This is a genomic window from Microbacterium hominis NBRC 15708 (assembly GCF_001592125.1).
GTDB lineage: Bacteria > Actinomycetota > Actinomycetes > Actinomycetales > Microbacteriaceae > Microbacterium > Microbacterium hominis.
On the sequence record NZ_BCWI01000002.1, the window covers coordinates 171,841 to 229,093 of the forward strand.

Below are 57,253 nucleotides of genomic sequence, written 5' to 3' on the forward strand. Positions count from 1 at the left end.
AAGTCGAGCAGCGTGCGGATCGTCGTGGCGCCCTCGCGCCACTTGCAGTAGGCCGCGAAGTCGTGGAGGCCGATGAGGGAGCGGGCCGCGGCATCCATGGCCGCCACGTCGAGAGCGGCCTTGACGGTCGTCGTCCGCACCCTCTCCAGGGGGTCGTATCCGGATTCCCGGTCGGCGATGCGGTACTCGTAGCGTCGCCACACGGCGGAGAAGCGCGCGTCGAAGCCGTCGGCGGCGCGCGCGGTGCGCCGCAGCGCGACGTCGGGGTACGGGCCCAGCACGCCGTTCACGCGGGCGGCGAGCGCCTCGGCCGTCGCCGCCCGGCTCTTCGCGAGGCGCTCCTGCTGGCCCGGTGTGAGGTCCAGATGCGCCACCTGTCCGGAGGCGTGGACGCCGGCATCCGTCCGCCCCGCGACGACCAGTTGGGGGTCGCCGCCGAGGACGCGCGCGATCGCGGCCTCGAGGGTGCCCTGCACGGTGCGCAGGCCCGGCTGACGCGCCCAGCCGCGGAAGGCCGTGCCGTCATAGGCGAGGTCGAGGCGCAGCCGCACGGGGGCCGTGTCGTCGTCGGTCACCGATCGACCCGCTCAGCCGAGAACCGCGTCGACCTCGGCGCGGACGGGCGGATTGGCTCCGGCACGCGAGACCGTGATGCCGGCGGTGACGGCAGCGCGACGCAGCGCCGCCCGGAACACGGCGGCGTCCTCGAACAGGGCGGGGTCGTCGAGGGCGCTCGAGACGAGGCTCGCCATGTAGGCGTCCCCCGCGCCGATCGTGTCGGCGACCGTGACCGGGAGCGCGTCGACCGCGGCGACGCCGCCGGGCCCGAGTCCGATGGCGCCGGATCCCCCGCGGGTCATGACGACGATGCGCGGGCCGTGAGCGGCGATCTGGTGCAGGACGGCCTCGGCGTCCAGACCCGGGTAGAGCCACGCGGCGTCTTCGTCGCTGAGCTTGACGAGGTCCGCGGATGCCGCGGCCTGCGCGAACCGCGCGCGTGCCACCTCGTGACCGCCCACGAGGGCGGGACGGATGTTCGGGTCGAGCGTCACGAGCGACGTCCCGCTGTCGGCGGCGCGGCGCAGCACCTCCAGCACGGCGCTTCCCCCGGGCTCCAGGAACAGCGCGATCGAGCCCGTGTGCACGATGCGGACGTCGTCGGCGGCGAGCGCCGGCACGGCCCAGTCGATGGCGAACTCGTACTCCGCGGAACCGTCGGCGCGCAACCGGGCGCGCGCCGTGGAGGTCGCGGTATCCGTCCACGACGCCTCGTCCACGATCGCTCCCGACGCGGTGATCTGGGCGGCGATCCGCTCGCCGCGCGCATCCCGTCCGAGACGGGTGAGCAGGCGCACGCGGTGCCCCTGACGCGCCACGCCCACCGCGACGTTGGCGGGGCTGCCGCCCACCAGCTCACGGTCGCCGTCCGTCGTCTCCACGATGTCGATCAGGGCCTCGCCGATCACCAGCACATCCGCTTCCATGCCCCCAGTCTGGCAGGACGTCCGCGACCCGCGCGTCACCGGGCGGCCGTGCCTCCGCGACGCGCGCCTGGCGTGTCGCCGCGCGCCGGAACGTACACTGGAGAACCTGCGCGAGCCCGCCCCGTCCGGCCCCGCCGCGCCCGCGCTCTCCCCTCCGGAAACAGCCTCCCCGCCATGACCACACCTTCCGCCCCGCGCTACGCGGGCCTCGACGGCCTGCGTGCCCTCGCCGTGCTGCTCGTGGTCGTCTACCACCTGTTCCCCGCCGGGATGTTGCGCAGCGGGTTCATCGGCGTCGACGTGTTCTTCGTGATCTCCGGCTTCCTGATCACCTCGCTGCTGCTGCGCGAACGGGGATCCACCGGCCGTATCGCGCTGGGCGCTTTCTGGACGCGGCGCGCGCGGCGCCTGCTGCCGGCGCTGGCCGTCGTGGTGGCCACGAGCGCCAGCATCGCGGGCCTCGTCGGCGGCGACGTGCTGCTCGGACTCGGCCGTCAGGTGATCGGCGCGGTCACGTTCTCGTACAACTGGACGTCGATCTCCGCCGGCGCCTCCTACTTCGGCGCCACGCAGCCGGAGCTGCTGCGCAACCTCTGGTCGCTCGCGGTCGAGGAGCAGTTCTACGTGCTGTGGCCGCTGCTGCTGCCGCTGTTCCTGCTGCTGCCGCGCCGGTGGATGCGGACGGCTGTCGCCGCCGTGCTGGCTGCGGCCTCCGTCGCCTGGGCCGTGCAGGTCGTCGGCGCCGGCCCGGGGCTCGCGGGCCTGACCCGCGCCTACTACGGCACCGACACCCACGCCTTCGGGCTGCTCATCGGCGTCGCCCTCGCGTTCGCCCTGGCGGGGCGCACGGCCTGGAGCGCCGCGGCTCGCCCGTCGATCGGCGGGGTCGGCCCCGCGTGGACCGCCGTGGTGGGCGCGGTCAGCGTCGGAGGGATCGTGCTCATCGGCACGATCGCCGACGGCGCGACGGCCTACCCGATCGTGCCGTTGGCGGCGAGCGCCCTGACGGCGGTCGCGATCGCCGCGGCGACGCTCACCGGCTCGTGGTTCGGTCCCGCGCTCGACGTCGCGCCGCTGCGGTGGATCGGCGAGCGCTCCTACGGCATCTATCTGTGGCATTGGCCGGTCGTCGTGCTCCTCACCGTCGCGGTGACGGGCACGTTCGTCGAGGAGACCGTGCCCGTCCCCGTGGGGGTCGCGGCCGCCGTGACGACCCTCGTGCTGTCGGCGGCCTCGTACCGGCTGCTCGAACAGCCGATCCGCCGGCTCGGCTTCCGCGGCGCCGCGTCCGCGTTCGGCCGTCGGCTGCGCTCGACGCCCGCGCGGCGCTTCGGCGCCGTCGCGTCGCTCGGCGTGACCGCGCTGGTGATCGCGGGCACCGCCGCGGCCGTGGCCGCCGCGCCCGCCGTCAGCTCGGGCCAAGCCGTCGTCGAAGCCGGGCAGCGCGCGCTGGATGCGGCATCCACGTCGCCGACCCCTCCGCCGTCGCCGCCGCCGTCCGGCGATCCCGGCGCGACCACGCCCCGCCCCACGCCGACGGTGGGCGCCGACGGCGAGCCCTTGCCCCCGCCCCCGGTGTCGGTGCCCGGCGATCGCGTCACGGCGGTCGGCGACTCGGTCATGCTGGCGTCCGCCGGCGGACTGCTCGAGGAGCTTCCCGGCATCCAGATCGACGCCGAGGTGTCGCGATCGATGTGGGTCGGCAGCGAGATCGTCGACCGGCTCGCCGCGCAGGGGGCGCTGCGCGACTACGTCGTCGTCGGCCTCGGCACCAACGGACCCGTCGACGGCGAGGCGCTCCAGGACATCTACGACAAGGTCGGACGGGACCGCACGCTCGTGCTCGTCAACGCCTTCGCCCCGCGCGACTGGATCGACGGCGTCAACCGCGACCTCGCGGCGTTCGCGGCCGCCCACCCGGGGGTGATCGTCGCCGACTGGTCACAGGCCATCGCGCCGCGCACCGATCTGCTGGCGGGCGACGACATCCACCCGGGCGAGGCGGGCGGGCGCGTCTACGCCGACACCGTCACGACCGCGGTGGATGCCGTGGCCAACCAGCGCGCGCAAGTGCGCTACCAGGTGCAGCTGATCCGCTGGGCCACCACGCGCGCGCTCGCCCCCACCGCGACGCCCTGAGCGAGCCCTGAGCGACGCCCGCCCCGCGGCGGACGGCCCGGACCAGCGGCGAGTCGGGTCAGACGTGGGCGACGAGCGCGACCGCGCGCTCGTCCGCGACGAAACCGAGCCCCTCGTAGAGGGCGTTGGCCCCGGTCGGGCTCGCCGTGTCGACGTCGAGGACGGCCTTCTCCAGGCCGGCGGCGGCGATGGCGCGGAGCGCGTCTGCGACGACGACCGGCGCGAGCCCCTGCCGGCGATGGGCGCGGACGACGCCGATCAGGTCGATGTACGCGTGCGAGGCGCCGAGCATCTCCCAGTCGTCCTCGTTGACCGACGCGAGGCAGAAGGCGGCGATGGCCCCCGAGTCATCGACGACGAGGCGCGAGAGGTCGGGGCGGAAGAACTCCCCGCCGACGAACTTCGCCCACGACTCCGGCGGGCTCGGCAGGCTTCCCCAGTGGTCGCGGAACGCATCGTTGCGGGCGCGACGCGCGTCGTCGTCGCGGTCGTGGGTGTAGGCCACGACGCGCAGTCCGCGGGCCGCGGCATCCGCCGACAGCACCACGTCGGGAAGCGGACGGGCCAGGTCGCGCAGCATCGTGGCGAACCACCGCTCGGCGGCGAAGCCGCGCGCCTCCGCGAGCCGCCGATGGCCCAGGTTGCTCTCCTCCGCGTAGACCTTGAGATCGGCGGTCCACTCCCCCGCCTCCACCGGCGCGAGCGACGGGGCGACCTCGGCGAGCTGCTCGAGCGCGCGGGCGTACTGCCACGCGAACACGGCCGTCCCGATGCCTCGGCGCCACCGTTCGGGCAGCACGGCGCCGGACAGCGACACGGTCAAGGCCCCATCGCGCGCCGGATGCAGGAACGCGCTGCCGTAGGCGATCACCGTGCCCGCGGCATCCACCGCCAGCACCGTGTCGCGGGTGTGGTCGATGTGCGGCAGGTCGAAGGTGTCCGCGACCTCCTGGCGGGGCGTCGTCCACGTCGGGTGGTCGATGCGCTCGGCCGCGACCATGACGGCGTGAAGCGCGTCGATGTCGTCCGCCGTGGCGGTCCGCCAGGCGGCGACCTCGGGATGCCGCGGCGGCAGCGGACCGGCGTCGACACCGGCCTCGCGCTGCAACCGGTGGATGCGCTCGATCAGGGACGTCTCGCTCACCACACCACCGTAGCGGGGCGCAGGACGGTTCGCGGGCCGGCGCCGCGCCGCGCTCCCGCCCCACGCAGCGAGGCCCGCACCCCCGTTCCGGGGTGCGGGCCTCGCGACAGCGTTCGCCTTACTTGGTGGCGTCCTCGGCGGCGGCCTCCGCGGCCGCGCCCTCCTCGGGCGACTCGGCGCCGGCAGCGGCGGCGTCGTCCGTGGCGACCTCGTCAGCGGCGTCCTGAGCCTCGTCGGCCTCGGCGACGGCCTCGGTCGCGGCCTCCTCGGCGGCGTCCTCGTCCTTCGCCGGGGCGGCGACGGGAGCCGCGGCGGCCGACTTCTTGGCCGACTTCGGCTTCGGGTTGACGGGCTCGAGCACGAGCTCGATCACGGCCATGGGGGCGTTGTCGCCCTTGCGGTTGCCGATCTTCGTGATGCGGGTGTAGCCGCCCTCGCGCTCGGCGACGAGCGGAGCGATCTCGGCGAACAGCACGTGCACCGCATCCTTGTTGCCGATGACCGACAGCACGCGACGGCGAGCGTGCAGGTCGCCGCGCTTGGCGAAGGTGACGAGACGCTCGGCGAGCGGACGCAGGCGCTTGGCCTTGGTCTCGGTCGTCGTGATCGACTTGTGCGTGAACAGGGCGGCGGCCAGGTTGGCCAGCAGCAGACGCTCGTGGGCGGGGCCGCCTCCGAGGCGGGGACCCTTGGTTGGCTTGGGCATATCAGTTACTCCAGAGGAAAAGTGTCAGCGAACCGGTCGGGGCCGGAGCGCGCAGAAGGTCTTGCCGGTGCGAGCGCGGAGGCTCAGAGGGCCTCGTCGTCGTAGCCGCCGTAGAAGTGCGCGCCGTCGAACCCGGGGACCGAGTCCTTCAGCGACAGGCCGAGCGAGACGAGCTTGTCGCGCACCTCGTCGACCGACTTCTGACCGAAGTTGCGGATGTTCATCAGCTGCGTCTCGGAGAGGGCGACCAGCTCGGACACCGTGTTGATGCCCTCGCGCTTGAGGCAGTTGTACGAACGCACCGACAGATCGAGGTCCTCGATCGGCATCGACAGCTCGTTGGTGAGCACCTCGGCGACCGGCGCGGGGCCGATCTCGATGCCCTCGGCCTCGACGTTCAGCTCGCGGGCGAGACCGAACAGCTCGGTGAGCGTGCGACCGGCCGACGCGACGGCGTCGCGCGGCGAGATCGACGGCTTGGCCTCGACGTCCAGGACGAGCTTGTCGAAGTCGGTGCGCTCACCGGCACGCGTGGCGTCGACGCGGTACGACACCTTCAGCACGGGCGAGTAGATCGAGTCGATCGGGATCTGACCGGCCTCGGCGTACTCGTTGCGGTTCTGCGTGGCCGACACGTAGCCGCGGCCGCGCTCGATCGTGAGCTCGAGCTCGAACTTCGCCGAGTCGTTGAGCGTCGCGATGACCAGCTCGGGGTTGTGCACCTCGACACCCGCCGGAGCGGAGATGTCGGCGGCGGTGACCTCGCCGGCGCCGGTCTTGCGCAGGTACGCCGTGATCGGCTCGTCGCGCTCGGACGAGACGACGAGCTGCTTGATGTTGAGGATGATCTCGGTGACATCCTCCTTCACACCCGGGATGGTGCTGAACTCGTGCAGCACGCCGTCGATGCGGATGCTGGTGACAGCCGCACCGGGGATCGAGGACAGCAGGCTGCGGCGCAGCGCGTTGCCGATCGTGTAGCCGAAGCCGGGCTCCAGCGGCTCGATGACGAAGCGGCTGCGGAACTCGCCGATCTTCTCCTCGGTCAGAGTGGGACGCTGTGCAATGAGCACTATGTGTTCCTTTCCGTCACGTGCCCGCTATATGACACGTGCGATTGCAAGAGGTGTTGAGTTTTCAAAGACGACGGATGCCGGGTGCCGCCCGCGATGCGGGGGCACCCGGCCCGGAAGTCAGACGCGGCGACGCTTCGGCGGACGGCAGCCGTTGTGCGCCTGCGGGGTGACGTCGGAGATCGACCCCACCTCGAGGCCGGCGGCCTGCAGCGAGCGGATCGCGGTCTCGCGGCCCGAACCCGGGCCCTTCACGAAGACGTCCACCTTCTTGACGCCGTGCTCGGCGGCCTGGCGGGCGGCCGACTCGGCAGCCATGCCGGCGGCGTACGGGGTCGACTTGCGCGAGCCCTTGAAGCCCACCCCACCCGAGGACGCCCAGCTGATGACGGCGCCCGAGGGGTCGGTGATCGAGACGATCGTGTTGTTGAACGTCGACTTGATGTGGGCCTGGCCCAGCGCGATGTTCTTCTTTTCCTTGCGGCGCGGCTTGCGCGCAGCGGTCTTGGCCTGTGCCATGTGTCTGTTCTCCTAAACCTGTACCGGGGGCCGCGCTTACTTGCGGCCGGCCTTCTTCTTGCCGGCGACGGTGCGCTTCGGGCCCTTGCGGGTACGCGCGTTGGTCTTGGTGCGCTGACCGCGCACCGGAAGGCCGCGGCGGTGGCGCAGACCCTCGTACGAGCCGATCTCGACCTTGCGGCGGATGTCGGCGGCGACCTCGCGGCGCAGGTCACCCTCCACCTTGTAGTTGCCTTCGATGTAGTCGCGCAGGGCGACCAGCTGGTCGTCGGTGAGGTCCTTGACGCGGATCGACTCGTCGATCTCGGTGGCCTTGAGGATCTCGACCGAACGCGTACGGCCGATGCCGTAGATGTAGGTGAGGGCGATCACCACGCGCTTGTCGCGCGGGATGTCGACGCCGGCAAGACGTGCCATGCGGGTTCTCCTAGGAGTAGTGGAGGTGTGGAACAGGATCGGTGCCCGGGCCTCCGCCCGAGGTGTCCCCTCCGAAGAGGTTCTGACCCTGCAATGTGCTGACCGTTGCCGGTCGGTGTGCGAGCGTCGCGTCGCCCCCGACCATCCGGTCGTCGAGCGAGCGCAGCGAGTCGAAACGCGCCGTTCGCGGACCATCCGGTCGTTGAGCGAGCGCAGCGAGTCGAAACGCGCCGTTCGCGGTATGGAGTTGTGTCTTCGTACTGAGGTGTCGAATCGGCCCTGCGGGCCTCGCTCACCCTTGAGTCGCGAGCGACTCAGCCCTGGCGCTGCTTGTGACGCGGGTTCGACTTGCAGATGACCATGACGCGACCGTGGCGACGGATGACCTTGCAGTGGTCGCAGATGGGCTTGACGGAGGGGTTGACCTTCATGATGTTTCCTGTTCGCTGTCTTCGAGTCGCGCAGATGCCGCAGCATCCGCCCGCTCGTTACTTCTCGACCGGTCTAGCGGTAGCGATAGACGATGCGACCGCGCGTGAGGTCGTAGGGCGAGAGCTCCACGACGACGCGGTCTTCGGGGATGATGCGGATGTAGTTCTGCCGCATCTTGCCGGAGATCGTGGCGAGAACCTTGTGTCCGTTCGTGAGCTCAACGCGGAACATCGCGTTGGGCAGCGCCTCGGACACGACGCCCTCGATTTCGATGACACCGTCTTTCTTAGCCATAGCCTCGCTGACGCTTGAGCAGACCGGTCGGTCTGCGGTGAGTGGGATGTGGTGCGGCGACACGCCAATGAAGGCGCAAGGCACCAAAGATTCAGTGTACGTGATAGGGGGCCGGACGGCAAACTGCCGTCCGGCCCCCTCCCCGTCGTCGCGGTGCTTACTGGAACAGCGTCGCGAACTGGCCCTTGGCAGGGATGGTCTGGTTGGCGATGACGGTGCCGTTGACGGCCAGCGTCGGTGTGCCGATGCCGCTGGAGCCGGGCTGCACCGGCGTCTTCTCTGTCATGGCCGCCACGAACTTCGTGTACGTGCCGTCGGAGACGCAGGAGTCGATGCCCGTCACCCCGACGCTGGAGGCGACATCGAGGATCTGCTGGTCGGTGAGACCCGTGGAGTTCTCCTCCGGCTGCGCCTTGAAGAGGGCCTGCATGAAGGTCACGGCCTTGTCGGGATCGGCCTCGGCGACGCAGTACATCGCGTTCGCGGCTCGCGTCGAGTACTTCGTCCCCTGCGAGTAGCGGTCGAGGATCGAGATGGGGTGGATGTTGAGCGTGATCGTGCCGTTGTTGGCGAGATCGAGGATCTCGTCGCCGTAGGTCTGCTCGAACTGGTTGCAGATGGGGCACATGAAGTCGATGTAGGTGTCGAGCGTCTGCGAGCCCGAGCCGACCACGACGGCGCCGGTCTCCTGGTTGATGCCCGATCCGGAGGGAGCCGTGCCCGGGTCGGTCGCCGCGCGGTTCATCCACACGACCAGTGCGACCACGAGGGCGACGATGACGACCACCGCCACGCTCACCCAGATCGCGAACCAGTTCTTCCTGCCTGCCGCTGCCTGCGCCATAGCCCGATGCCTCTCCTCGCCGCGGCCCACGCCGCCGTCGTTCTATCTTCCCCCACTCCCCCCTATGCGTTCCCCGTGAACTCCGTTACCTCGCGGCCGCCATCCCCTGTCCGGACCGCCCATCCGCGGACCGCACACCGCGTGCCGGTTCGCGCGCGGCGTGGCGGTTCGCGGAAGGGGGCGGGGTCAGCGGGGCGGATACACCGAGAACGCCGCCAGACGCCGGCCGAGGGCGGCGGCCGAGGTGGCGTGCGCCTTGCCCCACCGCGCGAACCGCCTGTTCGTCGTCCCCCGGATCCAGTCCTCCCGCATCTTCTCGTCGAGAACCGCCTGGGCGATGTCGACGCCGTCGCCGCGCAGCCGCGGATCGAGGTACTTGCCCTCTCCGTCATACTCTCCCCAGGCTGCGGCATCGTCGAGCCCGAAGTCCGCGTAGTACGTGCCGCCCCTCGGAGCGGGGATCGGTACCTGCAGCCGCGGCGCGGCGAATCCGAGCTCCCGCAGATACAGACGACTGACACTCTCCCCGGGCGACGCCGCGCGGCCGTCCGCGAGGTCGAGGATCCGCCGCGCCCGGCGCACGCCGCGGCCGCCCCGCGGCACGCGCGACGCGATGCGCGCCCGAAGGGATGCCGCGGCATCCTCGTCGTAGCGCCCCGTCGCCGGATCGTGGGCTTCGATCCGCAGGGCCGCATCGGCGAGGGCGAGTCCGGACTCCTCGGAGACTCCGCGCAGCGTGTCCGCCACGGTGCGGGGCAGCGATGTACAGCGCAGTGCGTCGCGTTCGACGATGTCGTCGTCGGGCACGGCGACCTCATGCCGCGCCACGAGCGGGTTCGACGCCCGCACGTGCCCGCTCGCCGACCGACCGCTGAGGTGGACGCGCTCGGGCTCGAGCCGGAAGAGCGGCAGTCCCCACAGGACGGCGGCCGCCGTGTGCGAGTACACGAGGGACGAGCCGCCGCGCCGGCGCTCCTCGGCCGCGACGACGCGCATCAGCTGACGGCCTTCCGCGTAGGCGCTCCGCCAGTGCGCGGCATCCGCGTACCACCCCTGGTCGACGCGGATCAGCGTGCCCGCCCGTACCCGGGAGGTGATGTCCCGCGTGGTCAGTCCCGCCGCCTCCAGATCCGCGCGCGATCGGAGCGCGGCTCGAGCGTGTTCCGTGAGCATGCCGCCCACCCTGCCGCGCGCCGCCTCTCCCCGGACGCACGCACCCCCGCCCCGTGCACAATCCCCCTCTCCTCCCACCTGTGGAGGACATCCCACCCCTCTGCCGAGCCGCTACTGGGCGGCCGAGCCGACACGGTTCGTGCGGTCCGGCGCGTGGCGGCTCGACCGCGGCGTAGCGGCTCGCGGGTGCGGGGGGGTGTTAGGGGATGGGGGTGGGGGTCACGTTGAAGGGGGCGAGGGATGCGGCGCCGCCGTCGGCGGCGGTCAGCACCCAGATGCCGCCCTCGTGCACGGCGACGCTGTGCTCCCAGTGACAGCCGTCGCTGCCGTCGACGGTCGTGACGGTCCAGTCGTCGTCCTCGACGTACGTCTGGTCCGAGCCGCCCGTGACCATGGGCTCGATCGCGAGGCACAGGCCCGGCCGCACGGCGGGACCGAGGTCGTCGACCCGGTAGTTGAAGACGGTCGGGCCCTCGTGCATCCGGCGCCCGATGCCGTGACCGACGTAGTCGCGCAGGATGCCGTAGCCCTCGCCGGAGCGCTCGATGTAGCCCTGCACGGCGTCGCCGATCTCGCCGACCCGTGCCGCGGACGCGAGCGCCGCGACGCCCGCCCAGAGCGATCCCTCCGTGACCGCCGACAAGCGCTCGCGCGCGGCCCGCACACCCGGGTCGCCCCCGGGCACCACGACCGTGATCGCCGAGTCGCCGTTCCAGCCCTTGAACTGCGCGCCGGCGTCGATCGAGACGATGTCACCCGGCTCCAGCACGCGCCCGCCGGGGATGCCGTGGACGACCTGGTCGTTGACGGAGATGCAGGTCGTGTGCCGGTACCCGCGCACCAGCTGGAAGTTCGACTCGGCACCGCGGGCGACGATGACATCGGATGCCGCGGCATCCAGCTCTGCCGTCGTCACACCGGGGGCGACCAGCGCACGGACCGCGTCGAGCGCGGCGGCGGTGATGAGTCCCGGCTCGACCATCGAGCGCAGCTGCGCAGGGGTCTTGTACAGGGAGCGGCGCAGCCCCATCAGAGCGCGGCGGCCGTGATGCCGCGCTCCGTCAGCGCGGCGGTAATGCGTGCGTAGACCTCGTCCAACGTGCCGACGCCGTCGATCTGGTCGACGATGCCGCGCTGGCGGTACACGTCGAGGATCGGGGCCGTCTCGGACTCGTAGATCGCTAGGCGCTTGGCGATCGACTCCTCGTTGTCGTCCGCGCGGCCCTGCTCGGTCGCGCGCAGCGACAGACGCTGGATCGACTCCTCGCGCGGCACGACCAGCTCGATGACCGCGGTCAGCGGCTCGTCGCGCGCGTCGAGGAACGCGTCGAGGTCGCCGACCTGACCGAGGTTGCGCGGGTAGCCGTCGAGCAGGAAGCCCGCCGCAGCATCCGGCTGCGCCAGCCGGTCGCGGACGATCTCGCCCGTCAGCTCGTCGGGCACCAGATCGCCGGCGTCGATGATGGCCTTGACCTTCAGACCCAGCTCGGTGCCGTCCTTCACGTTGGCGCGGAAGACGTCGCCCGTCGAGACGGCGGGGATGCCGAGGGCCTCGGCCACCCGCACGCCCTGCGTGCCCTTGCCGGAGCCCTGCGGGCCGATGATGAGCAGTCGCGCAGCGGTCATCGCAGCAGCCCTTCGTAGTGGCGCTGCTGCAGCTGCGCGTCGATCTGCTTGACCGTCTCCAGACCCACACCGACGATGATGAGGATCGACGCGCCGCCGAACGGGAAGTTCTGGTTGGCGCTGACGGTGGCAAGCGCCACGAGCGGCAGCAACGCGATGAGACCGAGGTAGATCGAGCCCGGCAGCGTGATGCGCGTCAGGACGTAGTCGAGATACTCCGCCGTGGGGCGACCGGCCCGGATGCCGGGGATGAAGCCGCCGTACTTCTTCATGTTGTCGGCGACCTCGACGGGGTTGAAGGTGATCGCGACGTAGAAGTAGGTGAAGCCGACGATGAGCAGGAAGTACAGCAGCATGTAGAGCGGGTGATCGCCCTTCGTGAGGTACTGCTGGATCCAGGTCACCCAGCCCGGGATGTTGCCGTTCGCGTCGGGCGTCTGGTTGAACTGGGCGATCAGCGCGGGGATGTACAGCAGCGACGAGGCGAAGATGACCGGGACGACACCCGCCATGTTCACCTTGATCGGGATGTACGTGTTCGTCCCACCGAGCGTGCGCCGGCCGACCATCCGCTTCGCGTACTGCACCGGGATGCGCCGCTGGGACTGCTCGACGAACACCACGAGGGCCACGACGACGATGCCGACCGCGAGCACCAGGAGGAAGACCTCGAAGCCGCGCGAGGTGGCGATGGCCCACATCGCGGCCGGGAACTGCGCCGCGATCGAGGTGAAGATGAGGATCGACATGCCGTTGCCGACGCCGCGCTCGGTGACGAGCTCGGCGAACCACATGATGAGGCCGGTGCCGGCGGTCAGCGTGATGATCATCAGCAGCTGCGCCCACCACACGTCGTTGGTCAGCAGGGCGTTGCACTCCGCGATGCCCGTCGTGCCGAACAGCTGACCGGAGCGGGCCACCGTGACCAGCGTGGTCGACTGCAGCAGCGCGAGCGCGATCGTGAGGTAGCGGGTGTACTGCGTGAGGCGGGCCTGACCGGACTGCCCCTCCTTGTACAGCGCCTCGAAGTGGGGGATGACGACGCGCAGCAGCTGCACGATGATCGTCGCCGTGATGTAGGGCATGACCCCCAGGGCGAAGATCGACAGCTGCAGGAGGGCGCCGCCGGAGAAGAGGTTGACCAGGGAGAGCAGGCCCTCACTGGCCGATCCGGTCTGCTGCAGGCAGGACTGGACGTTCGGGAAGCTCACGAAGGGCGCCGGGATGTGCGCACCGAGGCGGTAGATGGCGATGATCGCGAGAGTGAAGCCGATCTTCCGCCGGAGGTCCGGGGTGCGGAAGACCCGCGCGATGGCGCTGACGGCGCTGAACAAAAGGATTTCCTCCAGTGAGCTGACCGGTGTCTCGAGACGCGTCCGAGGACACCGCTTCCAGAGTACGGCAACAGGGGCCGGAGGCTCGCCTCCGGCCCCTGCCGTGGAATTACTTGACCGAACCGCCCGCGGCGACGATCTTCTGCTCGGCCGAACCCGAGACCTTGTCGACCGCGACGGTGAGCCTGACCGAGATGTCTCCGGTGCCGAGCACCTTGACCTTCTCGTTCTTGCGCACGGCGCCCTTCGCGACCAGGTCGCTCACGGTGACGTCGCCACCGGCCGGGTACAGCTCGGCGAGCTTGTCGAGGTTGACCACCTGGTACTCGACGCGGAACGGGTTCTTGAACCCGCGCAGCTTCGGCGTACGCATGTGCAGCGGCATCTGGCCGCCCTCGAAGCCGATCTTGACCTGGTAGCGGGCCTTGGTGCCCTTGGTGCCACGGCCCGCGGTCTTACCCTTCGAGCCCTCACCACGACCGACACGGGTCTTCGCGGTGTTGGAGCCCGGGACGGGACGCAGGTGGTGCACCTTCAGCACACCGGGACGCGACGCCTCGGCATCCGCCTTCTTGGCGGGAGCCTTCTTCGCGGCCGGCTTGGCCGCAGCCTTGGCGGGAGCCTTCTCGGCGGTCTTCTTGGCAGCCGGCTTGGCGGCGGCCTTCTTCTCGACGACCTCTTCGGTCGCCTTCTCAGCCTTGTCGGCCATCAGTCGATCTCCTCAACCTTGACGAGGTGGGCGACGGTCTTGACGTAACCGCGCGTCTGCGCGTCGTCGGGACGGACGACCGAGTCGCCGATCCGCTTCAGGCCGAGCGAACGCAGCGTGTCACGCTGGTTCTGCTTCTCGCTCACCTTGGACTTGATCTGGGTCACCTTGAGACGCGCGGCCATCAGGCACCTCCCTTTGCAGCGGCCGCGGCGTCAGCCTCGGCACGGATCAGACGGGCGGGAGCCACCTGGTCGAAGTCGAGACCACGACGGGCGGCGACCGCGCGGGGCTCCTCGAGCTGCTTCAGCGCCTCGACGGTCGCGTGCACGATGTTGATCGTGTTCGACGAGCCGAGGGACTTGGAGAGCACGTCGTGGATGCCGGCGCACTCGAGCACGGCGCGAACCGGACCACCGGCGATGACACCGGTACCGGCGGCAGCCGGACGCAGGAGCACGACACCGGCAGCGGCCTCGCCCTGCACCGGGTGCGGGATCGACGAGCCGGTGCGGGGCACGCGGAAGAAGTTGCGCTTGGCCTCTTCGACACCCTTGGAGATGGCGAGGGGGACCTCACGCGCCTTGCCGTAGCCGACGCCGACGAGACCGTTGCCGTCACCCACGACGACGAGCGCCGTGAAGCTGAAGCGACGACCGCCCTTGACGACCTTCGACACGCGGTTGATCGTCACGACGCGCTCGAGGAACTGGCTCTTCTCGGCGTCGCGCGAACCGCGGTCGCGGTTGGGGTTGCGCTCGCGTCCGCCGCGGCGGGGCTCGCGGGCCTCGCGCTCGACGGGAGCGGTGGCCGCAGCCTGCTCGGTCACTTCGTTCTCCACATTCTGAGTAGTTGCATCGCTCACAGGTTCAGACCTCCCTCGCGGGCGCCCTCGGCGATCGCTGCGACACGGCCCGCGTAGCGGTTGCCACCGCGGTCGAACACGACGTCCGAGAAGCCGGCCGCCTTCGCACGCTCGGCGACGAGCTCGCCGACCTTGCGCGCCTTCGCGGTCTTGTCACCGTCGAACGTGCGCAGGTCCGACTCGAGGGTCGACGCCGACGCGACGGTCACGCCCTTGCTGTCGTCCACGAGCTGGACGAAGACGTGGCGGGCCGAACGGGTGACGACCAGGCGCGGACGGGCCTCGGTGCCCACGACCTTCTTGCGAAGGCGCAGGTGACGACGCGAACGCGCGTCGCTCTTCGACTTGACAGCCATGATTACTTACCAGCCTTTCCGGCCTTGCGGCGAACGACCTCGCCCGCGTAGCGCACACCCTTGCCCTTGTACGGCTCGGGCTTGCGGATCTTGCGGATGTTCGCGGCGGCCTCACCCACGGCCTGCTTGGAGATACCGCTGACGGTGAGCTTGTTGTTGCCCTCGACGGTCAGCGTGATGCCGGCCGGCGCCTCGACGAGCACCGGGTGCGAGAAGCCGAGCGCGAACTCGACCGCCGTGCCCTTCTGTGCGACGCGGTAACCGGTGCCGACGACCTCGAGGCCCTTGGTGTAGCCCTCGGTCACGCCGATGATGTTGTTGTTGATCAGGGTGCGGGTCAGCCCGTGCAGCGAACGCGACTCGCGCTCGTCGTCGGGGCGGGAGACCAGGACCTGGTTCTCCTCGACCTTGACCTCGATGGGCTTGGAGACGGAGAGCGCGAGCTCGCCCTTCGGGCCCTTGACGGTGACGTCCTGGCCGTCCACCGAAACGGTGACGCCGGCGGGGATGTCGATGGGAAGACGTCCGATACGCGACATGTCAGATCACCACACGTAGGCGAGGACTTCCCCACCCACGCCCTTCTGCTCTGCCTGACGGTCGGTGAGAAGACCGGAGGAGGTGGACAGGATCGCGACGCCGAGGCCGCCGAGGACCTTGGGGATCTCGGTCGAGCGTGCGTACACGCGCAGACCGGGCTTCGAGACGCGCTTGATGCCGGCGATCGACCGCTCGCGGTTCGGGCCGTACTTGAGCGTCAGGGTGAGGGTCTGACCGACACGGGCGTCGGAGACCTCCCAGCCGGAGATGTAGCCCTCCTGCTGGAGGATCTCGGCGATGTGGGTCTTGAGCTTGGAGCTCGGCAGCGACACGGAGTCGTGGTGCGCCGAGTTCGCGTTGCGCAGACGGGTCAGCATGTCAGCGACCGGGTCTGTCATCGTCATTTCTTGGTGTCCTTTGTTCAGCGGTTTCGGATGCCGTTACACGACAGCCGACCTTCTTGATGGTCCGACCGGAGCGGTCGGGGGTGGGTCAGGCCTGGTTCTCGTCCGTCTTGAACGGGAAGCCCAGCTGGCGCAGCAGCGACCGGCCCTCGGCATCCGTCTTCGCCGTGGTGACGATCGTGATGTCGAAGCCGCGGACGCGGTCGATCTTGTCCTGGTTGATCTCGTGGAAGACCGACTGCTCCTGCAGACCGAACGTGTAGTTGCCGTGTCCGTCGAACTGCTTCGGGGACAGACCGCGGAAGTCGCGGATGCGCGGCAGCGCCAGGTTCACGAGACGGTCCAGGAACTCCCACGCGCGGTCACCGCGGAGGGTGACGTGCGCGCCGATGGCCTGGCCCTCGCGCAGCTTGAACTGGGCGATGGACTTGCGGGCCTTCGTGACGACCGGCTTCTGGCCGGTGATCTTGGTGAGGTCGTCGACGGCGCCATCGATCACCTTGGAGTCACGAGCAGCCTCGCCGACACCGGTGTTCACGACGACCTTGACGATCCCGGGGATCTGCATGACGTTGGCGTAGCCGAACTCGTCCTGCAGGGCCTTCTTGATCTCGCCCTGGTACTTCTGCTTCAGGCGGGGCTGGATCTTGCCAGCCGCCGCGGCAGTGGTGGTGCTCATGTTCAGAGGTCCTTGCCGCTCTTCTTCGCGTAGCGCACACGGACGGTGCGCTTCACGCCGTCCTTCGTCTGCTCCTCGACACGGTGACCGACCTTGGTCGGCTTCTTGGTCGAGGGGTCGACGAGGGCGACGTTGGAGATGTGGATCGGGGCTTCCATCGTCTCGATGCCGCCCGTCTTGGTGCCGCGCTGGGACTGGCCCACACGGTTGTGCTTCGTGACGTAGTTGACGCCCTCGACGATGACACGGTTCTGCTCGACGATGACGTCGAGAACCTTGCCCTGCTTGCCGCGGTCGCCGCCCTTGTCCTGCTTCTTGCCAGTGATGACCTGAACCAGGTCACCCTTCTTGATCTTGGCCATGAGGGTCAGATCACCTCCGGTGCGAGCGAGACGATCTTCATGAACTTCTTGTCGCGAAGCTCACGACCGACCGGTCCGAAGATGCGGGTGCCGCGGGGCTCCCCGTCGTTCTTCAGGATGACGGCGGCGTTCTCGTCGAACTTGATGTACGAACCGTCGGCACGACGGGTCTGCTTGACGGTACGGACGACGACGGCCTTGACCACGTCGCCCTTCTTGACGTTGCCGCCGGGGATCGCGTCCTTGACGGTCGCGACGATGATGTCGCCGAGACCGGCGTAGCGGCGGTTGGAGCCGCCGAGCACGCGGATCGTGAGCAGCTCCTTGGCGCCGGTGTTGTCGGCGACCTTGAGGCGGGACTCAGTCTGGATCATTTCTTACTTCGCCTTCTCGAGGATCTCGACCAGGCGCCACCGCTTGGTGGCGCTCAGCGGCCGGGTCTCGTTGATGAGCACGAGGTCGCCGATGCCGGCGCTGTTCTGCTCGTCGTGGGCCTTGACCTTCGACGTGCGGCGGATGACCTTGCCGTAGAGCGGGTGCTTCACGCGGTCCTCGACCTCGACGACGATCGTCTTGTCCATTTTGTCGCTCACGACGTAGCCACGACGCGACTTGCGGTAGCCACGGGCGTCGGCGTCGCGCACGTCGTGCGCAGCCGACTCGTGACCGGCGACGGGCGCCTCGACGACGGCCTCGGCGGCCGGCGCCTTCTTGGCGGCCTTCTTCTCGGTGGTCTCAGCCATCACTCGGCCTCTTCCTTCGTGGCCTCGGCAGCGTCATCCGCCTTCTTGGCCTTGGTCTTCTTCGCCTTGGTCGCGACCTCGACGGGCGCAGGCGTGGCACGGATGCCCAGCTCGCGCTCGCGGATCACGGTGTAGAGCCGCGCGATGTCGCGCTTGACGGCGCGGATGCGGCCGTGGCTCTCGAGCTGGCCCGTGGCCGACTGGAAGCGCAGGTTGAACAGCTCTTCCTTGGCCTTGCGCAGCTCCTCGACGAGGCGCTGGTCCTCGAACGTGTCCAGCTCGCTGGGAGCGAGCGTCTTGGTTCCGACGGCCATTACGCGTCGCCCTCCTCGCGCTTGATGATGCGTGCCTTCAGGGGCAGCTTGTGGATTGCACGGGTGAGGGCCTCACGAGCGAGCTGCTCGTTGACGCCCGCGACCTCGAAGAGGACGCGACCCGGCTTGACGTTGGCGACCCACCACTCCGGCGAACCCTTACCGGAACCCATGCGGGTTTCGGCCGGCTTCTTGGTGAGCGGACGGTCGGGGTAGATGTTGATCCACACCTTGCCACCGCGCTTGATGTGACGGGTCATCGCGATACGAGCGGACTCGATCTGACGGTTCGTCACGTACGCGGGGGTGAGGGCCTGGATGCCGAACTCGCCGAAGGAGACCTTCGTGCCGCCGGTGGCCTGGCCCGCGCGGCCCGGGTGGTGCTGCTTGCGGTACTTGACCTTACGGGGAATAAGCATTATGCCGATGCTCCTTCTGCGACGGGCGCCTCGTTGCGGGGCGCGCGACGACGGTCGCCACCACGGTCGTCACGACCGCGGGGTGCCTTCGGCGCGTTCGCCTGCTCGCGCGCGAGCTCCTTGTTGGTGAGGTCGCCCTTGTAGATCCAGACCTTCACGCCGATGCGGCCGAAGGTGGTCTTGGCCTCGTAGAAGCCGTAGTCGATGTTCGCGCGCAGCGTGTGCAGCGGCACACGACCCTCGCGGTAGAACTCCGAGCGGCTCATCTCCGCGCCGCCGAGGCGGCCGGAGACCTGGATGCGGATGCCCTTGGCACCGGCGCGCTGCGCGCCCTGCAGGCCCTTGCGCATCGCGCGGCGGAACGCCACGCGGGCGGAGAGCTGCTCGGCGATGCCCTGGGCGACCAGCTGGGCGTCGGCCTCGGGGTTCTTGACCTCGAGGATGTTCAGCTGGATCTGCTTGCCGGTGAGCTTCTCGAGGTCGGCGCGGATGCGCTCGGCCTCGGCGCCGCGGCGACCGATCACGATGCCCGGGCGGGCGGTGTGGATGTCGACGCGGACGCGGTCACGCGTGCGCTCGATCTCGATGCCGCTCACGCCGGCGCGGTCCAGCTGCGTCTGCAGGAGCTTGCGGATCTTGATGTCCTCGGCCACGTAGTCGGCGTAACGCTGTCCCGGCTTCGTGGAGTCGGAGAACCAACGCGACACGTGGTCCGTGGTGATGCCGAGGCGGAAGCCGTAGGGGTTGACCTTCTGTCCCATTACTTGCTCGCCTTCTTGCTGGTCTCGGCAACCTCGGGGGTCGCGAGCTGGATGGTGATGTGGCTCGTGCGCTTCTTGATCTGGAAGGCACGACCCTGGGCGCGGGGGCGGAAGCGCTTGAGCGTCGACCCCTCGTCCACGTACGCGTTGGCCACGTACAGGTCCTGCTCGTCCAGGAACTCGCTGTCCTTGTCGGCCTTCACCCGGGCGTTGGCGATCGCCGACTCCACGAGCTTGTAGATCGGCTCACTGGCAGCCTGCGGGGCGAACTTCAGGATGGCCAGGGCCTCCTGAGCCTGCTTGCCCTTGATCAGCGCGACGACACGACGAGCCTTCTGAGGGGTCACGCGGATGTGCTTGACGCGTGCGATGGATTCCACCATTTCTCTCCTCCTCTAGTCCTCTCTGGAACGCCACCGCGTCAGCGGCGGCGACCCTTCTTGTCGTCCTTCTCGTGGCCGCGGAAGGTGCGGGTGGGCGCGAACTCGCCCAGCTTGTGACCGACCATGGTCTCGGACACGAACACGGGGATGTGCTTGCGTCCGTCGTGCACGGCGATGGTGTGTCCCAGCATGGCGGGGATGATCATCGAACGGCGCGACCAGGTCTTGATGACGTTCTTGGTGCCGGCATCGTTCTGCGAGACGACCTTGCGAAGCAGGTGCTCGTCGACGAAGGGGCCCTTCTTCAGGCTGCGAGGCATCTTCCTCTACTCCTACTTGCGCTTCTTGCCGGCGTTGCGACGGCGGACGATGTACTTGTCGCTTTCCTTGTTGGCGTGGCGGGTGCGACCCTCAGCCTGGCCCCAAGGAGAGACGGGGTGACGTCCACCGGACGTCTTGCCCTCACCACCACCGTGCGGGTGGTCGACCGGGTTCATCGCGACACCACGGACGGTCGGGCGCACGCCCTTCCAGCGCTTGCGGCCGGCCTTGCCCCAGTTGATGTTGGACTGCTCGGCGTTGCCGACCTCGCCGATCGTGGCGCGGCAGCGCGCGTCGACGTTGCGGATCTCGCCCGACGGCAGACGGAGCTGCGCGTAGGGGCCGTCCTTGGCGACCAGACGCACCGAGGCGCCGGCCGAGCGCGCCATCTTCGCGCCGCCGCCGGGGCGGAGCTCGATGGCGTGGATGACCGTACCGGTGGGGATGTTCTTCAGCGGCAGGTTGTTGCCCGGCTTGATGTCGGCGCCCGGACCGGACTCGACGACGTCGCCCTGCTGCAGCTTGTTCGGCGCGAGGATGTAACGCTTCTCGCCGTCCACGTAGTGCAGCAGCGCGATGCGCGCGGTGCGGTTGGGGTCGTACTCAATGTGAGCGACCTTGGCGTCGACGCCGTCCTTGTCGTTGCGACGGAAGTCGATGACACGGTACTGGCGCTTGTGGCCGCCACCGATGTGGCGGGTGGTGATGCGGCCCTGGTTGTTGCGGCCACCGGTCTTCGACAGCGGGCGCAGCAGCGACTTCTCAGGCGTCGATCGCGTGATCTCGGCGAAGTCTGCCACCGACGAACCGCGGCGACCCGGGGTCGTGGGCTTGTACTTGCGAATAGCCATGTTGGTTGTCCTCTATCCCAGCTGTCAGCCGACGGCCGTGAAGATGTCGATGGTGCCCGACTTCAGCGTGACGATGGCGCGCTTGGTGTCCTTGCGCTTGCCGGTGCCGAAGCGGGTGCGGCGGGCCTTGCCCGTGCGGTTGAGCGTGTTGACCGCGGCGACCTTGACGCCGAAGATCTTCTCGATCGCGAGCTTGATCTCGGTCTTCGAGGCGCGCGGGTCCACCAGGAAGGTGTACTTGCCCTCGTCGATGAGCCCGTAGCTCTTCTCCGAGACGACCGGCTTCAGGATGATGTCGCGCGGGTCCTTGTTGACGGAGACGTTCATGCCGAGACCTCCTCGGTGGTGGCGCTCTTCGACGCGACGAACGCGTCGTAGGCGGCCTTGGTGAAGACGATGTCGTCGGAGACGAGAACGTCGTAGGCGTTCAGCTGGTCGAACGTGAGCACGTGGACGTACGCGAGGTTGCGCACGCTCTTGACGCTCAGCTCGTCGCCGCGCTCGATGACGACCAGGACGTTCTTGGTCGGCGCGAGCTCGGCGAGGACGGCCGCAGCGGCCTTGGTCGACGGGGCGCCCTCGATGCCGAACGAGTCGACGACGTGGAGGCGGCCACCGCGAGCACGGTCGCTCAGCGCGCCCAGCAGGGCGGCGGCGATCATCTTCTTGGGGGTGCGCTGGGCGTAGTCGCGCGGCTTCGGGCCGTGGACGATGCCACCACCGGTCATGTGCGGCGCGCGGATCGAGCCCTGACGGGCGTTACCCGTGCCCTTCTGCTTGAAGGGCTTGCGGCCGGCACCCGAGACCTCGCCACGACGCTTGGTCGAGTGCGTGCCCTGGCGAGCCGCGGCGAGCTGCGCCACGACGACCTGGTGGATGAGGGGGATGTTCGTCTTGACGTCGAACAGCGCGGCGGGCAGCTCGACCGAGCCGGCCTTCTTGCCGTTGGGGCTGTGGACGTCGAGCGCGAGAGTCGAGTCAGCCATGATCAGGCACCCTTCACTGCGTTGCGGACGTAGACGATGCGGCCGCGCGCACCGGGGACGGCGCCCTTGACGAGCAGCAGACCCTTCTCGGCGTCGACGGCGTGCACCGTGAGGTTGAGGACGGTCACGCGCTCGCCACCCATACGGCCGGCCATGCGCATGCCCTTGAAGACGCGGCTCGGCGTCGACGAGGCGCCGATCGAGCCGGGCTTGCGGTGGTTGCGGTGCGCACCGTGCGAGGCGGAGACGCCCTTGAAGTTGTGGCGCTTCATGACACCCGCGGTGCCCTTGCCCTTGCTGGTGCCGACGACGTCGACCAGCTGGCCGGCCTCGAAGGTGGCGTCCACGGTGAGCTCCTGACCGAGTGAGTAGTCAGCGGCATCCGCGGTGCGCACCTCGGTGAGGTGGCGGCGAGGGGTCACGCCGGCGGCCTCGAAGTGGGCCGTCAGGGGCTGGTTGACCTTGCGCGGGTCGATCTGGCCGTAGGCGATCTGGACGGCGTTGTAGCCGTCGCGCTCCGGCGTGCGCACCTGGGTGACCACGTTGGGGGCCACCTCGATGACGGTGACGGGAACGAGCTTGCCGTTCTCGTCCCAGACCTGGGTCATGCCGAGCTTCGTGCCGAGCAGGCCCTTGGAAACCTTTTCGTTGATGTGTGCCATGACCGGGACCTCAGAGCTTGATCTCGATGTTGACGTCGGCCGGGAGGTCGAGGCGCATCAGCGAGTCGACGGCCTTGGGCGTCGGGTCGATGATGTCGATCAGACGCTTGTGGGTGCGCATCTCGAAGTGCTCGCGGCTGTCCTTGTACTTGTGGGGCGACCGGATGACGCACACGACGTTCTTCTCGGTCGGAAGGGGCACGGGGCCCACGACGGTGGCGCCTGCGCGGGTCACCGTGTCGACGATCTTGCGCGCCGACGTGTCGATGACCTCGTGGTCATACGACTTCAGGCGAATGCGGATCTTCTGTCCCGCCATTGTCTGCTCACTCTCTTTCTCGCGTCGTACCTCGGGGGCATTGGACGCACAGGGCACAGGGTTGTGCCGGGCACTTGCGCACCACTGTTCTGATGTCAGTCCCGACCGCCGCGCGCACGCGCACGGATCCCGTTTCCGGGTGGAGTCGGATTGTCGTGTTCTGCTGCCCGCGGCCTAGGTCACTGCGCGTTCTCGTGGAGAGGATGCGCCGCCTATGCACTGCCCTGGCAGTGATCCCGCGCCGCGCTTTCGCGCACGCAGGAATGTGGAACTGGTCTAGTCTACGTGCCTCCCGGGCGTGTCGCAAACCCGGGCGTGTCGCGCACGGCGCGCGGCCTCGGCATCCGTCCGCGGGCGCCGCATCAGGGCACAAAAAAGGGGAGGGGTGGGCCCTTGGGGAAAGCCCACCCCTCCCGGTCTCCGCGGGACGCGCGACCCCCCGATCACGCGTCCCGGGTCTCAGCGCGCCGCGTCCCCCCGACGCGGACGCGCGGCATCGAGGACGACGCCACGGCGCGGACGGCGTCGACGCGGAAGCCCCCCGGCATCCACGTCGACGGCGATTCGTCCATCGCCGGCAGGAGCGAGAGGCGCGCGGCCGGAGATCCCGTACCGCGGCGAGTGTGCTCGGGTCCCCCGAACGTCCCCCATAAATCCACGAGCAGCGCTCATGCCCCCACAACCTGTCACCGTGCACACACGCATTCTCTGCGTGGTGCGGCGGAACGAACCCCCACAGTTCGTCCAGTCGGTCTCAGCCCCCCGGCGTCGTACTGACCAAGGTCGACGCTAAGCGGTCCGGGTCCCGGCGTCAAGTCGGTTTTGATCTCGTTTTCGACACGGCACGACGAAGGGTCGGATGCCGTGGCATCCGACCCTTCTCGAACTCAGTTGCCGATGGCGCCGTCGACCTGGTCGCGCACCTCGTCGACCTTCGCGTCGAACTGGTCCGGGGCGACCTTCTTGACGAAGTCGGCCGCGGCGTCGAGGACGCTGTCGCTGACCTCCTCCGCCTTGTCGGAGTGGATCACCTCGTCGATCTTGTCCTTGTTCTGCTCGAGGAACTGCTTCCCCTGATTCACGATGTCATCCAGCCCCATGGCCGTCCCCTCTTCGTCGATCGATGCGGCGCGGGCGCGCTCGCTGCCATTCTGGCCGCAGACGACGTCGAGCAATAGGGGGCGGACCCCCGGAAACGACGACGCCTCCGGGAGCGCGAGGCTCCCGGAGGCGTCGTCGGTGCGAAGTGCTTACTTCAGGATCTTGGTGACGGTACCGGCACCGACGGTGCGGCCACCCTCACGGATCGCGAAGCCGAGGCCCTCTTCCATGGCGATCGGCTGGATCAGCTCGACCGACATCTCCGTGGTGTCGCCGGGCATGACCATCTCGGTGCCCTCGGGCAGCGTGATGACGCCGGTGACGTCGGTGGTGCGGAAGTAGAACTGCGGGCGGTAGTTCGTGAAGAACGGGTTGTGACGGCCACCCTCCTCCTTGGAGAGGATGTACGCGGTGCCCTCGAAGTCGGTGTGCGGCGTGACCGAACCCGGCTTGACGACGACCTGACCACGCTCGACGTCGTCACGCTTGGTGCCGCGCAGGAGCAGACCACAGTTCTCGCCGGCCCAGGCCTCGTCGAGCTGCTTGTGGAACATCTCGATACCGGTGACGATCGTCTTCTGCGTCGGGCGGATGCCGACGATCTCGACCTCGGAGTTGATCGCCAGCGTGCCACGCTCGGCGCGGCCCGTGACGACCGTGCCACGGCCGGTGATCGTGAAGACGTCCTCGATGGGCATGAGGAACGGCTTGTCCTTGTCGCGCACCGGGTCCGGGATGGACTCGTCGACGGCGTTCATCAGCTCGACGATCGACTCGACCCACTTCTCGTCGCCCTCGAGAGCCTTCAGGCCCGAGACGCGCACGACGGGGGCGTTGTCGCCGTCGAAGTCCTGCGAGCTGAGGAGCTCACGGACCTCGAGCTCGACGAGCTCCAGGATCTCCTCGTCGTCGACCATGTCGCTCTTGTTGAGCGCGACGAGCAGGTAGGGCACGCCGACCTGCTTGGCGAGCAGGACGTGCTCACGCGTCTGCGCCATCGGGCCGTCGGTGGCGGCGACCACGAGGATCGCGCCGTCCATCTGAGCGGCACCGGTGATCATGTTCTTGATGTAGTCGGCGTGGCCGGGCGCGTCGACGTGCGCGTAGTGGCGCTTCGGGGTCTCGTACTCGACGTGCGAGATGTTGATCGTGATACCACGCTGACGCTCTTCGGGAGCCGAGTCGATCGACGCGAAGTCACGCTGCACGTTGGTCGCCGACGGGTACTTGTCGGCGAGCACCTTCGAGATGGCAGCGGTGAGCGTGGTCTTGCCGTGGTCGACGTGACCGATCGTTCCGATGTTGACGTGCGGCTTGGTCCGCTCGAACTTGGCCTTGGCCACTGGGTCCTCCTCAGGACATTCGTGTAGAGGTTCCGGGCGCTGGATTGCGACCGGTGCTCTACGGGGATGGGTGTCAGTCTAGACGACTGGGTCTGTATTCAGTTTGTGCGGATGCTGTGCGCGGGGCCGTCTGCGCAGACGGCCCTGCGCACGGCATCCAGAGCGTTACTCGCCCTTGTTCTTCTGGACGATCTCGTCGGCGACGGCCTTGGGGACCTCGGCGTACGAGTCGAACTCCATCGAGTACACGGCCCGGCCCGAGGTCTTCGAGCGCAGGTCGCCGATGTAGCCGAACATCTCCGACAGCGGGACGAGCGCGCGGACGATCTTGATGCCCGAGCCGTCCTCCATCGACTGGATCTGGCCACGACGCGAGTTGAGGTCGCCGATGACGTCGCCCATGTACTCCTCGGGCGTGCGCACCTCGACGGCCATCAGCGGCTCGAGGATGGCGGGGGCGGCCTTGCGGACGGCCTCCTTGAAGCCCATCGAGCCGGCGATCTTGAACGCCATCTCGGACGAGTCGACGTCGTGCGATGCACCGTCGAGCAGGATCGCCTTGACGCCCACGATGGGGTAGCCGGCGAGCACGCCGACGTTCATCGCGTCCTGGAAGCCCTGGTTGGTCGGCTCGATGTACTCGCGCGGGATACGGCCACCGGTGACCTTGTTCTCGAACTCGTACGTCTTGTCGGCCGTGACCTCGAGGGGCTCGAGCGCGAACTGGATCTTCGCGAACTGGCCCGACCCACCGGTCTGCTTCTTGTGGGTGTAGTCGTGGCGCTCGACGGCCTTCTTGATCGTCTCGCGGTAGGCCACCTGGGGCTTGCCGACGTTGGCCTCGACCTTGAACTCGCGCTTCATGCGGTCCACGAGGATGTCGAGGTGCAGCTCGCCCATGCCCTTGATGACCGTCTGACCGGTCTCGGGGTTGAGCTCGGTGCGGAAGGTCGGGTCCTCTTCGGCCAGCTTCTGGATCGCGGTGCCCAGCTTCTCCTGGTCGGCCTTGGTCTTCGGCTCGATGGCGACCTCGATGACCGGCTCGGGGAAGGTCATCGACTCGAGGACGACGGGCTCGGCGGGGTCGGCCAGGGTGTCACCGGTGGTGGTGTCCTTGAGGCCGATCACGGCGTAGATGTTGCCCGCGGTGACCGAGTCGACCGGGTTCTCCTTGTTGGCGTGCATCTGGAAGATCTTCCCGATGCGCTCCTTCTTGCCCTTGGTCGAGTTGATGACCTGGGCGCCGGAGTCGAGGTGACCGGAGTACACGCGGATGTAGGTGAGGCGACCGAAGAACGGGTGCACCGCCACCTTGAACGCGAGCGCGGCGAACGGGTCGTTGGCGTCGGGGTGACGCTCGATGACCTTCTCCTCGTCCTTGGGGTCGTGCGCCTCGATGGCGGGCACGTCCAGGGGCGACGGCAGGTAGTCGACGACCGCGTCCAGCATCGGCTGGACGCCGCGGTTCTTGAACGCCGAGCCGCAGAGCACGGGGTACAGCTCGCCGCCGACGGTGAGCTTGCGGATCGCGCCCTTGATCTCGGCGAGCGTGAGCTCCTCGCCGCCGAAGTACTTCTCGAGCAGCGCCTCGTCGGTCTCGGCGACCGTCTCGAGCAGCTTCTCGCGGTACTCGGCCGCGCGGTCGGCCAGGTCGGCCGGGATCTCCTGGACCTCGTACTTGGCGCCCATGGTGACATCACCCTTGGCGTCGCCGGGCCACACCAGGGCACGCATCTCGACGAGGTCGATGACGCCGACGAAGTCGTTCTCGGCACCGATCGGCAGCTGCAGCACGAGCGGCTTGGCACCGAGGCGGTTCACGATGGTGTCGACGGTGAAGTAGAAGTCGGCGCCCAGCTTGTCCATCTTGTTGACGAAGCAGATGCGGGGCACGTCGTACTTGTCGGCCTGACGCCAGACGGTCTCGGACTGGGGCTCGACGCCCTCCTTGCCGTCGAAGACGGCGACCGCGCCGTCGAGGACGCGGAGCGAGCGCTCCACCTCGACCGTGAAGTCCACGTGGCCCGGGGTGTCGATGATGTTGATCTGGTGCTTGTTCCAGAAGCAGGTGACGGCGGCCGACGTGATCGTGATGCCGCGCTCCTTCTCCTGCTCCATCCAGTCGGTGGTCGAGGCGCCGTCGTGGGTCTCGCCCAGCTTGTGGTTGACACCCGTGTAGAACAGGATGCGCTCGGTCGTCGTCGTCTTGCCGGCATCGATGTGCGCCATGATGCCGATGTTGCGGACCTTGTTGAGGTCGGTGAGCACTTCTTGTGCCACGGGGTGTCCTTACGTGTGGTTTCGGGTTGCGGACGTTTCGACTCGGCTCTGCGAGCCTCGCTCAACGACCGGGGGGGTGGGCCCCGCCGGTCGTTGAGCGAGCGCAGCGAGTCGAAACGCGTTACCAGCGGTAGTGCGCGAAGGCGCGGTTCGACTCGGCCATCTTGTGGGTGTCCTCGCGGCGCTTGACCGCGGCACCGAGGCCGTTCGAGGCGTCGAGGATCTCGTTCTGCAGACGCTCGGTCATCGTCTTCTCACGACGACCCTTCGCGTAGCTGACGAGCCAGCGCAGCGCGAGGGTGTTCGCGCGGTGCGGCTTGACCTCGACCGGCACCTGGTAGGTCGAGCCACCGACGCGGCGGCTCTTGACCTCGAGGGTGGGGCGGACGTTGTCGAGCGCCTTCTTGAGCGTGGCGACGGCATCCTGGCCGTTCTTGGCCTCGACGCCCTTGAGGGCGTTGTAGACGATCGACTCGGCGAGCGACTTCTTGCCGTCGACGAGGATCTTGTTCACCAGCTGGGTGACGATCGGAGCACCGTAGACCGGGTCGTTGACGACGACGCGGCGAGGTGCGGGTCCCTTGCGAGGCATCGGACTCAGCCCTTCTTGGCGCCGTAGCGGCTACGGGCCTGCTTGCGGTTCTTGACGGCCTGGGTGTCCAGGGCGCCGCGAACGATCTTGTAGCGGACACCGGGGAGGTCCTTGACACGGCCTCCACGGACGAGCACGAGCGAGTGCTCCTGCAGGTTGTGGCCCTCACCCGGGATGTAGGCCGTGACCTCGGTGCCGTTGCGGAGCTTCACACGGGCGACCTTGCGCATGGCCGAGTTCGGCTTCTTGGGCGTGGTCGTGTAGACGCGGGTGCAGACACCCGCCTGCTGGGGGTTCGACTTCAGGGCGGGAGCCTTGGTCTTGGTGACCTTCGGCGAGCGACCCTTGCGAACCAACTGCTGAATGGTTGGCACGTTCTCTCCTCGTAAGTCCGTGCGGTCTTCTCGTCCGCACGGGTGCTGCACGGTGACAGCGATGGTGGTTTCACCACAGATCCACCGGCGCGGCGGTGTGCCGAGCGTGTGTGGTGGATATGCCGTGGGGGCGGCCTGTTCGCAGACCGGTCCCGCTGTGTGCACCCGCCCCCTCCGCAGGCCGTGGCACGGCGGAGGGCGCGCATACGCGCACACCCGGTCAATACTACGCCGTATGACGAACTCGGGCAAACGCGCCCGGTGAGTCGCCGCACGGCCCACGGATGCCGTCGCGCGGGCCCCCGCTCAGTGATCGAGACGCTGCAGATGGAACTCTTCGTCGCCCAGGAAGAAGCGCTCGCCGGCGTCGATCTTCGATCCGGGTTCGACCTCGACCTCCTCGCCCATCAGCGTGCGCACGAGCACGCCGTTGGTCGAGGCCAGATCGGTGATGGTCCACACGTCGTCGTGGCGTTCGAGGCGCGCATGCGTCTTCGAGACGGTGAGCGCCTCCCCCGGCACCGCGACCAGCTGCGCCCGCGGGAAGGCGGCGTCGCCGGAGGGTCGGCGCCCCAGGATGACGATGTCCGAGGTGATCGGCACGGGAGCGCCGGAGACCGGCACCAGCTGCCAGGTGGGCTTGCGGGCCCGGCGCGTGATGATCGTCTGATCGAGGTCGTCGTCGCCCGAGTCCCCGCGGCGGTGCTGGGCGGCGACGGCGCCCGCGGCCGAACGGGGCGACCCGGCGGCGGGCGAGCCGATGACCGCGGAGACCTCTCCCGACAGCTCCGGGAACCCGTCGGGCTCGTTCGGGGCGACCGCGAACGCCGGCCACGGGCGGGCGCGGCGCAGCTCGGGTTCCGGCGCCTCCGCGGACGGCCGGGCGGCGGCCGGCGGGGCGGCATCCGTCGCGGCCTCGGGCTCCGCACGGCGGGCGGGCGCGGGCTCGGGCACGGCGGCACGGGCCGCCGCCTCCGCCGCCGAGACGCGCTGGACGGGCGCGTCCGCCGGCGCGGCCGCCTGCTCCGACGGCGACGGCAGCGCCGTGCTGCGCCGGCCCGGCACGAAGTCGATGGGGGCGTCCTCGGTCACCGGCGGCATCGCGTGGCGCCACCCGGCGCCCGAGCTCGGCGGGAACGGCGACGGAGCGATCGCCGAGACGTCATCGATCTCCGACGGCCATGCGTCGTCGTCGGAGGGAGGGCCGGCCTCGGCGGACGAGGCGACGACGGCCGCGGCGGACACGGGCGCGGGCGCCGCGGGGCGCGTGGCCGCCGGCGGCGGGGAGGCGGCGGGCGACGGGCCCTCCGCGGCGGCGGGCTCGGGGGAGGCCGCCGGGGCATCCGCGACCGACGCACCCGGGACGAGCGGGGCATCCGCCGGGCGGTCGTCGAGGACGGACGCCGCGGACTCCGGCGGCGCGGTCGTCGTGTCGGGCGGGGTCCACTGCGCGGCCGGTGCGGAGGGCGGCGGCGCGAACAGGCGGACCAGGTCGTCGTCGGCCTCGTCCACGTCGGCGTCCGCGCGGCCGCGCGCGGGGTCGGCATCCGGGGCGGCGGCATCCGTGGGCGCGGCCAACGGCGGCTCCGGGACGAACGGCCCCGTCGGCAGCACGGAGACCACGACCGGCGCGGGCGATGCCGACTCGGCGGCGAAGACGCCGCCGAGGGTGGCGGCGCGCGACGCGCCCTCGGAACGCGATCCCCCGGCGCGGGCACCCAGCCAGCGGGCCGGACCGAAGCCGAGGATGCTCGCCCAGACGACGAACAGCACGGCGGAGACCACGGTCATGCCGGCGCCGTACCCGAATCCGGGGTTGATGCGGTGCGCGGCGACGATCAGCAGCACCCAGACCGCGACGGGGCCGAGGACTGGGACGAGCAGGAGCAGGATCAGCCACGGACTGAAGCCGCCCCACGCCAGCACCGTCGCCTGATTGAAGAACGGCACCCAGCCCTTCCAGGCCTCGTCGCCCATCTTCCGGAACATCGCCGCGAGCGCCAGGGCCGTCCAGACGTACAGGGCGAGCCCGACGCCGACGGCGACCAGGCCCAACAGGGCGCCGACGGAGTCGCCGATGGGTGCGTTCATGCGGTGCGCCGCGGGCGGGATGCCGCGCGACTCCCCCTCTCGAAGTGTGACCGGAACGATCGCGGGACGAACGATCTCAACGATACGGCCGCACGGAGCCGGCGCCACCGGGTCGGTGCGAGCGCGGTGCGTTCCTCGTCGACGATCCGCCAGAACGCATCGGCCTCGTCCGCGTCGATCACGCGCGCAGAGAACACCGCTTCGTCCGCGGCGCGCGCGAGGCCGCCGGCGGACGGGCGCGACAGCGCGGCGGCGATCTCGGTGCGCGTCGCGGCGGCCGGCAGCGGACGGCGCGCGTCGGTCGCGGCATCCAGGTACTCGTCCCATCCGCCCGCGATGCGCGCGGCCGGAACCTCCTGCCGCCGGCGGCGGCGACGGCGCACGGCCTTGGCGATCACGATCGCGAGGAAGGGCCCCGCCAGCACCAGCAGGACCGCGAGCACACCGCCGGCGACGCCCAGCGCGGTCCACAGTCCGCGCAGATCCAGAGCGTCGGAGCGGTCGGCGGGGGCGGCGGTGTCCTCCTGCGCGGGACGCTGCGGCTGCACCTCGTCGACGCCGTCGGGACGCACGGAGGTCGCGATCTGCGGGTCGGGCTGCTCCGTCACCTCGCGCTGCGGGGGGCGGGTGTGCTGCGGGGTCACGTCGACGGGGATCCACTCCCCCGTCGACGCGCGCACCTCGACCCAGGCCGACACGTCGCCGGCCCGGCACACCCCGTCCGTGCACGCGGCGGCATCCGGATCGGTCGACGATAGACGCGTGCCCACGACGATCCGCGCCGGGAAGCCGAGCTCGCGGGCGATGAGCGCGACGGCCACGGAGAACTGCTCGTCGTCGCCGACGGCGGCCACGAGGTCATCGGATGCCGCGGCGGCCGGGTCGGCCTCACGGGCCAGCAGCGCCGTGAACATGTCGTCGATGCGAGCGAGCGAATGGCCCGACGCGCTCGGGGCGAAGCGGTACCCGCCGGCGGCGGACAGCTCGCGCATCCAGGCGGCGCCGCCGTCCTGGCCCGTGAGGGCATGGCTGAGGTAGCCGCGCTCTCGCAGCAGGGCGACGAGCCCCTCCAGGGCCGCGCCTCCCGTGCCGGTCGCGTGCTGCTGCACCCACGTACGCAGGCTCGCCGGAGCCGCCGGCGCGCCGCCCGCGGCATCCGACGCTCCGCTCGCGGCGGACTGCCCGCCCGGCGCCGACACCGAGGCCAGCGTCGGCGCCGGCGGCACCGCGGCGCGCAGACGGTACTCGTCGCCGTCCTGCCAGGGGGCCGTCTCGACAGCGGCGTCGCGCGCGTCGCTCACGTAGAACCCGTCGGCGAGCACGCCGGCGCGCGGGCCCGTGAACGAGACGGATGCCACGACGCCCGCCGACGGCATCCAGAGCCCGTCCAGCGCCCCGATCGAGAAGACGGCGTCCACGGGGGCGCCGGCCGCCATCGGGCGCGCCGACGCGAGGCGCACGAACGGATCGCCGGCGGCGTCGGTGCGGAAGACGGCGCCGTCGTAGGCGTCGAGGACCGCCAGCCGCACCCGATCGGGGACGGCCTCGCCGGATACGCGGAAGAGCTCCTCGTCGATGCGCGCGTCCGCGAACAGGGCGCGGTACGAGCTCAGGGGGCTGACCGCGCGCGAGATCTCCTCCCGCGGGCCGGTCACGCCGCGCAGCACGTCGCGCTGTTCGGGGGCGGCGACTGCGGGGACGGCGAGCGCCACGACCGTGGCGATCGCGACCATCCCGGCCCCCAGCGCCGCACGCCGCAACGCGGGCCCTCGCCCGCGGGGCGGCGCCGCACCGAGGCGCGCGCCCGCGTCGTCGGCCGCACGACGCAGGGCGCGCCGCCGCCCGTCGCGCGTGCGCCACGCCAGCCACAGCACGCCGCTGAGCAGGACCCCCGCACCCACGGCCGTCTCGACCGGTGCGCGGAGCGTCACCGCGCCGACGACGAGCGGCGCGCTCACCTCGGCACGCCCGAACAGCAGTCCGAACGCCGCCATCGCGATGGCGACCGGCACGGCCAGGACCGCGAGCGCATCGGTGCGCCAAGAGAGCAGCAGCACGCTGGCGGTGCCGACGAGGAAGACGACGAGCGCGGGGACGAGGAGGTTGCGGTAGGAGCCGACGGGCAGCTCCACGGTCAGCAGGTCCTTCCACCCCCACAGCACACCGGCGCCCAGCTCGCCGAGTCCGTGCACGACGTCCTCCGCGGAGCCGGTGCGAGCCGGCACGGCCAGCGGTACACCCACGATCAGGATCGTCGCGGCGAGCAGTCCCGCGGCGGCCCACCCGCTCCAGCGCCGCCACGCCACGAGGGCCGCGACGGCCGCCGCGAGCACCGCGGCGACGGCGACGAGCAGCAGGAAGGCCGGCGAGCGGTAGAGGGGCCAGGCCGCCACCGCGGCGAGCACCACCGCCACGAGCGCGTAGATCCCGCCGGCGACGATCCTCATGAGCGTGCGCCTCTCAGCAGCAGCCCGGCGAGGTCCTCGATCGTGCCGATCGTGAGCACGGTCAGCGGACCGGCCGCCTGCGTGCGCGGATGCGCGCGCTCGTCGCAGACGACCGCGATCACCGCGGCATCCGCGGGGAAGGCGAGGGCCGCCAGACGCAGCGTCGCCAGCCCCACCCCGGAGCCCGCCACGAGGACGACGACGGACAGCCGCTCGTTCGCCTCCGCGGTGAGGCGACAGACCTCGGGGAAGGACATCGTCTCGGTGAGGCGCTCGACGCCGCTGAAGCCGTCCAGGACCACGCGCGGCGAGCCGGCGGGGATGTGGCGGATCGCGCGGAGGCGGCCGCGGACGACGCGCGGGATCTCGGCACCGACGACGATGTCGAGGTCGCGCGCGTCGTGCACGGCGCGCAGGGCCAGGGAGCCGGCCGCGCTGACGGCCAGCTCGAACTCGTCGTCCGAGGCGTACTCGCCCGCCGCGAGGCCGAGCACGACCGCCATCCGCGACCGCCGGGACTCTTCGTACTGGCGCACCATGAGCCGGCCGGTCTTGGCGGTCGACTTCCAGTGGATCTGGCGGCGGGCGTCTCCGGGCGCATACTCGCGGATGGCGTGGAAGGACATGTCGGCGTCGACGAGCCGCCGCGTGGCACTGCCGTCGAGGTCGCGGATGAGGCCCGCGCTCGACGAGGGGACGGCGACCGTGCGGGGGTGCACGAACAGCTCCTGCACCTCCTCGAACGCGTGCTCCCGGCGCAGCAGGCCGAGGGGATCCGAGCGGATCGTGGTCGCGGGGCCGATGCGCACGACGCCGCGACGCTGAGGGGGCAGCTCCAGGGCATGCCGCGACACCGCCCCGGGAGCGAGCAGCGGGACGCCGAACTCGACCAGGCCCGCCCCGATCGGCACGTCGATGCGCCCCGGAAGGGCCGTGCGCGACCCGACGTTGCGCACCTCGACCGTCGCCCGGGCGGGGGTTCCGGCCACGACCCGCAGCCGGTCGAGCACGAGGCCCACCTCGTACGCCCGTGCGTTCAGCAGGAACGGGATGCCGAGGATCAGGAGCGTCAGGGCCGCGACACCCGCGACGATCGCCTCGACCCAGCCGAAGACGATGCCCGCGGCGAGTCCCGCCGTGGCGGCGAGGATCACCAGCGCGCCCGCGGGACGAACGGTCGCGCGCGCCCACTGGACCACGACGTGCGCGCCGGCGCGCACGGTCGTCCACGCGCGCGACGCCCGCAGCGCCGCGCCGACGAGGCGACGGCCGCGGCGCGCGGTGACCTCCGTGCGCTCCCCGGTGAGGCCCCCGGCCGACGTCCGGGTGAGCCGCGACTCGGCCGGCAGGGCGCGGCTGTCGCCGAGCGTCACACCGGCTCCCGGCGGGTGGGCGGCGCGACGTCGAGCAGCACCTGCCCGACCACGGCCTCGGGCGTGACCCCGTCGAACTCGGCCTCCGCGTGCAGGATGAGGCGGTGGGCGAGGACCGGCACCGCCAGACGCTTCACGTCGTCCGGGGTGACGTAGGTGCGGCCGTGCGAGGCGGCGCTGGCCCGCGCCGCGCGCGTGAGCGCGAGGGCGCCGCGGATGCTCACCCCGAGGCGCACCTCGTCCGCGGCGCGCGTCGCGTCGACCATCCGGGCGATGTAGTCCAGGACGAGCGCGTCGACGTAGACGTCGGCGGCGAGCTCCGTCATCCCGACCAGCGCGCCGGGGGTGATCACGGCGGGCAGGTCCGCGATCGGCACCGCGGCGCGGTCGAGGATGCGGACCGTCGCCGCGTGGTCGGGGTAGCCGAGCGCCGTCCGCAGCAGGAAGCGGTCGAGCTGCGCCTCGGGCAACCGGTACGTTCCGGCCTGCTCGACGGGGTTCTGCGTGGCGAGCACGAGGAACGGCGCGCCGACCGTGCGCGAGACGCCGTCGATGGTGACGCGCCCCTCCTCCATGACCTCCAGCAGGGCGGCCTGCGTCTTGGGGCTCGCCCGGTTGATCTCGTCGGCGAGCACGATGTTGGCGAAGATCGGACCGGCGTGGAAGTCGAAGGCCCCCGTCTTCTGGTCGTACACGGTGATACCGGTGATGTCGCCCGGGAGGAGGTCGGGCGTGAACTGGATGCGCGTCGTCGTGCCCTGGACCGACTGCGCGACCGCGCGCGCGAGCGACGTCTTGCCCGTGCCCGGGACGTCCTCGATGAGCACGTGCCCCTCGCTCAGCATCGCCGTGAGCACGAGCTCGACGACGTGGCGCTTGCCGAGGACGGCGCGCTCGACGTTGTCGGCGAGCTGCGCGAACGTCTGCGCGAACCAGGTCGCCTGCTCGGTGGTGATCGTCATGGGGGACTCCGTGGGGGTCAGCCGGCCGGGTCGGGCGCGGTGGAGGGCGTGCAGCGGGTGGACAGTTCTGCGGTGGCCGGCGACAGGTTCCAGCCCTGGCCGGACCAGTCGACGACGACCTGGATGCCGGCGACGCGCGCGGCATCCGCCGGCACCGTCCACGGGTCGGCGCCGGGGGCGATGAGCGCGTCGTTGCGGTCGTAGTAGCGGATGGCGGCGGCGTCGAAGGCGATGTCGGCGCGCGAGCCGCTCGAGCTGCCCGAGGGCTCGAGCGTCGCTCCGCCCGTGCAGGATCCGAGCGTCCACGAGGCCTGCACCTGGTACGGGGCGCTGCCCGGCGCCGGGGTCACCGCCCCCCAGGCGGACTGCCACCAGCCGTCCTTGTGCTCGTAGCGCACCTCGATCCCGGGGTCTTTGTCGAACACGCTGCTCGGCAGTCCCCGGAAGACGACGTCGTTCTCGTTCGGCGGCGTCTCGGGGGAGGTCGGCGTCTGATCGATCGTCCAGGTCGCCCGGCCGGCGTCGTTCCCGCTGCCGCTGACGTGGGCCGTCGACCCGACCACGAAGGTGTAGCCGGTGGGCGCGGCGCCGCTCTGCGTGGCGCGCACCTGCTGCGTGACGGTCGCCCGCCCGAACGACGTCCCGTCGTACCAGGACTCGACGCAGAGCACGAAGGTGTACAGCCGCCCGTCCGGAAGGTCGCCGAAGACCCGCCGCGCGCCATCCTCGCTCGTGCGACAGCTGTCCGCCGAGACCGGACCGTCGGCGGCGGGCGGGCCGTCCACGCGCACGATGCCGTAGCGCACGCGCGCGTTGTCGCCGCCCGGCGACGCCGTGCCGACGGCGGTGATGTCGACCCGGCCGCCGCCGACGTTCACCGCCGTCAGGCTCAGCGCCGCCCCGGTGGGCGCGCCGATGCCGTAGGCCTGCACCGTCATGCTCCCGATCGCGGGGCCGGGAAGGCCCGGAGGGACGGCGTAGCGGGAGACCGGGGTCACCGTGACGGGCGTCGCGGTGTTCGCGCCGACGCGGAACGTCGGGACGGACACCTGGGTCTGATCGGCGGCGACGGCGATCGTGCGCGTCTCGCCGGAGGGGCTCGAGATCTGCAGTGCGCCGGTGTCGGCGGCATCCACACCGGTGAGCGTCAGCGCCGCGACGCCGCCGTCCGCGCCCGCCACGACGGGGACGGCGCTCCCGCCCGTCGGAGCGGCGGGCGGATCGTAGGCCCACGCGGTGGTGCGCACCGACGTCAGCGAGGCGCCGACGGCGTTGACGGCCACCGCCTCGTAGGAGCGCTGCTCGCCGTTGGGCGCGCTGATCGGCGGGCAGATGCCCTGGGGAGTGCACACCGCGACCCGCTGCCCGCCCTGACGCACCTCGAAGCCGGTGAGAGCCGGATAGGCGGCCTGCGCCGGTCCGGGGTCCACCCGCAGCGTGAGGCTGCCGTCCGCATACGCGGACTGCGCGACGCTGGCCGGCGCGCGGGGGAAGCCCTGCAGGTCGAGGAGGATGCGCCCGTCGCGCGCACTCGCGCTCTGGCGCCCCTGCGCGTCGCGGACCGTGAAGCTCGCCGCGCAGGCCGCACCCGGCGCGTCGTCGGTCCAGCTGGCGACGACGCTCGTCGGCGAGACGACCGCGAACGTGACCCCCGTGCACGCCGCCGCCGGCGCCACCGCGACCACCTGCAACGGCGTGCTCGGCAGCGGGTTGACCTCGCCGTTGGCCCCGATGACGTCGATCGTGCACGAGCTGCCGGCCGCCTGGCTGCACTGCTGCTGCACCGCGCCGCCCTGCGGGAGGGTCGAGGGCGCGGCGCCGACGCGGAGCGAGATGCGGGCGGGGGCGACGCCCGGGTGCGAGGCGACCTGCACCACGACGCCCTCGACGGTTCCGGGAACGGCGGCGTCGCGCCCGCGGACGGCGAGCTGGGCGCCCTGCAACGACACGTCGAAGGATGCCGGTGTGCCGTCGATCCGGTAGACGATCGCCTCGGGACGGCCCTGCCAGGTCGTCATCGCGCCGAGGTCGAACACCTGGGTGTCGCCGGGGGCGACCTCGAGGGCCGCCGGCGACAGCCGCGGCTGGGGGTCGAGCGGGGTGACGACGACCGCGATCGACAGCACGGTCCACGTCGACTGGCCGGACAGCCGGACCGGCACGAGGCAGGCGTCGGTCCAGGGGGCGTCCGCGCCCGCGGTGTAGCGCAGCGTCGTGCCCGACACCACCGTGCACGTCGCGGCCGCACGCGCACCGGAGGCGCGCACCTCGTCGGACATCTCGAGCGTGCGCCCGCGCGGCACCGCGACGAGCGTGCTGACGTCGACGTCGGCCTGCGCGTTCTCCCCCACCGTCAACGGCGGCGACCCCGGCCGGAGGGTGAGCGGGGCGTCGGCGACAGCGGGGATCCGCAGGAACGCGTAGGTGGTCACCGGTCCGGCCGCGGTGGGGCCGGTGACCGAGAACGCGATGAGGTGCGCGCCGTCGTCCACGCTGCCGCGCAGGCGGGTGCCGTCGACGGTGATCCCGGCCGGGGCGCCCCACAGCCCGACCGTGAGCTCGGCCGTGTCGCCGCCGGACCACACCGCCTTGCCGGCGAGCACGTCGATGCCGCGGGCCAGGTCGTCGCGCCCGTCGGCGCTGAGCACGGTGTCGGAGACGACCGGGAAGTCGGCGACGCGCTGGGCGACCACCTTCACGACGATGAGGCCGCGGGCGGTGTTGCCCGACGAGGAGACGACGTCGTACAGGAACGACATCGTCCCCGGCGAGGCGCCGGCGGCGATCGTCAGCGCGTCCTCGCTCTGCGCGACGATCCGATCCTGCAGCCGCGCGAACTCGGCGGTCGGCGTGCCGTCGAGCGCGAACTCGGGCACGTCGGGGCGCACGCGCTCCAGCGTGAGACGACCCTGCAGGGGATCGATGTCGTTCGCGAGCGGATGCACGCGGATGACGTTGCCGTCACCGGCCTGCACCTGCACGTAGTCGGTGTAGGTGACGGGGGCGGGGCTGGCTTCGCCGTCGAGCACTCCCACCCGCACGGTGCCGATGGCGCTCCGACCCGACGGGTCGACGACGCGATAGGTGAAGGAGTCCTGCCCGGAACTGCCGGCGACGCTCGAGTAGACGATCGACGCCCCGTCCGCGGAGATCACGGCGGAGCCGTGCGCCGGCTGGTCGACGATGCGGTCCAGCCGCACGACGTCGCCGTCGGGATCCATGCCGAAGCCGCTGAACGGGATGGTCGTCGACAGGCCGCTGAGCACACGGCCGGACAGGGTGCGCGGCAGCGGATCGCGGTTGCTCTCGTCGCCCGCGACGCGGATCCGGACCGTCGCGATGTCACCGAGGGCCGGGGCCCCGGTCGTGAACGCGCGGTACTCCACGGTGTAATCGCCCGGCGTCGTCGGCGCCAGGTAGCGCAGCACGTCCCCGGCCGCGAAGGCGAGGGCGTCGGGGCTCGACGAGACGATCGACTCGGGGTCCAGCCGCGGCCGGGTCCCGACGGCGGCGACGTCGTTGTCGAGCACCGGGATGTCGATCTGCGAGCCGGCGCGGACGACCACACGGTCATCGACCGCGATCGGCGCCTGCTCGTCGGCGGGGGGCAGCAGGTACACGGTGGCCTCGCCGATCACCGACGACCCGTCGTCGGTCGTCCCGTCGCCGACGCGGTACGAGACGGTGCCGAGCAGCCCCGACGCGCCCGAGGGCGTCGTCCCCGACACCCGCAGCTGACTCTGGGCCACGATGTCGGCGGACAGCGACGCTCCGGTCGCCGGACGGATGACCGGATCGCTCAGCAGCAGCACGCGCCGCGTCGGGTTGGTCACCGCGGCCAGCACGTCCACCGTCGCATCCGCCTGCGGCCGGACGAAGGCGACGACCGGCGCGGTCGACAGGTTCGCGGCGCCCGCGGCATCCAGGAGTGTGAGGCGCACCGTGCCGGTCGCCTCGCGTCCGCCCGCCGAGACGGTGACGGCCACGCGGTAGGCGCCCGGGGATGCCGCGGCGAAGTCGAACGTCGTCGAGCCGCCGACGACCGTCGCCGTCGCGGCGGCGTCGTCGAGCACGCGCGCCGCCGTGAGGGTGAGGTCACCCGCCGTGCCGGTCACGTGCGGCGCGACGTCCACCGACACGCGCGAGCCGGCCACGTCGACGACGGCGAACGACTGCACGACCGGCTGCGCGTCGTCGCGGATGCGGATCACGAGCTGCCGCGTCGCCGTGGCGCCGCGGACGTCGGCCACGGTCACCGTGACCGACGCGGCCTGCTCGCCCTCGACGCCCGTGTCGTGGTGCTGGAAGACGACATCGCCCTCGGGCGTCGTGGCGACCTGCCCGAGCCCGGAGTCATCGGTCGCCGACAGCAGGAGCACGGGATCGCCCTCGGGATCCACCCAGTCGCCGAGGACGGGCACGCTGACGGTTCCGCCGGGGGCCACCTCCGGGCTCGGCCAGTCCTGCCGGCACGCCTCCACGCCGCACCAGACCGGGGCGGAGTTGTCCTCGTCGGAGACCGCCCGCAGCGTCACGGTCGCCGGCGGCGACAGCAGCCCGTCGGCGGTGGTCCCGTCGGTGACGGCGTAGGAGAAGGCGGCGGCCCCCGACGCCCCCGGCGCGACCCGCACCGCCAGGCGCTGGCGGTCGTCGGTGGTCGTCACCGTTCCGAAGGCCGGGTCCAGCCCCGTGACGGATGCCGGATCGACGGCGAGCACGTCGTCGTTGGGATCGTGGTCGTTCAGCAGCACCGGCAGGCTCACGAGAGCCCCGGGGCGCACCCCGAAGGCATCGTCCTGGGCCACCGGCGGACGCGGGTCGATGACCGGCGGCGGCTTCTGGTCGTTCGTCTTCGGGGCGGTCTGGACGTCGTCCTCGATGTCCCAGTTCTGACTCGACGGAAGGAGCCGCCCGTCGGGCACCGACCACACCCACCCGGATCGGGCGTCGTTGAGGACGACGCCGTCGCCGGCATCCACGAACACCGGTCGGCGCTGCGATCCGAGCCCCTGCCCGGCGTAGTCCAGCGGCACGTCCGCGCCGGTCGAGGTCCACAGCGTGCCGCCACGCGTGCCCTCGCCGAGCCACGCCGCGCTCACGACGCCCTCGCGGACGACGGGGCGCGCCGGCGTGCCGCGCGAGGTCGTGCTGTCACCGAACACCCGCTCCGCGCCGTCGCCCGACACCGGGATGCGCACGAGCCCGGACTCGTCGGCGACGTACACCGCGTCGCCGTCGGCCGACGCGCGCCCCACCACCGTCGCTCCGGCGATCGGCACGCGTCCGCTCCCGCCGCGCGTCCAGAACCGCCCCGCGTCCGCCCCGCCCGTCTCCACGAGCACCCAGTCGTCGCCTGCGCCCGTGAGCACGGGCCGCTCCACCGTGGCCGCGACGGTGTCGGTGGCCAGGACGCTCCCGGTGGCGGCGTCGATGCGTGCCACCGTGCCGGCACTCGCGGAATAGCTGAAGACCGTGCCGCCCGATTCGGCGGCCACCGCCACCGAGGCCGCCACGTCGACCGCCGCCGCCGGTCCCGCCGACAGGCTGCCCACGAACACCGTCCCCGCGTCGGTGCGATAGGCGACGATGTCGCCGGAGGCGTCCATGTCGGCGGTCCCCGCCGGCGCCGCCGTCGCCGAGCGCAGGCCGTCCGCATCGAGATCGATCGGCGCGGCGTCGTCGATCCGCACGACCTTCGCGTCGCTGTCGGTGAACATGTAGGCGGCATCGGCGGCGCCGACGATCCGGCTCGGGTTGCTGACGGCGCGCACGGTATCGATCTCGCCGATCGCGGTGTTCACGCGGGCATAGCGCAGGGAGTCGGCCTGCAGCACCCACGCCGTGGTCTGACGCGGCGGCGTGCGCTGGGCGTCCAGGCCCGGCCAGACCACGCTCACGCCGGCGATGAGCGCCAGCGCCGCGCCCGCGGCGGCGAGGCCCACGACCGTCCCGCGTTTCATGGGCCGATCACCGTCCACAGTGCGGCCCCGGCGGCGAGGAGCCCGCCCACCGCGACGATCGCGCCGACCACGGAGAGCACGATCACGCGCGGGGACCACAACCTGCGCGGCTCCGAGGCGCTGAGCCCGGTCGCGTCGTCCTCGGCGCTGGGGGTGCGGCGCGCGACGGCATCCGTCGGAACACGGCGCCGGCCCTCCGCCACGCGGCTGCGGGCCGGGCCGCGCGCGGACACGTCGGTGAAGTCGACGGCGTCGGATGCCGGCATCCACTCCTGGGTCGGCACCTCCAGCGGCGTCGGCGCGAGTCCGACCGACCGCTGCACGTCGCGGATGGCTTCACCGAACGCGCTCGCCGACGCGTAGCGACGGTCGGGATCGCGGGTCATGGCCGTCGCGAGCACCTGCTGCAGCGCGTCGGGGACGTCGGGGCGCGGGATCGGGACGAAGGTCGCGCGAGCGATGCGGCGCCGCATGAGCTCGCGGGTGTTCTGCTCCTTCTCGCGACGCTCGAACGGGCTGTGCCCGGCGAGCAGGGAGTACACGGTCGCGCCGAGGCTCCACACCTCGCTCGCGATCGTGCCGCCGCTGTGCTCGGCGACGACCTCGGGCGCGCTCCACGGGATCGACATCGCGAGCACATCGGAGGCCGCGCTGCGCTGCAGCGACGACGAGATGCCGAAGTCGGCCAGGACCGCCGACCCGAAGCTCGTGACGAGGATGTTGCTCGGCTTGATGTCGCGGTGGATGAGCCCCGCCCGGTGCGCGGACTCCAGCGCTCCCGCCAGGCGCACGGCGACCGCCATCACCTCGTCGACCGGCATCCGCTCGATGCGGTAGCGCTGGGCGAGCGAGCCGGGGCAGTACTCCATGACGATGTACGGGCGCCCGTCGGCCGAGATGCCCGCCTGGTAGACGGTCACGATGGCGGGATGCGCGGACAGATGCGCGAGCACGTCGGCCTCGGCGTTGAACATGCGCAGCAGATCGGGATCGCGCTCCCCCGCCGGCAGCACCTTCACCGCGACGGCGCGCCGGGGCATGTCCTGCTGATACAGGAAGACGTCGGCGAAACCGCCGGACCCCAGTGGACGCACATAGTCCAGCCCCGGCAGCTGCGGCGGCGCAGACGGGAGCCTGCGCGTCATGGCACCCCTCAGTCATCTCACGGACCCGGTCCCCGACGACGTCGACGACCCGGCCATGCTAACAAAACCCCCGGATAGCCCCTCCGCCGAGCCGCCACGTCCCGGCCGAGCCGCCACGCTCCGGACGGGCCGCGCGGTGGCGGTTCGGCGAACGGATAGCGGCTCGCGGGGGCGGGGGGCGGGGAGCTACAGGTCGGGCAGGCCGGGGTCGGCGTGCGGGTCGAACGGGGCATCCAGCGAACGCGTGAGCTCCTCCAGCATCGCCGTGATCTGCGGCTCGACGTATTCGGCGATCGCGGCCTGGATGCGCAGCCGGTGGTGCAGCAGCACGGCGCACACCTCGCGACCGACCATGTTCGCGTAGTCGTCGGCGAGTCCCACCTCCTGGCGCAGGGCGGCCTTCGCCTCGTCGCTCAGGGGCGGAAGGGCGGGGATGTCGGCGTCCGCCTCCTCGGCGAGACCGCCGATGGTGAACAGGAAGGGCGCCCCGGGAACGGGATCGGGATCCATCGGCAGGCCCTCGAACTCGGGGTCCAGGCCCTCCGCGGGACGGTAGCTGCGGGCGCGGTTGCGCGCCGCCTGCTGGTCGAGCTCGGCCTGCAGCATCGGGAGGTTGCGGGACGTGTAGTCCGCGACCGCGTGGTCGACGATGGTCTTGATGCGGGTCGACAGCCCATGCTGCACACCGTGCGGGACGTCGGAGCCGAGACCCGCCGCCGACAGCACCGGCGAGCCGAAACAGCGCCGGCACGGCGCGACGCGGCCCCGATGCGTGGAGGGCTCCCAGCGCGGCAGCCAGCGCAGCCACGCGTCCACCGCCTGGCTGACCTGGGTCTCGATCGACCGCTCCACGGGTCCATTGTCGCGGTTCCGGGCGGTTCACGGCGGATTTGCGTCGCGGCATCCGCCGCAGGCGCTGTCGAATCCTGCTCGGAGGACGCCGCGGGGGTGTGCCCGCGGCGTCCTCGGCCGCGCGGGGCTCAGTCCTCGTCGCCCTCCCACGGCCAGCGCGGACGATCGGCACCGGTGCGCACGAGGGCGACGGCGACCCAGCCCGCCACGAGGGCGGCGGATGCCAGGACCACGGCGAACCACGAGGTCGCGAACCCGCCGATCGCAGCCGCGGTGCGCGCGGCATCCGTGCCCCCGAGCACCGCCCCGACCAGCACGCCGAGAAGATAGGCGAGGAACGTCGCGACGACGACCGTGAGGACGGCGACGTACCGCGGTCGGGCCGGCCGGACGGCGAGCCACGTCGTCGACGCGAAGGCCGCGAGCGCCAGCACCGCACCGCCCACGCCGGGCAGCTGCCCGAGCCCTGTCACCGGGAGCACCTCGGCGCCGCTGAACAGGCTCAGCATGCCGAACCCGGCGATCAGCAGCGCGAAGAAGCCCACGACGGCGAACGCCGTCGCGATCGGGGGCGCGACGCCGCCGCCGTCTCCGGCGCGGGGATCGCGCGACCCCGACATCAGCTCTGGTGCAGTCGCGGGCCCGCCTCGAGCGTGCGCTCGTACTCGCGCTGCGCCTCGTCGTTCAGCTCCGTCACGCGCTTGCCGCGCGCGGCGACCCAGGCGCCGAACCAGATCGTGAGCTCGCGGCCGAGCACGAAGGCGACGATCGCGAGCGGCGCCAGCAGCTGGCCCTGGACGAGATCCGCACCCTGTCGCGCCGTCAGCGTCCAGAACGGAGCCTGGAACAGCTGCCCCAGCAGGTGGCCGGCATACGCCACGACGCCCACGAGCAGACCGAAGACCACCCAGTGACCCCAGCGGCCGCGGTTGATGATCGCGCCCAGCAGCCAGAACCCGAGGAAGAAGACGACCACCGGCACCCACAGCCACCACGACTGCACGGCCGCGAGCGCCGCCGTGCCGATGTTGGCTCCCGTGACGTCACCCGTGATGGCCTTCAGTCCGAGGGCCGCGCCGAGGTACAGCACCCCGAAGGAGACGGCGGCGAGCAGGCCGATCGCACCGGCCGCACCGCGGTTGCCGCGCAGACGCGGCGGCTCGGGGGCCTGGACGAAGATCGGCTGCGGCGCCGGCGCCACGACGGGAGCGACGGGCTCGGCGACGACGACGGTCTCCGCCGCGGCGCCGGAGTACGCACCGGGCACATAGGCCTCATCGACCGGGTCGTCGGCGTACGAGGAGCCGTAGACCGGGGCGGCGGGCGCCGTCTCGGCCGCGGCGACGGTCTCGGAGGCGTCGCGGGGAGCGTCCGCGACCGGGGCGGCAGGAGCGGCGTGAACCTCGGCGTCCGCGGGCTCAGCCGACACGACGGGCTCGTCGACCGCGGCCTCCCGAGAGGCGGCCTCCGCGTCGGCGAGGCCGGCATGGGCGCTCGCGACGGCGTCGTCCACCGACGTGGTCTCGACCGGGGTCGGCTCCTCGATCGGTTCGCCGTACTTGGGGTCGCTCATGGCGTGTGCTCCTCACGCGGGACGTGTGCCGCCGCACAGCGAGCGTAACCCGCACCCCGCGCGCCGGAGCGGAGCCATGCCGACGTGTCTCGACCCCCGGCGCCCGTGGGCCGCCTATCGTGAGCGCATGACCGTTCGCCCTCGCCTCGCCGCCCTCGGCCTCACGCTGCTCGCGGTCACGGGTCTCAGCGCCTGCGCCGGCGTGCCGGACGGCGGCGCCACGACCTCGGGCGCGACGGCCAGCGCGGCCCCCGCGACCCCCTCTCCCGCGCTGACCCTCGCCGCGTTCCCCATGGGCGCCTCGACGTCCACGACCGCGCTGCCCGCCGACCTCCCGCAGGGATGCCGCGACATCCTCACGGCGACGGTGCTGAAGGAGCTCGAGGGAGTACCGCTGAACGCGGACGGGATGGGCGGCGGCATCCGCTCCGACAGCACCCGGGTGTGCGTCTGGGGTGAGCCCGGGGCGGTCGCCACACGGCTCGTGACCCTCATCGGCTACTCCCCCGATCGTGAGGCGCGCGACGCCCTCTACGCCCTCGGCAACGACGGCTACACGTGCTACGAGCCGCACGGCGGCATCCGTTGCGAGAAGACCTGGCAGTCGCCGACGCTCGCCGTGGAGGAGGGACGCACCCTGTTCTACCGCGACGGCGTCATCGTCGACACGCAGTACTCCAACCTCGCTCCCGCCGGCTACACCGACGCGGTCATCGACGCGCTGTGGCCGCCGGCGGGATCTCCACCGCGGACGAGCGCCCCGACGCCGAGCCCGACGCCGACGCGGTAGCCGTCATCCCTCCCACGCGCTGAGAGCGCCCCACCGATCGTCCCGGTGACGGTTTCGTCGCGCCTCCCGCATCAACACGGTGGCCGCCCGGTCGCGGGGGTTGTGGGCGACCCACGTGTCCACGGCGCCCTGGACCCAGTCCGTCGCCCCCAGTGCGGGGAAGTACAGCAGGTGCTTCAAGAGCGACCGGGCCTCGGGGCGAGTCCCGTGCACCCGCAACCACGACCGCACGGGGTCGAGCACCCAGGCGGCGCGCCGGTAGTCGGCGTCGTAGAGCAGGGCTCCGAGGAGCTCTCGAGCACCGGCATCCATCGTGTGGTCCTGAAGCCACCTGCGCACGGCGTCTTCGACCCACGGCGCGGTGCGCAGCGCCTCCCGTTGGCAGGCACGAGCGAGCAGCGGGCGCGCATCGGCGGACGCACCGTGATGGTCGAGCCACCGTCGGATGGCGTCGTGGACCCAGGGCACGACATGAAGGTCGTCGTTCTCGAGCAGACGAAGCAGGATGCCGCGGGCGCCCTTCTCCGTTCCGTGGGCCTCAAGCCACCGGCGGGCATCGGAATGCACCCAGTCGGCGGACGCGAAGTCATCCTGCTCGATCACTCGCGCCAGGACGTCGAGCGTGTCGGCGTCGTCGCCGTGCGCGTCGATCCAGGTGCGCAGCGCGGTCTGCACCCACTGCCTCTCGCGCAGGTCGGGCTGCTCGATGAGGCGGGTGATGATCACGCGCGCCTCCGCGGAATCGCCGTAGGCGTCGAGCCAGCGGGACACGGCCGCCTGTGCCCACGGCTGCGTGCGGAGCTGGTTCTGCGCGATGACATTGCCCAGGATGCTGCGGGCTTCTCTCGACGTGCCCCAGACCTCCAACCACGACTCGACCGCGACGCGTACCCACTCTTCGGTGCAGAGCAGACTCTGACCGACCAGTCTCGAGAGAACGCCGCGAGCCTCCGGTGTGCGCCCGTGGAGCGCCAGCCAGGAGGAGACCCACCCTTGAAGTTCATCCGCGGGATACAACGGCGCGTGACCGACGATCTCGGCCAGGACCGTACGCGCATCGACGTCGTCGCCGTTGACCTCGAGCCACCTGGCGGTGCTCTGGCGCACGGTGGGCATCCCAGCCGCCGCGGGGGACTGGACGAGCGTCACGAGGACGCGACGCGCCTGCGGCGCCGCCTCGTTCGCGCTGAGCCACGGGACGATCACAGAGCTGACCCACTCGCTGTCCTGCCTCGTCGCGGTGCCGGCGATCCTGGCGATGAGCATGAGGGCCGACGGCCGGGTGCCGTAGAGAGCGAGCCATTCCTCGACAGCCGACCGAACCCACTCGAGTCGACTGAACTCGACGTTGCCGATGAGCGACGCGAGCACATTCTGCGCCGTCTCCTCGGAGCCGTGGAGCCGGCACCACTCGCGCCAGCAGTCGCCGACCAGTGCGGCGGTGTCCTCCGTCCTCAAGCGAGGATCGAGAAGGAGTCGCAGGACGGCCGCGAGCTCGCCGTCGTTCGTCTGGAGGACGGCGGCCCGCAGGACCGGGAAGGCCGCCTCCGCCCAGCCCCGCAGATAGAGGGAGCGCTCTTGCGGGGTCGCACGCCCGGAGGTGGCGGCATCCGTCGCGTAGCGCTGGAGGTGCAGGAGCAGGCTCGCCGCGGAGGGGAGGTGAGCGGCCACCGAGGTGAACACCACGCCCGCGTACTCGCGGCGCCCGTTCTGGATGTCGCTCTCGACGACCTCCGACATCAGGTGATCCACCACGGTGTCGTGGATCGAGGCCACTTGGCCGTCGGCGACGGCGACCCACCCCGCCGTCACCAGATGATCCAGCGTGCGTCGGGCGAAGAGATCCGGATCGTGCTCGCCCACGGCCTCGCAGACCCCGCTCGCGCCGCGCAGCGCGACATCCGTCGAGGAGGGGGTGGCGGCGACGAGGGCCACCGCGACGCAGAGAGCGGGCGGCAACTCTCTGCGCTCCGCCAGTCGCGCGGTCCGTGTGCCCGCGTAGCCGTCGTCGGCGAACCTCCGGCGCAGCCAGTCACCGAGATCACCGCTGCGAATCGCGGACGTCTCGCTGGCGCGCAGCGGAGCGTCCCGCGCGAGGGCCTCGAGCTGGCGGGCGATGAGGGTCGCGATCATGGGACGCGACCCGACGAGCCGTCGGAACTCTTCGTCCCCCAGCTGAACGGCCGCGGTGGGGGCGACGGACAACGCGATGGCGTGGGAGACACGTTGCTGATGCTGCTCGCTGTTGTCGATGGCCACGATCTCGAAGGGGCCGAGGTCGGGCGATGTCGCGAGCCAGCCGGGGCGCGCCGCGGCGAGGAACGACACCTGGATGCCGTGATCGCGCGCCTCGGGCAGGAGCTGGTCGCGTAGCTCGTGCAGCGCGAACCCGTCGAGCTCATTGGGATAGTCGATCAGGACGAGTACGGGCGCGGTGCTGGCCAGGACCACGGCCTCGAGGTCGCTGACGGTGCTCGACGGCGTGTGCAGGAGATGGATGACATGCCAGCCGGTGCGATGCGCCCGAGCGGCGATCTCGAGGAGCAACCGGGTCTTTCCCGCGCCCCCCACTCCTTTGAGGAGCAGGGCGCAGCCGTCGTCCGAGGAGAGTCGACGCCAGATGTTCTCGCGGTGCGCCGGATGATCCGGTGCGGGGTCGATGTACTCGTGGGCGCCGGCGACCTGGCCGCCGCTGCGACGCTGCAGCAGTGCGGTGTATCGACCGTGACTGGCGAACGCGCGAGACGTGGAGGCGAGCAGGTGCGCGGTCAGCAGCTCCTGAATGACACCGAGCGACGATTGCATCGCCGCCGCGTCGGCGAGCAGCTGACGTTCGGTCCACGAGGCGAAACGGATCGCACTCGCGCGCAGACTCTCACGAAGCGCCGCGCCGATCACACTCGCGTCGGCCGCATCGCGGACCCCGAGCGCGCGCAGCGTGTCGTCGTCGAGATACTCATCGAGGGGCGATGCCGCGCCGGCGCCGAGCCACGCCAGGAAAGAGGGGTGCTTCGCGACTTTCGTCGTGAGCACCGCGGAGGAGGTCCCCGCCGACCGCTCCACGTCCGCGACGACGGCACGGCGGAAAGCGCGATCGGCGAGGGCCTCACGGATCGAGGTCGCGGCCTCGCCGGTGGCCGCCCCCCACCCGAGATTCAATGCCTCGGCGAGATCGAACACCAATCCCATCCGAGATCCTCGCCCTTTATCGCGCTGACATTTCCGCTCAGCATAGCGACGCCGAGGCGGACGCCGAGCCCGACGCCGACGCGGTGGCGGTCATCCCCAGACGCGCTTGGCGGTGCGGGTCACGTAGTCCGACGGATGCCACGCGTTCTCGCTCGTGGACAGCCACAGCCCGCCGCCGGCCTCGATCGTCTCGGTGAGGTCGCCGTCGGTCCGGCTGCAGCGGGTGCGCTCCTTCTCCGTCGTGCAGGAGAACCCCGCGGCGGGGAGCGCGGCGGCGGCGAGAGGTCCGGCATCCGTCGGCACCGTCGCGAGCGTCGTGGAGACGCTGCCGGCGTCGGCGTGCCAGAAGCAGGTGAACGTGACCTGCGGCTGCAGCGCCGTGACGAGCTGGCCGACCGTCGTGGTCGGCGCGTCGGTCGAGGGGGTGAGCACCGCGCCCCGGGTGAAGCGCAGCGCGGCCCAGAGGGCCTCGTCGTACAGTCCGGCGCAGTCGGTGGGGACGCCCGCTGCTTCGTCGTCGGCGGCCGCGACCGGTTTCGAGGTGGCCGGCCCTTGGACGGCGCCGCCGACCCACGAGACGGATGCCGGGATCATCGGGATCGCGAGGTACGCCAAGGCACCCACGGTCGCCGCGCATCCGATGCCGACGACCCACGCGAAGAGGGCGTTCCTGCCGCCGATCCGGGCCATGTCCTCAGGCTAGCCCGCCCCGCGCGGGTCACCCTCCGCGCCGTGCGCGAGCCGCCAACATCCGTGCGAGCCGCCATCGCCCGGACGTACCGGGGGATGGCGGCTCGGCCGGGGTGTGGCGGCTCGCGGGAACGGAGAAGGGCCCCAGGAACGCGTCCTGGGGCCCTTCGCTCGCGATCAGTTGTAGGTGCCGGGCGTGAAGTCGTCCGTCGAGAAGCTGTCGAAGTCGACATAGCTCAGGTCGGCGTCGCTGTACGCGCCGTCCGAGGCGAAGATGCGGTTGGGGTACCGCTCGCTCTTGGCCTCCTCCGTCGCCTCGACCACGACGTTGCGGTACTTCGCAAGGCCGGTGCCGGCGGGGATGAGCTTTCCGATGATGACGTTCTCCTTGAGGCCGACGAGCGGGTCGCTCTTGCCCTCCATGGCCGCCTGCGTCAGGACGCGGGTGGTCTCCTGGAACGATGCCGCCGACAGCCACGACTCCGTCGCGAGCGACGCCTTCGTGATACCCATCAGCTCCGGACGGCCCGACGCGGGGCGCTTGCCCTCGGCCACGGCCTCGCGGTTGATCTGCTGGTAGCGCTTGAAGTCGACCAGCTCACCCGGAAGCAGCGTCGTGTCGCCGTGGTCGACCACGGTGACCTTCCGCAGCATCTGGCGCACGATGACCTCGATGTGCTTGTCGTGGATCGGCACACCCTGCGAGCGGTACACGCCCTGCACGCCGCCGACGAGGTACTTCTGCACCTCGCGGGCACCCTGCACGCGCATGACCTCCTTGGGGTCGAGCGTTCCGACGAGGATCGGCTGACCGACCGTGACGCGCTGGCCCTCCTCGACGAGAAGCGTCGCGCGCTTCAGGACGGGGTAGACGTGCGGCTCGTCGCCGTTGTCGGGCGTCAGGATGACCTTCTTGGCCTTGTCGGTCTCATCGATCTTGATGACACCGTCGGCCTCGGCGATCGGGGACGCACCCTTGGGGGTACGCGCCTCGAACAGCTCCTGCACACGGGGCAGACCCTGCGTGATGTCGTCGGCCGACGCGGAACCACCGGTGTGGAAGGTACGCATCGTCAGCTGCGTGCCGGGCTCACCGATCGACTGCGCCGCGATGATGCCCACGGCCTCACCGATGTCGACGAGCTTGCCGGTCGCGAGCGAACGGCCGTAGCACTTCGCGCAGACACCGACGGCCGAGTCGCACGTGAGCACCGAGCGGACCTTGATGGTCTCGACGCCGGCGGCCACGAGCTTGTCGATGAGCACGTCGCCCACGTCGTCCCCGGCCTCCGCGACGATCTCGCCCGAGGGCGCGACCACGTCGGCGGCGAGGGTACGGGCGAACACCGAGTTCTCGACGTTCGCGTCGCGCACCAGTGTGCCGTCGGCACCCGGAGCGGCGATCGTGAACTCGAGGCCCTTGGAGGTGCCGCAGTCGTCCTCACGGATGATGACGTCCTGCGAGACATCCACGAGACGACGCGTCAGGTAGCCCGAGTCGGCCGTACGGAGGGCCGTGTCGGCCAGACCCTTACGGGCACCGTGCGTCGCGGTGAAGTACTCCGCGACCGACAGCCCCTCGCGGTACGAGGAGATGATCGGGCGGGGCATGATCTCACCCTTGGTGTTGTTGACCAGGCCTCGGATACCGGCGATGTTACGGATCTGCAGCCAGTTACCACGGGCGCCCGAGCTCACCATGCGGTTGATGGTGTTGTCGGCCGGGAAGTTTGCCTTCATGGCCGCCTGCACCTCGTCGGTCGCCTCGGTCCAGATCTTGATCTGCTCCTGACGACGCTCGGCGTCGGTCACGAGACCCTTCTCGAACTGGCCCTGGACCTTCTGCGCCTGCTTCTCGTACTTGGCGATGATCTCGCCCTTGTTCGGCGGGGTCAGGATGTCGCTGAGCGCGACGGTGACACCCGAGCGCGTGGCCCAGTAGAAGCCGGCGTCCTTGATGCGGTCCAGGGATGCCGCGACCTCGACCTTGGGGTACTCCTCGGCCAGCTTGTTGACGATCTGCGACAGCTTGCCCTTGTCGGCCTGCTCGCGCACGAACGGGTAGCCCTTGGGGAGCGTGTCGTTGAAGATCGCCTGACCGAGCGAGGCGTCCACGAGACCGTGGCGCTCGTAGCCCTCGGGGGCTTCGCCCTCGAGGAAGGTCAGACCGGGGATGCGGATGCGCACCTTGGCCTGCAGGTCGAGGGTGCCCTCGTCCTTCGCCAGGATCGCCTCGCCGACCGAGCCGAACACGCGACCCTCGCCCGCGGCGCCCTCCTTGACCGTGGTCAGGTGGTGGAGGCCGATGATCATGTCCTGCGAAGGCAGGGTGACCGGACGGCCGTCCGACGGCTTGAGGATGTTGTTCGACGCGAGCATCAGCACGCGGGCCTCGGCCTGGGCCTCGACCGACAGCGGCAGGTGCACGGCCATCTGGTCGCCGTCGAAGTCCGCGTTGAAGGCGGCGCAGACGAGCGGGTGCAGCTGGATGGCCTTCCCCTCGACGAGCTGAGGCTCGAAGGCCTGGATGCCGAGACGGTGCAGCGTGGGCGCACGGTTGAGCAGCACGGGACGCTCGCGGATGATCTCCTCGAGCACGTCCCAGACCTCGGGACGCGTGCGCTCGACGGCACGCTTGGCCGCCTTGATGTTCTGCGAGTGACCGAGGTCGATCAGGCGCTTGATCACGAACGGCTTGAACAGCTCCAGCGCCATCTGCTTGGGCAGGCCGCACTGGTGGAGCTTGAGCTGCGGGCCGACGATGATGACCGAACGGCCCGAGTAGTCCACGCGCTTGCCGAGCAGGTTCTGACGGAAGCGGCCCTGCTTGCCCTTGAGCATGTCGGACAGCGACTTCAGCGCACGGTTGCCGGTGCCGGTGACGGGGCGACCGCGGCGGCCGTTGTCGAACAGCGCGTCGACGGCCTCCTGCAGCATCCGCTTCTCGTTGTTGACGATGATCTCGGGGGCACCGAGGTCGATCAGGCGACGGAGACGGTTGTTGCGGTTGATCACGCGGCGGTACAGGTCGTTCAGGTCGCTGGTGGCGAAGCGGCCACCGTCGAGCTGGACCATCGGACGCAGCTCCGGCGGGATCACCGGGACGACGTCGAGCACCATGGAGGCCGGGCTCATGCCGGTCTGCAGGAACGAGTTGACGACCTTGAGGCGCTTGATCGCGCGGATCTTGCGCTGGCCCTTGCCCTCGGAGATCTGCAGGTGCAGCGACTCGGCCTCGGCGGCCAGGTCGAACGCCTGGAGGCGACGCTGGATCGACTCCGCGCCCATGTAGGCCTCGAAGTACTGGCCGAAGCGGTCCTGCAGCTCGTGGAAGACGTCGTCCTCCTGCTTGAGCTGGCCGACCTCGAGGCCGCGGAACTCGTCCCACATGCGCTCGAGCTTGGCGACCTGGTCGTCCGCGTTCTTGCGGATGGAGGCCATCTCCTTCTCGGCGGCGTCCTTGACCTTCTTCTTCTGGTCGGCCTTGGCGCCCTCGGCCTCGAGGGCCGCGAGCTCCTCCTCCAGCTTGGCCAGACGCGTCGCCACACGGGCGTCGCGGCGGTCGCCGAGGTTCTTGATCTCGAGGCGGAGGTTCGCCTCGTGCGTGGGCATGTCGCGGTGGCGGGCGTCCTCGTCGACCGAGATCACCATGTACGCGGCGAAGTAGATGACCTTCTCGAGGTCCTTCGGCGCCATGTCCAGCAGGTATCCGAGGCGCGAGGGCACGCCCTTGAAGTACCAGATGTGGGTGACGGGGGCGGCGAGCTCGATGTGGCCCATGCGCTCACGGCGGACCGAGCTCTTGGTGACCTCGACGCCGCAGCGCTCGCAGACGATGCCCTTGAAGCGGACGCGCTTGTACTTGCCGCAGGCGCACTCCCAGTCGCGGGAAGGTCCGAAGATCTGCTCGCCGAACAGACCGTCCTTCTCGGGCTTCAGGGTGCGGTAGTTGATGGTCTCGGGCTTCTTGACCTCGCCGTACGACCAACGACGGATGTCGTCAGCGGTGGCCAGGCCGATGCGAAGCTGATCGAAAGTGGTGGACTCGAGCACTGGTTCTCCTGTGTCTCAGAAAGTTTCGTAACGGCCGGGTCAGATCTCGTCGATGGACGAGGACTCGAAACGGCTGGAGATGTTGATGCCGAGCTCCTCCGCGGCGCGGAAGGCCTCGTCATCCGTGTCACGGAGGTTCACCGCGGTGCCGTCGGCCGAGAGGACCTCGACGTTCAGGCAGAGCGACTGCATCTCCTTCATGAGCACCTTGAACGACTCGGGGATGCCGGGCTCCTGGATGTTCTCGCCCTTGACGATGGCCTCGTAGACCTTCACGCGGCCGACGATGTCGTCCGACTTGATCGTCAGGAGCTCCTGGAGCGCGTACGCGGCGCCGTAGGCCTCGAGGGCCCACACCTCCATCTCACCGAAGCGCTGACCGCCGAACTGCGCCTTACCACCGAGCGGCTGCTGGGTGATCATCGAGTAGGGGCCGGTCGAACGCGCGTGGATCTTGTCGTCCACGAGGTGGTGCAGCTTCAGGATGTACATGTAGCCGACCGAGATGGGCGCCGGGAACGGCTCGCCGGAGCGGCCGTCGAACAGCGTCGTCTTGCCCGAGCTGTCGATGAGACGCTCGCCGTCGCGGTTGGGCAGCGTCGAGTCGAGCAGACCCGCGATCTCCGCCTCGTGCGCGCCGTCGAACACCGGGGTCGCGACCTTCGTGCCGGGAGCGGCCTCGCGGGCCTCCTCGGGCAGGTGCACGGCCCACTCCGGGGTGCCCTCGACCTTCCAGCCCTGCTTGGCGATCCACCCGAGGTGGGTCTCCAGCACCTGGCCGAAGTTCATTCGACCCGGGATGCCGAGCGGGTTGAGCACGACGTCGACCGGCGTGCCGTCCGCGAGGAACGGCATGTCCTCGACGGGGAGGATCTTCGCGATGACGCCCTTGTTGCCGTGACGGCCGGCGAGCTTGTCACCCTCGGTGATCTTGCGCTTCTGGGCGATGTAGACCACGACGCGACGGTTGACGCCCGAGCCCAGCTCGTCGTCGCCGTCCTCGGCGTTGAACTCCTTGACGGCGATGATCGTGCCCTGCTCGCCGTGGGGCACCTTCAGCGAGGTGTCACGGACTTCGCGGCTCTTCTCGTTGAAGATCGCGCGCAGCAGGCGCTCCTCGGCGCTCAGCTCGGTCTCGCCCTTGGGCGTGACCTTGCCGACGAGGATGTCGCCGGGACGCACCTCGGCGCCGATGCGGACGATGCCGCGCTCGTCGAGGTCCTTCAGCAGGTCGGGGCTGACGTTGGGGAGGTCACGGGTGATCTCCTCCTTGCCGAGCTTGGTGTCGCGAGCATCCACCTCGTACTCCTCGATGTGGATCGAGGAGAGGGTGTCGTTCTTGACGAGGTCCTGGCTGAGGATGATGGCGTCCTCGAAGTTGTGACCCTCCCACGTCATGAACGCGACGAGCAGGTTCTTCCCGATCGCCAGCTCGCCGTTCTCGGTGGCGGGGCCGTCGGCGATGACCTCGCCGACCTCGACCCGGTCGCCCGCCGAGACGATGACGCGCTGGTTGTAGGAGTTGCCCTGGTTGGAGCGGTCGAACTTGCGCAGGAAGTAGTCCTTCGTGCCGCCCTCGTCGAGCTGCACGGTGACGACGTCGGCGGAGACCTCCATCACGACACCGGCCTTGTCGGCGGTGATGACGTCACCGGCGTCGATCGCGGCGTAGCCCTCCATACCGGTTCCGACGAACGGCGAGTCGCTGCGCAGCAGCGGCACGGCCTGACGCTGCATGTTCGCACCCATGAGGGCGCGGTTGGCGTCGTCGTGCTCGAGGAACGGGATGAGCGAGGTGCCGACCGACACCATCTGGCGCGGCGAGACGTCCATGTAGCCGATCTCGTCGGCGTGGAACAGGTCGACCTCGCCGCCCTTGCCGCGGCGGGCGAGGACGCGCTCGGTGTCGAACGAGCCGTCGGCGGCGAGCTCGGCGCCCGCCTGCGCGACGATGTAGTCGTTCTCCTCGGATGCCGTGAGGTAGTCGATCTGGTCGGTGACCTTGCCCTCGACCACGCGGCGGTACGGCGTCTCGATGAAGCCGAACGCGTTGATGCGGGCGAACGAGGCGAGCGAGCCGATCAGACCGATGTTCGGGCCTTCCGGGGTCTCGATCGGGCACATGCGGCCGTAGTGGGACGGGTGGACGTCGCGGACCTCGACGCCGGCGCGCTCACGCGACAGACCGCCGGGGCCCAGGGCCGACAGGCGGCGCTTGTGGGTCAGACCCGCGAGCGGGTTGTTCTGGTCCATGAACTGCGACAGCTGCGAGGTTCCGAAGAACTCCTTGATCGCGGCGACGACCGGGCGCACGTTGATCAGGGTCTGCGGCGTGATGGCCTCGATGTCCTGCGTGGTCATGCGCTCGCGGACGACGCGCTCCATGCGGGACAGACCCGTGCGGACCTGGTTCTGGATGAGCTCGCCGACGGCGCGGATGCGACGGTTGCCGAAGTTGTCGATGTCGTCGACGTCGAGACGGATCTCCGCGGCCTGACCGCCCCGGACACCCGGGATCGTCGTGTCGCCGTTGTGGAGGGCGACGAGGTACTTGATCGTCGCGACGATGTCGTCGACGGTGAGCACCGAGTCGCTCAGCGGCTTGTCGAGGCCGAGCTTCTGGTTGATCTTGTAGCGACCCACCTTGGCCAGGTCGTAGCGCTTCGGGTTGAAGTAGAAGTTGTCCAGCAGCGCGCGGGCGGCCTCGGCGGCGACCTGCTCGCCCGGACGGAGCTTGCGGTAGATGTCGCGGAGCGCGTCCTCCTTGGTGAGGATCGTGTCCTTGCTCAGCGTGTCGGCGATCGACTCGTAGCCGGCGAACTCGGCGAGGATGTCCTCGCTCGACAGGCCGAGGGCCTTGAGGAAGACGGTGACGGACTGCTTGCGCTTGCGGTCGATGCGCACGCCCACCTGGTCGCGCTTGTCGATCTCGAACTCGAGCCATGCGCCACGGCTGGGGATGACGCGCGCCGAGACGATGTCCTTGTCGCTGGTCTTGTCGGGGGTCTTGTCGAAGTAGACGCCCGGGCTGCGGACCAGCTGGGAGACGACGACACGCTCGGTGCCGTTGATGATGAACGTGCCCTTGCCGGTCTGCAGGGGGAAGTCGCCCATGAAGACCGTCTGGGTCTTGATCTCACCGGTGAGGTGGTTCATGAACTCGGCCTCGACGTACAGCGGCGCGGCGTACGTCTTGCCGCGCTCCTTGCACTCCTCGATCGAGTACTTCTCCGGCTCCAGGTACGGGTTCGTGAAGCTCAGCTGCATCGTCTCGCCGAGGTCCTCGATCGGCGAGATCTCCTCGAAGATCTCCTCGAGGCCGCTGGTCTCGGGCACGTCGGTGCGACCGGTCTCCTTCGCCTCTGCGACGCGAGCCTTCCAGGCGTCGTTGCCGACGAGCCAGTCGAAGGACTCCGTCTGCAGCGCGAGAAGGTCGGGGACCGTCAGCGTGTCGGAGATCTTGGCGAACGACAGGCGCGATGCGCCGCGGCCGTTCTTGGGGGTGGTGGTGGAATTGGTTGCGTTGCGCGCAGCAGCCAAGGGGATTACCTCCATGAGCCCGGGCAGGGGCTGGTTTCC

54 protein-coding genes (1 of these 54 cut by a window edge) are annotated in these 57,253 nt (G+C 70.6%); 2 read left to right on the plus strand and 52 right to left on the minus strand.

The window, feature by feature from the left end:
- A protein-coding gene (gene truA / locus MHO01S_RS04355; RefSeq protein ID WP_061781900.1) for a tRNA pseudouridine(38-40) synthase TruA crosses the window boundary here: on the minus strand, nt 1–551 show its 5' portion. Its footprint begins 286 nt before the window's first position; the window shows 551 of its 837 coding nt (coding positions 1–551); its start codon is at nt 549–551; its stop codon lies off the left edge, out of view.
- 36 nt (nt 552–587) lie between these two features.
- Nucleotides 588–1,484 (minus strand): carbohydrate kinase family protein, encoded by an 897-nt coding sequence (locus MHO01S_RS04360; RefSeq protein ID WP_060960271.1) that lies wholly within the window; start codon nt 1,482–1,484, stop codon nt 588–590.
- Between the two features lie 174 nt (nt 1,485–1,658).
- Between MHO01S_RS04360 and MHO01S_RS04365 the strand changes: the two genes are divergently transcribed.
- The gene (locus tag MHO01S_RS04365; protein ID WP_061781881.1) at nt 1,659–3,623 is read left to right on the plus strand and encodes an acyltransferase family protein; all 1,965 of its coding nucleotides are present in this window, start codon (nt 1,659–1,661) and stop codon (nt 3,621–3,623) included.
- Nucleotides 3,624–3,681: 58 nt separating this feature from the next.
- Here the strand turns inward: MHO01S_RS04365 and MHO01S_RS04370 are convergent, their stop codons facing one another.
- From MHO01S_RS04370 to MHO01S_RS04595, 46 genes are all read right to left on the minus strand, one after another.
- Nucleotides 3,682–4,767, minus strand: a complete 1,086-nt coding sequence (locus MHO01S_RS04370; protein WP_255266061.1) for a GNAT family N-acetyltransferase — start codon at nt 4,765–4,767, stop codon at nt 3,682–3,684.
- Between the two features lie 118 nt (nt 4,768–4,885).
- A complete protein-coding gene (gene rplQ, locus MHO01S_RS04375; protein WP_060960268.1) occupies nt 4,886–5,473 on the minus strand; it encodes a 50S ribosomal protein L17 in 588 nt (195 codons plus the stop codon).
- Nucleotides 5,474–5,556: 83 nt separating this feature from the next.
- Nucleotides 5,557–6,546: a DNA-directed RNA polymerase subunit alpha gene (locus MHO01S_RS04380; RefSeq protein WP_005050489.1), complete on the minus strand. Its 990-nt coding sequence runs from the start codon at nt 6,544–6,546 to the stop codon at nt 5,557–5,559.
- Nucleotides 6,547–6,666: 120 nt separating this feature from the next.
- Nucleotides 6,667–7,065 carry a 30S ribosomal protein S11 gene (gene rpsK, locus MHO01S_RS04385; RefSeq protein WP_005050490.1) on the minus strand — a complete coding sequence of 133 codons (399 nt, stop codon included), beginning with the start codon at nt 7,063–7,065 and terminating at the stop codon, nt 6,667–6,669.
- A 36-nt stretch (nt 7,066–7,101) separates the two neighbouring features.
- Complete coding sequence (rpsM, locus tag MHO01S_RS04390) at nt 7,102–7,482, minus strand: 30S ribosomal protein S13 (protein WP_060960267.1); 381 nt, start codon at nt 7,480–7,482, stop codon at nt 7,102–7,104.
- Nucleotides 7,483–7,796: 314 nt separating this feature from the next.
- Entirely contained in the window at nt 7,797–7,913 is a 117-nt protein-coding gene (rpmJ, locus tag MHO01S_RS04395; RefSeq protein WP_005050492.1) for a 50S ribosomal protein L36, read from the minus strand.
- 73 nt (nt 7,914–7,986) lie between these two features.
- Nucleotides 7,987–8,208 (minus strand): translation initiation factor IF-1, encoded by a 222-nt coding sequence (gene infA / locus MHO01S_RS04400; protein WP_005050493.1) that lies wholly within the window; start codon nt 8,206–8,208, stop codon nt 7,987–7,989.
- Between the two features lie 157 nt (nt 8,209–8,365).
- Nucleotides 8,366–9,052: a DsbA family protein gene (locus MHO01S_RS04405; RefSeq protein ID WP_060960266.1), complete on the minus strand. Its 687-nt coding sequence runs from the start codon at nt 9,050–9,052 to the stop codon at nt 8,366–8,368.
- A 186-nt stretch (nt 9,053–9,238) separates the two neighbouring features.
- On the minus strand, nt 9,239–10,225 hold the full coding sequence (locus MHO01S_RS04410; protein ID WP_060960265.1) for a hypothetical protein: 987 nt from the start codon (nt 10,223–10,225) through the stop codon (nt 9,239–9,241).
- A 199-nt stretch (nt 10,226–10,424) separates the two neighbouring features.
- Complete coding sequence (map, locus tag MHO01S_RS04415) at nt 10,425–11,255, minus strand: type I methionyl aminopeptidase (protein WP_060960264.1); 831 nt, start codon at nt 11,253–11,255, stop codon at nt 10,425–10,427.
- On the minus strand, nt 11,255–11,851 hold the full coding sequence (locus MHO01S_RS04420) for an adenylate kinase (protein ID WP_060960263.1): 597 nt from the start codon (nt 11,849–11,851) through the stop codon (nt 11,255–11,257). The genes map and MHO01S_RS04420 overlap by 1 nt, the downstream gene beginning before the upstream one ends.
- Nucleotides 11,848–13,185, minus strand: a complete 1,338-nt coding sequence (secY, locus tag MHO01S_RS04425) for a preprotein translocase subunit SecY (protein ID WP_060960262.1) — start codon at nt 13,183–13,185, stop codon at nt 11,848–11,850. The genes MHO01S_RS04420 and secY overlap by 4 nt, the downstream gene beginning before the upstream one ends.
- A gap of 109 nt (nt 13,186–13,294) precedes the next feature.
- On the minus strand, nt 13,295–13,894 hold the full coding sequence (gene rplO / locus MHO01S_RS04430) for a 50S ribosomal protein L15 (protein ID WP_060960261.1): 600 nt from the start codon (nt 13,892–13,894) through the stop codon (nt 13,295–13,297).
- On the minus strand, nt 13,894–14,079 hold the full coding sequence (gene rpmD, locus MHO01S_RS04435; RefSeq protein ID WP_060960260.1) for a 50S ribosomal protein L30: 186 nt from the start codon (nt 14,077–14,079) through the stop codon (nt 13,894–13,896). The genes rplO and rpmD overlap by 1 nt, the downstream gene beginning before the upstream one ends.
- Complete coding sequence (rpsE, locus tag MHO01S_RS04440) at nt 14,079–14,723, minus strand: 30S ribosomal protein S5 (protein WP_223848740.1); 645 nt, start codon at nt 14,721–14,723, stop codon at nt 14,079–14,081. Before rpsE ends, rpmD begins: the two co-directional genes overlap by 1 nt.
- Before the next feature lie 32 nt (nt 14,724–14,755).
- On the minus strand, nt 14,756–15,115 hold the full coding sequence (rplR, locus tag MHO01S_RS04445; RefSeq protein ID WP_005050501.1) for a 50S ribosomal protein L18: 360 nt from the start codon (nt 15,113–15,115) through the stop codon (nt 14,756–14,758).
- 2 nt (nt 15,116–15,117) lie between these two features.
- Complete coding sequence (gene rplF, locus MHO01S_RS04450) at nt 15,118–15,654, minus strand: 50S ribosomal protein L6 (RefSeq protein ID WP_060960258.1); 537 nt, start codon at nt 15,652–15,654, stop codon at nt 15,118–15,120.
- A 6-nt stretch (nt 15,655–15,660) separates the two neighbouring features.
- Nucleotides 15,661–16,059 carry a 30S ribosomal protein S8 gene (gene rpsH, locus MHO01S_RS04455; protein ID WP_005050503.1) on the minus strand — a complete coding sequence of 133 codons (399 nt, stop codon included), beginning with the start codon at nt 16,057–16,059 and terminating at the stop codon, nt 15,661–15,663.
- Nucleotides 16,060–16,147: 88 nt separating this feature from the next.
- Nucleotides 16,148–16,738 (minus strand): 50S ribosomal protein L5, encoded by a 591-nt coding sequence (rplE, locus tag MHO01S_RS04460; protein ID WP_060960257.1) that lies wholly within the window; start codon nt 16,736–16,738, stop codon nt 16,148–16,150.
- 2 nt (nt 16,739–16,740) lie between these two features.
- A complete protein-coding gene (gene rplX, locus MHO01S_RS04465; protein ID WP_060960256.1) occupies nt 16,741–17,100 on the minus strand; it encodes a 50S ribosomal protein L24 in 360 nt (119 codons plus the stop codon).
- A gap of 5 nt (nt 17,101–17,105) precedes the next feature.
- Nucleotides 17,106–17,474 (minus strand): 50S ribosomal protein L14, encoded by a 369-nt coding sequence (gene rplN / locus MHO01S_RS04470; protein WP_018171454.1) that lies wholly within the window; start codon nt 17,472–17,474, stop codon nt 17,106–17,108.
- Between the two features lie 3 nt (nt 17,475–17,477).
- Nucleotides 17,478–17,843, minus strand: a complete 366-nt coding sequence (rpsQ, locus tag MHO01S_RS04475; protein WP_060960255.1) for a 30S ribosomal protein S17 — start codon at nt 17,841–17,843, stop codon at nt 17,478–17,480.
- The gene (gene rpmC, locus MHO01S_RS04480) at nt 17,843–18,157 is read right to left on the minus strand and encodes a 50S ribosomal protein L29 (RefSeq protein ID WP_060960254.1); all 315 of its coding nucleotides are present in this window, start codon (nt 18,155–18,157) and stop codon (nt 17,843–17,845) included. Before rpmC ends, rpsQ begins: the two co-directional genes overlap by 1 nt.
- Entirely contained in the window at nt 18,157–18,576 is a 420-nt protein-coding gene (rplP, locus tag MHO01S_RS04485; protein ID WP_016463572.1) for a 50S ribosomal protein L16, read from the minus strand. Before rplP ends, rpmC begins: the two co-directional genes overlap by 1 nt.
- Nucleotides 18,576–19,337 carry a 30S ribosomal protein S3 gene (gene rpsC / locus MHO01S_RS04490; RefSeq protein ID WP_005050510.1) on the minus strand — a complete coding sequence of 254 codons (762 nt, stop codon included), beginning with the start codon at nt 19,335–19,337 and terminating at the stop codon, nt 18,576–18,578. Before rpsC ends, rplP begins: the two co-directional genes overlap by 1 nt.
- Nucleotides 19,337–19,720 (minus strand): 50S ribosomal protein L22, encoded by a 384-nt coding sequence (rplV, locus tag MHO01S_RS04495; protein ID WP_005050511.1) that lies wholly within the window; start codon nt 19,718–19,720, stop codon nt 19,337–19,339. Before rplV ends, rpsC begins: the two co-directional genes overlap by 1 nt.
- 38 nt (nt 19,721–19,758) lie before the next feature.
- Entirely contained in the window at nt 19,759–20,040 is a 282-nt protein-coding gene (gene rpsS, locus MHO01S_RS04500) for a 30S ribosomal protein S19 (RefSeq protein WP_005050512.1), read from the minus strand.
- Between the two features lie 12 nt (nt 20,041–20,052).
- Nucleotides 20,053–20,892, minus strand: coding sequence for a 50S ribosomal protein L2 (gene rplB, locus MHO01S_RS04505; protein ID WP_060960253.1), 840 nt, complete (start codon nt 20,890–20,892; stop codon nt 20,053–20,055).
- 24 nt (nt 20,893–20,916) lie between these two features.
- The gene (gene rplW, locus MHO01S_RS04510; RefSeq protein WP_060960252.1) at nt 20,917–21,219 is read right to left on the minus strand and encodes a 50S ribosomal protein L23; all 303 of its coding nucleotides are present in this window, start codon (nt 21,217–21,219) and stop codon (nt 20,917–20,919) included.
- A complete protein-coding gene (rplD, locus tag MHO01S_RS04515; RefSeq protein WP_060960251.1) occupies nt 21,216–21,878 on the minus strand; it encodes a 50S ribosomal protein L4 in 663 nt (220 codons plus the stop codon). Before rplD ends, rplW begins: the two co-directional genes overlap by 4 nt.
- Nucleotides 21,879–21,880: 2 nt before the next feature.
- Complete coding sequence (gene rplC / locus MHO01S_RS04520) at nt 21,881–22,540, minus strand: 50S ribosomal protein L3 (protein ID WP_060960250.1); 660 nt, start codon at nt 22,538–22,540, stop codon at nt 21,881–21,883.
- 10 nt (nt 22,541–22,550) lie between these two features.
- A complete protein-coding gene (gene rpsJ / locus MHO01S_RS04525) occupies nt 22,551–22,859 on the minus strand; it encodes a 30S ribosomal protein S10 (protein WP_005050520.1) in 309 nt (102 codons plus the stop codon).
- Between the two features lie 887 nt (nt 22,860–23,746).
- The gene (locus tag MHO01S_RS04530; protein WP_060960346.1) at nt 23,747–23,959 is read right to left on the minus strand and encodes an Rv0909 family putative TA system antitoxin; all 213 of its coding nucleotides are present in this window, start codon (nt 23,957–23,959) and stop codon (nt 23,747–23,749) included.
- 150 nt (nt 23,960–24,109) lie between these two features.
- Nucleotides 24,110–25,303, minus strand: coding sequence for an elongation factor Tu (tuf, locus tag MHO01S_RS04535; protein ID WP_060960249.1), 1,194 nt, complete (start codon nt 25,301–25,303; stop codon nt 24,110–24,112).
- Nucleotides 25,304–25,468: 165 nt separating this feature from the next.
- Nucleotides 25,469–27,583, minus strand: coding sequence for an elongation factor G (gene fusA, locus MHO01S_RS04540; RefSeq protein WP_060960248.1), 2,115 nt, complete (start codon nt 27,581–27,583; stop codon nt 25,469–25,471).
- A gap of 121 nt (nt 27,584–27,704) precedes the next feature.
- A complete protein-coding gene (gene rpsG / locus MHO01S_RS04545) occupies nt 27,705–28,175 on the minus strand; it encodes a 30S ribosomal protein S7 (RefSeq protein WP_005050524.1) in 471 nt (156 codons plus the stop codon).
- A gap of 5 nt (nt 28,176–28,180) precedes the next feature.
- The gene (rpsL, locus tag MHO01S_RS04550) at nt 28,181–28,549 is read right to left on the minus strand and encodes a 30S ribosomal protein S12 (RefSeq protein WP_017201609.1); all 369 of its coding nucleotides are present in this window, start codon (nt 28,547–28,549) and stop codon (nt 28,181–28,183) included.
- Between the two features lie 306 nt (nt 28,550–28,855).
- Nucleotides 28,856–30,640 carry a DUF5684 domain-containing protein gene (locus MHO01S_RS04555; protein ID WP_061781884.1) on the minus strand — a complete coding sequence of 595 codons (1,785 nt, stop codon included), beginning with the start codon at nt 30,638–30,640 and terminating at the stop codon, nt 28,856–28,858.
- Nucleotides 30,637–33,087 carry a transglutaminase domain-containing protein gene (locus MHO01S_RS04560; protein WP_061781885.1) on the minus strand — a complete coding sequence of 817 codons (2,451 nt, stop codon included), beginning with the start codon at nt 33,085–33,087 and terminating at the stop codon, nt 30,637–30,639. The genes MHO01S_RS04555 and MHO01S_RS04560 overlap by 4 nt, the downstream gene beginning before the upstream one ends.
- On the minus strand, nt 33,084–34,460 hold the full coding sequence (locus tag MHO01S_RS04565; RefSeq protein WP_082808026.1) for a DUF58 domain-containing protein: 1,377 nt from the start codon (nt 34,458–34,460) through the stop codon (nt 33,084–33,086). Before MHO01S_RS04565 ends, MHO01S_RS04560 begins: the two co-directional genes overlap by 4 nt.
- A complete protein-coding gene (locus tag MHO01S_RS04570) occupies nt 34,457–35,422 on the minus strand; it encodes an AAA family ATPase (protein WP_061781886.1) in 966 nt (321 codons plus the stop codon). The genes MHO01S_RS04565 and MHO01S_RS04570 overlap by 4 nt, the downstream gene beginning before the upstream one ends.
- Before the next feature lie 17 nt (nt 35,423–35,439).
- Nucleotides 35,440–41,382 carry an Ig-like domain-containing protein gene (locus MHO01S_RS04575; protein WP_061781887.1) on the minus strand — a complete coding sequence of 1,981 codons (5,943 nt, stop codon included), beginning with the start codon at nt 41,380–41,382 and terminating at the stop codon, nt 35,440–35,442.
- Nucleotides 41,379–42,527 (minus strand): serine/threonine-protein kinase, encoded by a 1,149-nt coding sequence (locus MHO01S_RS04580; RefSeq protein WP_060958400.1) that lies wholly within the window; start codon nt 42,525–42,527, stop codon nt 41,379–41,381. Before MHO01S_RS04580 ends, MHO01S_RS04575 begins: the two co-directional genes overlap by 4 nt.
- 186 nt (nt 42,528–42,713) lie before the next feature.
- Nucleotides 42,714–43,379, minus strand: coding sequence for a hypothetical protein (locus MHO01S_RS04585; protein ID WP_060958399.1), 666 nt, complete (start codon nt 43,377–43,379; stop codon nt 42,714–42,716).
- 128 nt (nt 43,380–43,507) lie between these two features.
- Nucleotides 43,508–43,999: a DUF6121 family protein gene (locus MHO01S_RS04590; RefSeq protein WP_061781888.1), complete on the minus strand. Its 492-nt coding sequence runs from the start codon at nt 43,997–43,999 to the stop codon at nt 43,508–43,510.
- Nucleotides 43,999–44,952, minus strand: a complete 954-nt coding sequence (locus tag MHO01S_RS04595; RefSeq protein WP_060958397.1) for a hypothetical protein — start codon at nt 44,950–44,952, stop codon at nt 43,999–44,001. The genes MHO01S_RS04590 and MHO01S_RS04595 overlap by 1 nt, the downstream gene beginning before the upstream one ends.
- A 127-nt stretch (nt 44,953–45,079) precedes the next feature.
- Here MHO01S_RS04595 and MHO01S_RS04600 point away from each other — a divergent pair, with 127 nt between their 5' ends.
- Nucleotides 45,080–45,742, plus strand: a complete 663-nt coding sequence (locus MHO01S_RS04600; RefSeq protein WP_060958396.1) for a hypothetical protein — start codon at nt 45,080–45,082, stop codon at nt 45,740–45,742.
- Nucleotides 45,743–45,745: 3 nt separating this feature from the next.
- Here MHO01S_RS04600 and MHO01S_RS04605 read toward each other — a convergent pair whose 3' ends face one another.
- From MHO01S_RS04605 to rpoB, 4 genes are all read right to left on the minus strand, one after another.
- A complete protein-coding gene (locus MHO01S_RS04605; protein ID WP_061781889.1) occupies nt 45,746–48,931 on the minus strand; it encodes an ATP-binding protein in 3,186 nt (1,061 codons plus the stop codon).
- Nucleotides 48,932–49,021: 90 nt separating this feature from the next.
- Nucleotides 49,022–49,621 (minus strand): hypothetical protein, encoded by a 600-nt coding sequence (locus MHO01S_RS04610; RefSeq protein WP_060958394.1) that lies wholly within the window; start codon nt 49,619–49,621, stop codon nt 49,022–49,024.
- Nucleotides 49,622–49,798: 177 nt separating this feature from the next.
- Nucleotides 49,799–53,674: a DNA-directed RNA polymerase subunit beta' gene (gene rpoC, locus MHO01S_RS04615; protein WP_060958393.1), complete on the minus strand. Its 3,876-nt coding sequence runs from the start codon at nt 53,672–53,674 to the stop codon at nt 49,799–49,801.
- A gap of 39 nt (nt 53,675–53,713) precedes the next feature.
- Entirely contained in the window at nt 53,714–57,214 is a 3,501-nt protein-coding gene (gene rpoB, locus MHO01S_RS04620; RefSeq protein ID WP_060958392.1) for a DNA-directed RNA polymerase subunit beta, read from the minus strand.
- Nucleotides 57,215–57,253 lie beyond the last annotated feature (39 nt).

Coding starts and splice junctions, on each gene's coding strand:
- rplN (WP_018171454.1), bottom strand. CDS start 17,474: ATGATCCAGACTGAGTCCCGCCTCAAGGTCGCCGACAACACCGGCGCC.
- MHO01S_RS04405 (WP_060960266.1), bottom strand. CDS start 9,052: ATGGCGCAGGCAGCGGCAGGCAGGAAGAACTGGTTCGCGATCTGGGTG.
- MHO01S_RS04420 (WP_060960263.1), bottom strand. CDS start 11,851: ATGACCGCTGCGCGACTGCTCATCATCGGCCCGCAGGGCTCCGGCAAG.
- rplW (WP_060960252.1), bottom strand. CDS start 21,219: ATGAACGTCTCCGTCAACAAGGACCCGCGCGACATCATCCTGAAGCCG.
- rplE (WP_060960257.1), bottom strand. CDS start 16,738: ATGAGCACCACCACTGCCGCGGCGGCTGGCAAGATCCAGCCCCGCCTG.
- MHO01S_RS04360 (WP_060960271.1), bottom strand. CDS start 1,484: ATGGAAGCGGATGTGCTGGTGATCGGCGAGGCCCTGATCGACATCGTG.
- rplR (WP_005050501.1), bottom strand. CDS start 15,115: ATGGCTGTCAAGTCGAAGAGCGACGCGCGTTCGCGTCGTCACCTGCGC.
- MHO01S_RS04605 (WP_061781889.1), bottom strand. CDS start 48,931: ATGGGATTGGTGTTCGATCTCGCCGAGGCATTGAATCTCGGGTGGGGG.
- rplB (WP_060960253.1), bottom strand. CDS start 20,892: ATGGCTATTCGCAAGTACAAGCCCACGACCCCGGGTCGCCGCGGTTCG.
- rpsK (WP_005050490.1), bottom strand. CDS start 7,065: ATGGCACAGGCCAAGACCGCTGCGCGCAAGCCGCGCCGCAAGGAAAAG.
- rpsH (WP_005050503.1), bottom strand. CDS start 16,059: ATGACGATGACAGACCCGGTCGCTGACATGCTGACCCGTCTGCGCAAC.
- rpsJ (WP_005050520.1), bottom strand. CDS start 22,859: ATGGCGGGACAGAAGATCCGCATTCGCCTGAAGTCGTATGACCACGAG.
- rplX (WP_060960256.1), bottom strand. CDS start 17,100: ATGGCCAAGATCAAGAAGGGTGACCTGGTTCAGGTCATCACTGGCAAG.
- rplV (WP_005050511.1), bottom strand. CDS start 19,720: ATGGTGGAATCCATCGCACGCGTCAAGCACATCCGCGTGACCCCTCAG.
- rplQ (WP_060960268.1), bottom strand. CDS start 5,473: ATGCCCAAGCCAACCAAGGGTCCCCGCCTCGGAGGCGGCCCCGCCCAC.
- rpsM (WP_060960267.1), bottom strand. CDS start 7,482: ATGGCACGTCTTGCCGGCGTCGACATCCCGCGCGACAAGCGCGTGGTG.
- MHO01S_RS04365 (WP_061781881.1), top strand. CDS start 1,659: ATGACCACACCTTCCGCCCCGCGCTACGCGGGCCTCGACGGCCTGCGT.
- map (WP_060960264.1), bottom strand. CDS start 11,255: ATGGGGCTGCGCCGCTCCCTGTACAAGACCCCTGCGCAGCTGCGCTCG.
- MHO01S_RS04580 (WP_060958400.1), bottom strand. CDS start 42,527: ATGACGCGCAGGCTCCCGTCTGCGCCGCCGCAGCTGCCGGGGCTGGAC.
- rpmD (WP_060960260.1), bottom strand. CDS start 14,079: ATGGCCGCGCGTCTCAAGGTGACCCAGATCAAGTCCAAGGTGAGCGAG.
- MHO01S_RS04530 (WP_060960346.1), bottom strand. CDS start 23,959: ATGGGGCTGGATGACATCGTGAATCAGGGGAAGCAGTTCCTCGAGCAG.
- rplF (WP_060960258.1), bottom strand. CDS start 15,654: ATGTCGCGTATCGGACGTCTTCCCATCGACATCCCCGCCGGCGTCACC.
- infA (WP_005050493.1), bottom strand. CDS start 8,208: ATGGCTAAGAAAGACGGTGTCATCGAAATCGAGGGCGTCGTGTCCGAG.
- rpsC (WP_005050510.1), bottom strand. CDS start 19,337: ATGGGACAGAAGGTCAACCCCTACGGCTTCCGCCTCGGCATCACCACG.
- rplD (WP_060960251.1), bottom strand. CDS start 21,878: ATGGCTGACTCGACTCTCGCGCTCGACGTCCACAGCCCCAACGGCAAG.
- rplO (WP_060960261.1), bottom strand. CDS start 13,894: ATGGCCGACAAGGCTGAGAAGGCGACCGAAGAGGTCGTCGAGAAGAAG.
- MHO01S_RS04595 (WP_060958397.1), bottom strand. CDS start 44,952: ATGAGCGACCCCAAGTACGGCGAACCGATCGAGGAGCCGACCCCGGTC.
- rpsG (WP_005050524.1), bottom strand. CDS start 28,175: ATGCCTCGCAAGGGACCCGCACCTCGCCGCGTCGTCGTCAACGACCCG.
- MHO01S_RS04600 (WP_060958396.1), top strand. CDS start 45,080: ATGACCGTTCGCCCTCGCCTCGCCGCCCTCGGCCTCACGCTGCTCGCG.
- rpsQ (WP_060960255.1), bottom strand. CDS start 17,843: ATGGCTGAGACCACCGAGAAGAAGGCCGCCAAGAAGGCGCCGGCCGCC.
- rpsS (WP_005050512.1), bottom strand. CDS start 20,040: ATGCCTCGCAGCCTGAAGAAGGGCCCCTTCGTCGACGAGCACCTGCTT.
- MHO01S_RS04410 (WP_060960265.1), bottom strand. CDS start 10,225: ATGCTCACGGAACACGCTCGAGCCGCGCTCCGATCGCGCGCGGATCTG.
- rpmC (WP_060960254.1), bottom strand. CDS start 18,157: ATGGCCGTCGGAACCAAGACGCTCGCTCCCAGCGAGCTGGACACGTTC.
- MHO01S_RS04590 (WP_061781888.1), bottom strand. CDS start 43,999: ATGTCGGGGTCGCGCGATCCCCGCGCCGGAGACGGCGGCGGCGTCGCG.
- MHO01S_RS04570 (WP_061781886.1), bottom strand. CDS start 35,422: ATGACGATCACCACCGAGCAGGCGACCTGGTTCGCGCAGACGTTCGCG.
- rplP (WP_016463572.1), bottom strand. CDS start 18,576: ATGCTTATTCCCCGTAAGGTCAAGTACCGCAAGCAGCACCACCCGGGC.
- MHO01S_RS04560 (WP_061781885.1), bottom strand. CDS start 33,087: ATGAGGATCGTCGCCGGCGGGATCTACGCGCTCGTGGCGGTGGTGCTC.
- rpmJ (WP_005050492.1), bottom strand. CDS start 7,913: ATGAAGGTCAACCCCTCCGTCAAGCCCATCTGCGACCACTGCAAGGTC.
- MHO01S_RS04555 (WP_061781884.1), bottom strand. CDS start 30,640: ATGAACGCACCCATCGGCGACTCCGTCGGCGCCCTGTTGGGCCTGGTC.
- rplC (WP_060960250.1), bottom strand. CDS start 22,540: ATGGCACACATCAACGAAAAGGTTTCCAAGGGCCTGCTCGGCACGAAG.
- MHO01S_RS04575 (WP_061781887.1), bottom strand. CDS start 41,382: ATGAAACGCGGGACGGTCGTGGGCCTCGCCGCCGCGGGCGCGGCGCTG.
- MHO01S_RS04610 (WP_060958394.1), bottom strand. CDS start 49,621: ATGGCCCGGATCGGCGGCAGGAACGCCCTCTTCGCGTGGGTCGTCGGC.